At 61.3% G+C, this 57,671-nt stretch carries 40 protein-coding genes and 3 tRNA genes (1 of these 43 running past the window's edge); 26 read left to right on the top strand and 17 right to left on the bottom strand.

The annotated features are described in order from the left end of the window. A protein-coding gene (locus ACP7B9_RS08985; protein ID WP_425862636.1) for an ABC transporter substrate-binding protein crosses the window boundary here: on the top strand, window positions 1-499 show its 3' portion. The gene continues 470 nt to the left of window position 1, outside the view; only the last 499 of its 969 coding nucleotides appear in the window; the start codon falls outside the window, past its left edge; it ends in the stop codon at window positions 497-499. A gap of 79 nt (window positions 500-578) precedes the next feature. Here the strand turns inward: ACP7B9_RS08985 and ACP7B9_RS08980 are convergent, their stop codons facing one another. From ACP7B9_RS08980 to ACP7B9_RS08960, 5 genes are all read right to left on the bottom strand, one after another. Further along, entirely contained in the window at window positions 579-1,316 is a 738-nt protein-coding gene (locus ACP7B9_RS08980) for a hypothetical protein (protein WP_425862634.1), read from the bottom strand. Further along, on the bottom strand, window positions 1,313-1,675 hold the full coding sequence (locus ACP7B9_RS08975) for a PadR family transcriptional regulator (RefSeq protein ID WP_425862632.1): 363 nt from the start codon (window positions 1,673-1,675) through the stop codon (window positions 1,313-1,315). Before ACP7B9_RS08975 ends, ACP7B9_RS08980 begins: the two co-directional genes overlap by 4 nt. A 102-nt stretch (window positions 1,676-1,777) precedes the next feature. Beyond that, the gene (locus ACP7B9_RS08970; protein WP_425862630.1) at window positions 1,778-2,449 is read right to left on the bottom strand and encodes a FadR/GntR family transcriptional regulator; all 672 of its coding nucleotides are present in this window, start codon (window positions 2,447-2,449) and stop codon (window positions 1,778-1,780) included. Between the two features lie 94 nt (window positions 2,450-2,543). Continuing rightward, window positions 2,544-2,631 (bottom strand) — tRNA-Ser (locus tag ACP7B9_RS08965). Window positions 2,632-2,756: 125 nt separating this feature from the next. Then, window positions 2,757-4,889 carry a prolyl oligopeptidase family serine peptidase gene (locus tag ACP7B9_RS08960; protein ID WP_425862628.1) on the bottom strand — a complete coding sequence of 711 codons (2,133 nt, stop codon included), beginning with the start codon at window positions 4,887-4,889 and terminating at the stop codon, window positions 2,757-2,759. Between the two features lie 203 nt (window positions 4,890-5,092). Here ACP7B9_RS08960 and ACP7B9_RS08955 point away from each other — a divergent pair, with 203 nt between their 5' ends. Continuing rightward, the gene (locus ACP7B9_RS08955; protein ID WP_425862627.1) at window positions 5,093-7,054 is read left to right on the top strand and encodes an FAD/NAD(P)-binding protein; all 1,962 of its coding nucleotides are present in this window, start codon (window positions 5,093-5,095) and stop codon (window positions 7,052-7,054) included. Window positions 7,055-7,183: 129 nt separating this feature from the next. On the opposite strand, the gene ACP7B9_RS08950 is transcribed toward ACP7B9_RS08955, so the two are convergent. Continuing rightward, the gene (locus ACP7B9_RS08950; RefSeq protein ID WP_425862626.1) at window positions 7,184-11,734 is read right to left on the bottom strand and encodes an ExeM/NucH family extracellular endonuclease; all 4,551 of its coding nucleotides are present in this window, start codon (window positions 11,732-11,734) and stop codon (window positions 7,184-7,186) included. A gap of 547 nt (window positions 11,735-12,281) precedes the next feature. Here ACP7B9_RS08950 and ACP7B9_RS08945 point away from each other — a divergent pair. Further along, window positions 12,282-12,635: a hypothetical protein gene (locus tag ACP7B9_RS08945; protein WP_425862624.1), complete on the top strand. Its 354-nt coding sequence runs from the start codon at window positions 12,282-12,284 to the stop codon at window positions 12,633-12,635. Here ACP7B9_RS08945 and ACP7B9_RS08940 read toward each other — a convergent pair. Both ACP7B9_RS08940 and ACP7B9_RS08935 read right to left on the bottom strand, forming a co-directional pair. After that, window positions 12,632-12,781 carry a hypothetical protein gene (locus ACP7B9_RS08940; RefSeq protein WP_425862623.1) on the bottom strand — a complete coding sequence of 50 codons (150 nt, stop codon included), beginning with the start codon at window positions 12,779-12,781 and terminating at the stop codon, window positions 12,632-12,634. The two genes, ACP7B9_RS08945 and ACP7B9_RS08940, sit on opposite strands and share 4 nt — an antisense overlap. A gap of 766 nt (window positions 12,782-13,547) precedes the next feature. After that, window positions 13,548-13,635, bottom strand: a tRNA-Ser gene (locus ACP7B9_RS08935). Window positions 13,636-13,731: 96 nt separating this feature from the next. Here ACP7B9_RS08935 and ACP7B9_RS08930 point away from each other — a divergent pair. The 8 genes from ACP7B9_RS08930 to ACP7B9_RS08895 all read left to right on the top strand — a co-directional run bounded on the left by ACP7B9_RS08930 (window position 13,732) and on the right by ACP7B9_RS08895 (window position 22,652). Continuing rightward, window positions 13,732-14,715: an NAD(P)H-quinone oxidoreductase gene (locus tag ACP7B9_RS08930; protein ID WP_425862621.1), complete on the top strand. Its 984-nt coding sequence runs from the start codon at window positions 13,732-13,734 to the stop codon at window positions 14,713-14,715. A 373-nt stretch (window positions 14,716-15,088) separates the two neighbouring features. Next, a complete protein-coding gene (locus tag ACP7B9_RS08925; RefSeq protein ID WP_425862619.1) occupies window positions 15,089-17,356 on the top strand; it encodes a carbon starvation CstA family protein in 2,268 nt (755 codons plus the stop codon). A gap of 2 nt (window positions 17,357-17,358) precedes the next feature. Beyond that, a complete protein-coding gene (locus ACP7B9_RS08920; RefSeq protein WP_425862618.1) occupies window positions 17,359-17,559 on the top strand; it encodes a YbdD/YjiX family protein in 201 nt (66 codons plus the stop codon). A 59-nt stretch (window positions 17,560-17,618) separates the two neighbouring features. Beyond that, the gene (locus tag ACP7B9_RS08915; protein ID WP_425862617.1) at window positions 17,619-18,242 is read left to right on the top strand and encodes a bacterial proteasome activator family protein; all 624 of its coding nucleotides are present in this window, start codon (window positions 17,619-17,621) and stop codon (window positions 18,240-18,242) included. 5 nt (window positions 18,243-18,247) lie between these two features. Then, a complete protein-coding gene (locus ACP7B9_RS08910) occupies window positions 18,248-18,748 on the top strand; it encodes a hypothetical protein (protein ID WP_425862615.1) in 501 nt (166 codons plus the stop codon). Window positions 18,749-18,883: 135 nt separating this feature from the next. Then, window positions 18,884-19,948 (top strand): iron ABC transporter substrate-binding protein, encoded by a 1,065-nt coding sequence (locus tag ACP7B9_RS08905; protein ID WP_425862613.1) that lies wholly within the window; start codon window positions 18,884-18,886, stop codon window positions 19,946-19,948. 5 nt (window positions 19,949-19,953) lie between these two features. Next, window positions 19,954-21,552, top strand: a complete 1,599-nt coding sequence (locus ACP7B9_RS08900; protein ID WP_425862612.1) for an ABC transporter permease — start codon at window positions 19,954-19,956, stop codon at window positions 21,550-21,552. Continuing rightward, the gene (locus ACP7B9_RS08895; RefSeq protein ID WP_425862611.1) at window positions 21,549-22,652 is read left to right on the top strand and encodes an ABC transporter ATP-binding protein; all 1,104 of its coding nucleotides are present in this window, start codon (window positions 21,549-21,551) and stop codon (window positions 22,650-22,652) included. The genes ACP7B9_RS08900 and ACP7B9_RS08895 overlap by 4 nt, the downstream gene beginning before the upstream one ends. 127 nt (window positions 22,653-22,779) lie before the next feature. On the opposite strand, the gene ACP7B9_RS08890 is transcribed toward ACP7B9_RS08895, so the two are convergent. From ACP7B9_RS08890 to tmk, 4 genes are all read right to left on the bottom strand, one after another. Continuing rightward, window positions 22,780-22,855: transfer RNA gene (locus ACP7B9_RS08890), tRNA-Thr, on the bottom strand. A gap of 108 nt (window positions 22,856-22,963) precedes the next feature. Beyond that, on the bottom strand, window positions 22,964-24,505 hold the full coding sequence (locus ACP7B9_RS08885; RefSeq protein ID WP_425862610.1) for an alpha/beta hydrolase: 1,542 nt from the start codon (window positions 24,503-24,505) through the stop codon (window positions 22,964-22,966). Window positions 24,506-24,523: 18 nt separating this feature from the next. Then, complete coding sequence (locus tag ACP7B9_RS08880) at window positions 24,524-25,693, bottom strand: DNA polymerase III subunit delta' (protein ID WP_425862609.1); 1,170 nt, start codon at window positions 25,691-25,693, stop codon at window positions 24,524-24,526. Beyond that, on the bottom strand, window positions 25,690-26,340 hold the full coding sequence (tmk, locus tag ACP7B9_RS08875; RefSeq protein WP_425862608.1) for a dTMP kinase: 651 nt from the start codon (window positions 26,338-26,340) through the stop codon (window positions 25,690-25,692). Before tmk ends, ACP7B9_RS08880 begins: the two co-directional genes overlap by 4 nt. Window positions 26,341-26,486: 146 nt before the next feature. Here tmk and ACP7B9_RS08870 point away from each other — a divergent pair, with 146 nt between their 5' ends. Then, entirely contained in the window at window positions 26,487-27,665 is a 1,179-nt protein-coding gene (locus ACP7B9_RS08870) for a trans-sulfuration enzyme family protein (RefSeq protein WP_425862606.1), read from the top strand. A 72-nt stretch (window positions 27,666-27,737) separates the two neighbouring features. Continuing rightward, window positions 27,738-28,097, top strand: coding sequence for a DUF2516 family protein (locus ACP7B9_RS08865; protein ID WP_425862604.1), 360 nt, complete (start codon window positions 27,738-27,740; stop codon window positions 28,095-28,097). A 55-nt stretch (window positions 28,098-28,152) separates the two neighbouring features. On the opposite strand, the gene ACP7B9_RS08860 is transcribed toward ACP7B9_RS08865, so the two are convergent. Beyond that, window positions 28,153-29,016: a PhzF family phenazine biosynthesis protein gene (locus ACP7B9_RS08860; protein ID WP_425862602.1), complete on the bottom strand. Its 864-nt coding sequence runs from the start codon at window positions 29,014-29,016 to the stop codon at window positions 28,153-28,155. A gap of 36 nt (window positions 29,017-29,052) precedes the next feature. Continuing rightward, a complete protein-coding gene (locus tag ACP7B9_RS08855; protein WP_425862601.1) occupies window positions 29,053-29,937 on the bottom strand; it encodes a class I SAM-dependent methyltransferase in 885 nt (294 codons plus the stop codon). A gap of 216 nt (window positions 29,938-30,153) precedes the next feature. Between ACP7B9_RS08855 and ACP7B9_RS08850 the strand changes: the two genes are divergently transcribed. Next, window positions 30,154-30,900: a phosphoglyceromutase gene (locus ACP7B9_RS08850; RefSeq protein ID WP_425862599.1), complete on the top strand. Its 747-nt coding sequence runs from the start codon at window positions 30,154-30,156 to the stop codon at window positions 30,898-30,900. Between the two features lie 193 nt (window positions 30,901-31,093). Here the strand turns inward: ACP7B9_RS08850 and phoU are convergent, their stop codons facing one another. Next, window positions 31,094-31,756, bottom strand: coding sequence for a phosphate signaling complex protein PhoU (phoU, locus tag ACP7B9_RS08845; protein WP_425862597.1), 663 nt, complete (start codon window positions 31,754-31,756; stop codon window positions 31,094-31,096). A gap of 162 nt (window positions 31,757-31,918) precedes the next feature. Here phoU and ACP7B9_RS08840 point away from each other — a divergent pair, with 162 nt between their 5' ends. The 3 genes from ACP7B9_RS08840 (at window position 31,919) to ACP7B9_RS08830 (ending at window position 38,851) form a co-directional block, all read left to right on the top strand. After that, the gene (locus tag ACP7B9_RS08840; protein WP_425862596.1) at window positions 31,919-33,190 is read left to right on the top strand and encodes a sensor histidine kinase; all 1,272 of its coding nucleotides are present in this window, start codon (window positions 31,919-31,921) and stop codon (window positions 33,188-33,190) included. A 15-nt stretch (window positions 33,191-33,205) separates the two neighbouring features. Continuing rightward, complete coding sequence (locus ACP7B9_RS08835; RefSeq protein WP_425862595.1) at window positions 33,206-33,886, top strand: response regulator; 681 nt, start codon at window positions 33,206-33,208, stop codon at window positions 33,884-33,886. Between the two features lie 156 nt (window positions 33,887-34,042). Continuing rightward, a complete protein-coding gene (locus tag ACP7B9_RS08830; protein ID WP_425862593.1) occupies window positions 34,043-38,851 on the top strand; it encodes a beta-galactosidase in 4,809 nt (1,602 codons plus the stop codon). 173 nt (window positions 38,852-39,024) lie between these two features. Here the strand turns inward: ACP7B9_RS08830 and ACP7B9_RS08825 are convergent, their stop codons facing one another. Beyond that, entirely contained in the window at window positions 39,025-39,603 is a 579-nt protein-coding gene (locus ACP7B9_RS08825) for a hypothetical protein (protein WP_425862592.1), read from the bottom strand. 275 nt (window positions 39,604-39,878) lie between these two features. On the opposite strand from ACP7B9_RS08825, the gene ACP7B9_RS08820 reads away from it, so the two are divergent. From ACP7B9_RS08820 to glgX, 6 genes are all read left to right on the top strand, one after another. Then, on the top strand, window positions 39,879-40,361 hold the full coding sequence (locus ACP7B9_RS08820; RefSeq protein WP_425862591.1) for a CarD family transcriptional regulator: 483 nt from the start codon (window positions 39,879-39,881) through the stop codon (window positions 40,359-40,361). Window positions 40,362-40,474: 113 nt separating this feature from the next. After that, window positions 40,475-41,254, top strand: a complete 780-nt coding sequence (gene ispD / locus ACP7B9_RS08815; protein WP_425862590.1) for a 2-C-methyl-D-erythritol 4-phosphate cytidylyltransferase — start codon at window positions 40,475-40,477, stop codon at window positions 41,252-41,254. A 4-nt stretch (window positions 41,255-41,258) separates the two neighbouring features. Next, window positions 41,259-41,780 (top strand): 2-C-methyl-D-erythritol 2,4-cyclodiphosphate synthase, encoded by a 522-nt coding sequence (gene ispF, locus ACP7B9_RS08810; RefSeq protein ID WP_425862588.1) that lies wholly within the window; start codon window positions 41,259-41,261, stop codon window positions 41,778-41,780. Next, the gene (cysS, locus tag ACP7B9_RS08805; RefSeq protein WP_425862586.1) at window positions 41,777-43,195 is read left to right on the top strand and encodes a cysteine--tRNA ligase; all 1,419 of its coding nucleotides are present in this window, start codon (window positions 41,777-41,779) and stop codon (window positions 43,193-43,195) included. Before ispF ends, cysS begins: the two co-directional genes overlap by 4 nt. 316 nt (window positions 43,196-43,511) lie before the next feature. Next, window positions 43,512-44,510 (top strand): 23S rRNA (guanosine(2251)-2'-O)-methyltransferase RlmB, encoded by a 999-nt coding sequence (gene rlmB, locus ACP7B9_RS08800; protein ID WP_425862585.1) that lies wholly within the window; start codon window positions 43,512-43,514, stop codon window positions 44,508-44,510. Window positions 44,511-44,512: 2 nt separating this feature from the next. Beyond that, the gene (gene glgX / locus ACP7B9_RS08795; RefSeq protein WP_425862584.1) at window positions 44,513-46,744 is read left to right on the top strand and encodes a glycogen debranching protein GlgX; all 2,232 of its coding nucleotides are present in this window, start codon (window positions 44,513-44,515) and stop codon (window positions 46,742-46,744) included. A gap of 92 nt (window positions 46,745-46,836) precedes the next feature. Here glgX and glgP read toward each other — a convergent pair whose 3' ends face one another. After that, complete coding sequence (gene glgP / locus ACP7B9_RS08790; RefSeq protein ID WP_425862582.1) at window positions 46,837-49,461, bottom strand: alpha-glucan family phosphorylase; 2,625 nt, start codon at window positions 49,459-49,461, stop codon at window positions 46,837-46,839. A gap of 311 nt (window positions 49,462-49,772) precedes the next feature. Between glgP and ACP7B9_RS08785 the strand changes: the two genes are divergently transcribed. The 3 genes from ACP7B9_RS08785 to glgB are packed head-to-tail and all read left to right on the top strand — an operon-like array spanning window position 49,773 to window position 57,268. After that, on the top strand, window positions 49,773-51,797 hold the full coding sequence (locus tag ACP7B9_RS08785; RefSeq protein ID WP_425863125.1) for an alpha-1,4-glucan--maltose-1-phosphate maltosyltransferase: 2,025 nt from the start codon (window positions 49,773-49,775) through the stop codon (window positions 51,795-51,797). 3 nt (window positions 51,798-51,800) lie between these two features. Next, entirely contained in the window at window positions 51,801-53,588 is a 1,788-nt protein-coding gene (gene treS, locus ACP7B9_RS08780) for a maltose alpha-D-glucosyltransferase (protein ID WP_425862581.1), read from the top strand. Further along, window positions 53,588-57,268: a 1,4-alpha-glucan branching protein GlgB gene (gene glgB / locus ACP7B9_RS08775; protein WP_425862580.1), complete on the top strand. Its 3,681-nt coding sequence runs from the start codon at window positions 53,588-53,590 to the stop codon at window positions 57,266-57,268. Before treS ends, glgB begins: the two co-directional genes overlap by 1 nt. Window positions 57,269-57,671 lie beyond the last annotated feature (403 nt).

Here is a 57,671-nt window from a genome sequence, read left to right as displayed (position 1 = left end):
CAAGGGTGAGATCGCGATCGTCGGTCACTCGCAGACAGCCACCTCGGGGACCGACCGTCGCGACGGCTTCGTTGACTACCTCAAGGCCAACGCTCCGGACATTAAGATTGTTGACATCCAGTACGCGGACGGCGATCAGGCCAAGTCCACCGACGCCGCCAAGACCATCATGACCGCCTACCCGAACCTGGCTGGCATGTACGGAACCAATGAGGGTGCCGCCATCGGTGTTGTCAACGCAGTCAAGGAAACAGGCAAGACCGGCAAACTGGTCATTGTTGGCTTCGACTCCGGCAAGGCACAGATGGATGCCATCAAGGACGGCCTCATGGCTGGCGCCGTCACCCAGAACCCCGTGGGCATCGGCTACGAGACGGTCAAGGCCGCCGTTGCCGCCATCAAGGGCGAGAAGGTGGAGAAGGTCATCGACACCGGCTTCTACTGGTACGACAAGACCAACATCGCCGATCCCGATATCGCGGCGAACCTCTACGAGTAAAAACCACTAGAACTACCCTGGGGTCTCGACGGGCTCGACCAACGAAATTCTTCGGCGGTCGAGCCAGTCGAGACCTTTGTTACGTACCGGCGTTGATTAGCGCTGTCATGCCCAGAAGGGCTACCGCGATGATCGGAAAGAGCCATTGGGTGAGGAGCTCGAATCGACGTGCCTTGAGTCTGCTGGTCGAGGTGGTGTCCAGCGGGCCGACCACCGGATCAGGCTCCTCGCGCAGGGTGATAATGGTGCCGACTATCGACAGGACAATCAGTAGTACGGCGCTGATAATCAGGATTGGCTGCGGAGAGAGTGCTAGGAAAGCGTTTTCGGCCGTCTTCGGTGTGAGCGCCGCCGAGAAGATCCCGGCTGCTACGCCAACGACCGGAACAGCAATCATCGCCCAGATGTGCCGGAGCAGGTGCGTCACATAAAGCGGTAGCGAAATTACGAGGACGGCCAGAACAGCCACACAAACCAATTGCCAGCCGCCAATGGGCATTTGTTCTCCGCTGAGCCACGGGGTCAGCGTCGCGTTAAGTACGAGGAACGTGAGCAGACTGGTGGTGGTCAATGCGATGGTCCTGCTCATGCCCTTCCGGCCTGACTGGACCGATCCGCCAGCCAGCTCGGCAGCATATTCGCGAGGTGTGCCAAAAGCCTCCTCGGGGGACTGGCCGGAATCGGCCAAGAACTCCTCAACCGTGGCTAGGGCATCCCCGATCGACTTGCCGGAGACGTCGTTCAGTCGTAGTTCCAGGGTCAGTTCGTCCAGCCACTTCCTGTGGGACGCGGTCTTCATCGTTTGCTCCTTGGTCATTGCAAAACTCCTCGATCGGGGGCTGCGGCGAGGAACGCCGTCGTACTTTGAGTGAAGCTGAGCCATTGTTGGCGCTGGTGTTCCAACTCGGTGCGGCCGGTGGCGGTCAGGGAGAAATACTTTCTGCCGGGGCCGCTTTCGCCGGCGCGCCATTCGACCTCGACCCAGCCCGCCGTTTCAAAGCGGGTCAGGAGTGGGTAGAGTGTGCCGCCCTTGAAGGTCCCGAGGCCCGCCTGCTCCAACGCGGTGATGATGGCGTAGCCATAACTGGGGCCGTCTTTAAGGGTTTGGAGTGCGCACAGTCCAAGGGACGCGCGGTTCCAATCCCCGGGCCACGGCTCTTCTAGTGATGAACTCATGACTAGATCGTATGTCTAACTAGTTAGTGTGGCAACCCTATTACGCAGAAAACCCACCTGCCGGGTTCTGGATGGCAGGTGGGTTTCGAGAAGAGGCTGGGTCTATAGCGCTTGGCGGAGCCAATGCTCGACGCCACTGATGTGCACGGTCAAAAGGGCCTTGGCCAGCTCGGCGTCGCCGCGTTCCAGAGCCTCGATGATGGATGCGTGCTCGGAGAGGGTGCGGTCCACCGCCTTTTCCTGGGTGAGGCCGCGCCAAATCCGGGCTCGGACAGTGCTGCTGGAGAGCGCGTCCAAAACACTGGCGAGATAGGAGTTGTCTGCCGCGGACGTGATGAGCTGGTGGAAAATCAGATCGTGCTCAACGAGCTGTTCGACGCTGGTTGAATCGTCGATGTTCTCCATGGTGGCCCGCAGCGCGGCAATCTCTTCGGCGGTGATGCGTCCGGCGGCCATGGCAGCGGCGGCCGGTTCCAAAATTCGGCGAACTTCGAAGATGTCCAAAATGGATTCATCCTGATGAAGGTCCACAATGAACGTCATGGCCTCGGTGAGTAACTTCGGCTCCAGACTTGTCACATAGGTGCCATCGCCCCGGCGAACATCGAGAACCTTGATGATTTCCAGGGCCTTGACGGCTTCGCGCAAGGAGCTGCGGGACAGGCCTAGCTTTTCGCTGAGTTCCTTCTCCGGAGGCAACCGGTCCCCGGCAGAAAGCTCGCCGGAAATGATCATGTCCTTGATTTTCGTGATTGCTTCGTCAGTTACGGCCATGCATCAAGTCTAATGGTCTGATGTTTGAAAGCCCGGAAAGCCACCACACACAAAAATGCACCCCTCGACGAATCGAGGAGTGCATTTTTTTCTGCGGAGACGGGGAGATTTGAACTCCCGGTGGAGTTGTGCCCCACACTTCATTAGCAGTGAAGCCCATTCGGCCGCTCTGGCACGTCTCCAGCACTGGCTAAGGTAGAAGCCCCTAACCAGCATCCCAAACTTTACCCAGTAGATGCCCTACAAAGCAAAACGAGTGCGGGGGTAGGGGCAAAATTACCCCGCGCCGAGACGTTCCCGCATGAATCTAGAGCTGTCCGTTCAGCGCCCGCCACAAGAATTCGTGCGATGCCGTGTGCAGCCGGGCGGCCTGCTCGTTGTTCCCGGCGCCGGAGTGCCCGCCCTCGAGAGCCTCGTGGAACCACACAGGAATTCCCATTGATTCCATGCGTGCCGCCATCTTCCTGGCCTGCACCGGCCCCACCCGGTCATCTGAGGTCGCCGTCCAAATGAACGTCGCCGGATACTCAACACCGGCACGCAGCAGGTGGTAAGGCGAGAACGTCTTGATGAATTCCCATTGTTCAGGCACATCCGGGTCACCATATTCGGCAATCCACGATGCACCGGCGGATAGCTTCGTGTAGCGCCGCATGTCCAGCAGCGGCACCCCGCAGGAGACGGCCCCAAACAAGTCCGGGTAATGCGTGAGCATATTGCCCACCAGCAGCCCGCCGTTACTGCCGCCCGCGCAGCCCAATTTCGACGCCGAGGTCACCTTGCGTGCCGCGAGGTCGCGAGCCACGGCGGCGAAGTCGTCGTACGCACGGTGCCGGTTTTCCCGCAAGGCGGCCGTATGCCACGTCGGGCCGTATTCGCCGCCGCCGCGGATGTTCGCCACGACAAAGACGCCGCCGCGCTCCAACCAGCTGCGTCCCACGGTCCCGCTGTACGCCGGTGTGCGCGACACCTCGAATCCGCCATACCCGCTCAACAAGGTGGGATTCGCGCCGTCGAGCACCAGGTCCTTCGACCCCACCTGGAAGTAGGGTACGCGGGTGCCGTCGGCCGAGGTGGCGAAGTGCTGCTCCACGCTGTAGTTCTCGGCGTTGAAGAACGACGGCGCCTCCCGCACCAGCGCTGCTGCCGCACCCTTCGTGGCGCCTCCTTTGGCGTCGGACCCGGAAAGTGTGCCGCGGTAGACCGTGGAGGGGGTGAGGAATCCTGTGGCCACGAGCCAGTAGTCGTTGCCGGCGTTGGGGTTGTCCGGGTCCACATCCTCGTCGTCAACGGAGTAGGCGTCCACCGAATGCAGCGGCGGGCACGCGTCAAGCTCAGCGGTAGCCCAGCCGGAGGCAGGATCCAACACAAGAATCTTCGAGGAAACATCAGAGAGCAGGTTCAGGAGCAGGAAGTCCTTGGTCCAGCTCCAGGACTGCAGCGACTGCGCCGCCGTGGGCGCGAAGATGGTGCGAAGTTCCCGGCTGCCAGCCATGAACGCGTCAACCTCAATCACCAGCAGGGTGCCAGCCGCATAGACCGTTCCGGCCACGGTCCAGTCGGTGCGCGGGCGCAGCAACAGCCATTCGTGGTGGAGGGAAACGCTCATGTCGTCGGGCACCTCGATGTGCACCCATTCCTCTCCGACGCGCAGGTAGCTGCGGCTGTTGAAGAAGTCCAGAACGTCGTAGGCCACGTCGCGCTCGAACCCGGGCGTGCTGCTGTGCGAGACACCGCCGCTGAGGTGATCCAACGGGACGGAGAAGAGCGGTTCCTTCGCCGCCAGCTGCTCCAGATTTTCGCCCCTCTGGAGGACGCGCGTGGCCGCCGGGTAAGACGATTCCGTCATGGACCCAACGCCAGTGTCGGTGCCAACGTAGAGGGTGTTCACATCCAGCCAGCCCAGCCGCGTTTTGGCCGAGGGCAGCTCAAAACCGCCGTCCACGAAGCTCAAGGTCGAGAGGTCGAACTCGCGGTAGGCCATAGCATCGCCGCCGTCGGGGGAGAGGGCCACCATCACGTGCCGGTACTCCTCCCCGGGGGCTGGGCGCAACAAGGAGGCCCCTGCCCAGAACCAGTCCTCGCCCGTAGATGCGCACAGGGCATCTACGTCCAGCAGGACATCCCACTTCGGGGAAGGGCTGAGGTAGCTGGTCCACGTGGTCCGGCGCCACAGGCCGCGGGGATTCGCCGCATCGCGCCAGAAGTTGTAATACCAGTTGCCCCGCTTGGACACCATGGGAATCCGGTCCGCCGAATCCAGAACCTCCAGAACCGATGCCTCCAAATCCGAGTAGGCGGCGTTCACCAACGCGGCATCCGTCCGGGCATTGCGCTCGCGGACCCACGCCATGGCGTCGTCGCCGTGGATATCCTCGAGCCACAGGAATTCGTCCTCGGGTTGTTCGGCAAGTTTCAAGGGTGCGCCAGCTTCAGTCATAGCCCCATCCTAGGCATGGCAGCGAATCGAGCCCTTTTAAGTTCTGTCCTGCGCGCGGTTCGGTGTGGAGTTGCCGCACAACAGTGTTCTGCGGCAACTTAGTGTCGAACTCAACGTAGAACAGAACATTCCGGCCACGTGCCAACTGGAGCAGGAGCAGGGGCGGCTTTGGCGGGATCGGTTAAGCTCAAGGGGTGGAATCTATGGGTGTGCAGAGCGTTGTCATTGTGGGGGCGGGACCCCGCGGGACTTCCGTCATGGAACGCCTCCTGGCCCAGCACGCGGCCCAGCACGCCCAGCACGCAATAAACTCAGCTGCCGAAACCAAAAAGCTGCACATCCACCTCGTTGACCCGTTTCCGCCGGGGGCCGGGCATGTATGGCGCACGGAGCAGTCGCGCCTGTACCTGATGAACACACAAAGTTTCTTCCCAACCCTGATCCCGGACCAGGGCGTGCAGGCCCCACCGCTGGCCGGCTGCAGCTTCAACGAATGGCGTGCGGCGCAGCAAGGCACGCCCTGGGACAAGCTCAGCGGCGGCGACAAAACCGAACTCGCAGGCCTCGAAGCCACGAATTTCCCCAGCCGGGCCCTGTACGGCCGTTACTTGAGCTGGTGCTTTGAGCAGCTCACCGAAGCCATGCCCGACGGCGTGAGTCTCACCATCCACCCCGCCGAGGCCAAGCGGGTGGCGAGGGACCATGAGAACGGTGGCTTCGCCGTCGTACTTCAGGGCGGCGAGAACCTCCACGCGGATCAGGTGGTGCTGGCATTGGGACACATTGACTCAAAGCTGAGCCCGCCGCAAAAGGAGTTGCGCGACGAGGCCCGGACGCACGGGCTCCACTACTTCCCGCCGGCCGTGCCCAACGACGTGGACTGGGACCTGTTGCCCGCCGGCGAAACCGTGCTGGTGCGCGGCATGGGACTGAACTTTTTTGACGTGCTGGGGCAGCTGACGGAGGGTCGAGGCGGCGTTTTTGAACCCACAGGGCTGCCCGCGGGGGAGTCGCTGCGGTACGTTGCCTCGGGCCGCGAACCGGTGATTGTTGGGGCCTCGCGCCGCGGCACTCCGTACCGGGCCAAGGCCGAGATGGACAGCTATTACCCCAAGGGCGTCACGCTGCGATTCCTTGGCGAGGATGCCGTCGCAGCCATTCGGGCCATGGGTGCCACCGCCGGTTTTGATCACGATATCTGGCCGCTTCTGCACCGCGATACGCTCTGGGCCTACTACACGACGCTCGCCCGGACTCGTCCCGATGCGGTTGCGCCGGAGCTGCTGCCTGAGCTGGATGCCTTGCTCCACGAAGGGCTCGACGGCGGAGACCCTGGGTGGGTGCAGCGGCTCAAGGAGCTCGTGGCCCGCCATGTGCAGGACGGCCACATCCTTGACCTAAAGGGGCTGGCCCGTCCGCTGGCCCGGCATCCTTTGCGCGCGGGCGAGGGGCACCGGTTTGCCTCGTACGCGGACATGGACGCAGCCGTCTTGGAATATTTGGCAGGCGATGCCGCAGCGTCTGCCCGCGGTGAGGACGATCCCGTCAAGATGGCCATTGGTGCTTTGAACGCGGGGCGCGCCATCATTAAGTCACTTGTGTCCGACGGCGGCATCACGCAAGGTTCGTGGCTGGGCGAGCTGCGCGGCTGGTTTGAAAGCTTCGTTGAGGGCTTGGCTAGTGGGCCGCCGGCCGTTCGCATGGAGCAACTGGCTGCGCTGGTGCGTGCCTCGGTGGTGCATTTTGCTGGTCCTGATCCGCTATTCCGGATCCAGTACGGGTTGTTCACAGCTGGCTCGCCATGGGTGGCCGGCACGCCCTGGGAGGCGCGATATTTGGTGGAAGCACTTGCTCCTGCCAACAACATCCTGCGCAGCGACTCGTTGTTGATGCAAAATCTCTTGGTGGATGGCCTGGCACGTCCGCGCCATATGTTGGCGTCCGACGGCGAACCCGTCGTCACCAGCGGACTTGATGTTTCTGCGCCGCCGTACCGAACGCTGGACGGCGTCGGCGAGCCGGTCAAGGGCCTGTATGTTCTGGGGCTGCAGCTCTCTTCGGTGCAGTGGGGTACGGCCATCGCGGCGGAGGCCTCGGCTAAATACCGCAGCGGGTACCGAACGGTTCGCGACGCGGATGCGATCGCGGCCCACATCCTGGGCTAAGTCCCGCTGGTCGAGCCTGTCGAGACCCGTCCGCAACGCACCGCGCCCGCCCCCGGGAGTCGAGCCTGTCCGATTTCGACAGGCTCGATCACCCGGGAACGGGCGCGGTGAGTGTTCAGCTCAGTCCGATCAGAGGCAAACCTTCTTGCCCTTGTTGGGCTTGCACTGCTCATTCGGGTTGGTGATGAGCAACGGCAGCGTCACCGTGGTGCCGCTGGGGGCTGCCTTGACGGTGATGGTGCCGCTGGTGCGGGCATCAGCCGGAAGGGTGAAGGAGACCTTTGCAGATCCATCACTCACGCCTACCGTGTCAACCACGGTGCTCTTACCCTTGCTATCGGTGAATTCCACCGTGACGGCGGTGTTCTTCGGGCTTCCCAAAGACGTCAGATCAAGCTTGTTGAGCTGGAAACTGACGGCGCCCTTGGCGTTTACCGAGGCTGGGTTACCGATGACCTCGACGCCGCGGCGTGCAAAGTCGGGGGCAATGGGTGCCGTGGCGGACTGCTCACCGAGGTACTTGATCCAGGCGTCCCGGTCAATGAGGCCGGAATCCTTCGTGTTGGTGCCCTCGGTGAAGATGCGGAAGTTGTCGCCGCCCGTAGCCAGGAAGCTGAACGTGCCCACGCGGTAGGAACGCTCAAGATCCAGCGGTGCGCCGTTGATGGTGACCGAGGTGATGTGGTCGCCCAACTTGCGAGTGGAATCGTATGTGTAGTCCATGTTGGACGACAGTCCAAGGTTCAGGAACGGACGGCTGGGAATCGTGCCGTCAGCATTGGTCTGCCACTGCTGTTCCAGCATGGTTTTGACCTGCGCTCCGGTCAGGGAGGTGGTCCACAGGTTGTTCACGAACGGCAATACGGCGTTGGCGTTGGCGTAAGTGACCACGCCATCGTCGAAGCCGGTGTTCTTGTAGAGCAGGTCCGCACGGAGGCCGCCGGGATTGACGACGCCGATCTCGGCTCCGCCGGTCTGCTCCGACTTGAGCGCATCCAGGAGCGAATCGCCCACGAGGTTGCCTAAGGTTGATTCACTGGCACGGTCGTCACGGATGTACTTGCCAGTGGCAGGATCAAGAATCTGCGCCGTGGTGATGTCAGCTGCGATCTTGCCGACCGGAACGCTGCCGGCCACCTTGGCATCGGCCAAAGCCTTGTCGGTGATGGTCTTGACGGCGGCCACGCGCGGGAACTCGGCGACCAGCGCGGCGTCGTCGGCCTTGGTGCGTGCAACATTGCCCTGCGTGTAGGAGATAACCGCGTTGGTGTCGGTATCCACAGTCAGCTCGATCTGGCCAATGAACTCGCCGTAGCTTCCGGTCTGGAGCACGGGGCGGGTCTTCAAGGCAGCGTCAGCGGAAACGCCGGGGATGGGTGCATCCCAGGCGTACTGCTTGTGCGTGTGGCCGGTAAAGATGGCGTCGACCGATGCGCTGGTCTTCGTCACGATTTCCGCGAACGTGCCCCCGGCGGCAACTTCCTGCTCCAGTGTTGCCTGCTCGGGCGTTCCCCCGCCGGCACCATCGTGGTATTCGGCCACGATGACATCGGCGAGCTTGCCGTCGGTGATCTCCTTGGCCACGCGGTTGACTGCCTCGACCGGGTCGCCGAAGTCCAGCGTGGAGATGCCCGACGGCGTCACCAGGGTGGGTGTCTCCTGCGTGATGGCACCGATGATGGCGACCTTCACGCCGTCGACCGTGATGATCGTGTACTCATCGAGCACCGGTGTGGTGGTGCCCTTCGCGTACACGTTGGCACCGAGGTAGTCCCAGTTGGCTGCGTCGTTGACACGGCCATCGAGGTCGGCATAGCCCTTGTCGAATTCATGATTTCCGACGGCGGACGCTTGCAGTTCCAGCGCGTTCAAGACATCGATGGTGGGCTTGTCCTCCTGCGAGGCAGAGGCGAACAGGCTGGCACCAATGTTGTCACCGGCGGAGATGAAGGCCGTGTTGGCATCGCCGGCTTCGGCGCGGAGCTGCTCAACCGTGCCGGCAAACTTCACCGTGTTGGCGTCAATGCGACCGTGGAAATCGTTGATGTTCAGGAGATTGATGTCCTTGGTGGCCTCTTCGACGCCCTCAAGGTTCAGGCCAACCACCACGGGATCATGATCCGAGGCGGAAAACGCTGAGTCATCGTAGAAGTTGGTGACGTTGTAGTTGTAGCGGCTGTAGCCCATCGCGATGGACTCGGCCGAGTTAATGTTCCAGATATCCGCGCCGGTGATGATGGCTTCCGCAGCGGGTGAGGCGAGAACGTGGTCGAGTGAGCCAACCATGCCGCCGTAGCTGTAGGAGTGCTTGCCCGTCTTGGGATCCTGGTCGACGTAGCCGGCATTTGTCATGACGTTGATGGGATCTTCAAAGCCGTATGCGTTGAAGTCACCCATGAGGAGGACCTTGTCGGTGCCCTGTGCGGACTGCTGTTCGGCGGAGAACTTCACCAGGGCCTGGGCCTGGGCCGTGCGGGCCAGGTTGGAGTTGCCCTGCCCCTGGTCGGTGTCGTTGCCGATCGCGGAACCCTTCGACTTGAAGTGGTTCACGATCAACAGCACCTTGGCCGAATCCTCGGCGCCAACGAGCTTGAAGGACTGGGCCAGCGGCTGGCGAGCAATTCCGGTGTAGGCGGCGTCGTCGAGGATCACCGATGCGCCGACGGGTTCCGCGGCAGCCTTCTTGAAGATGAAGGCCGTGCGGATGACGTCTTCAATTGCGACGTCGGGACGCTGGTCAGCGGCGGGGGAGCGGACATAGTCCCAGACTCCCGGTGTGGCTACGTTAAGTGCATCAACCAGTGTGGACAAGGCGCTATCGCGGTCCTTGCCAAACTTGGCGGAGTTTTCAACTTCCTCCAGCGAGAGCACATCGGCGCCTGATGCGTTGATGCCGGCAACAATCTTGTCCTGCTGACGCTTGAGGTTCTCCGCGTTGGCAGCACCGCGCTGGTTGCAGCCCGTGCGGACGGCGATCGGGTTACCTTCGCGGTCGTTGTAGAACTGGCAAGAGGCGTTCTTGTCACCGGTTTCGGTGAAGTAGTTCTGCACGTTGAAGGAAGCGACCTTGAGATTGCCACCTACGTCCTTCGGTGCCGCTACGCGGTTGTTCCCGAAAGCGATGGGCTGCACGGCAGCTGCGTTGGCAGGGGTAAGTGCTTCCAAGGGCTGGAACTTGTAGGAGTTATTGCGGTTGTCAAAGATGACAGGCGCCATGAATTCCGAGGTGGAGCCAACGCGCATAGGCGTTTCCTGAGTCAGCCACGGCAGAGGAACAGACCGGCCGGCGGCGTTCAAGAAGTTGGTGCTGGCGCCGTCGTCGAGCTTGATGGCGCGGGCAGCGTTCTCGGCGACCTTGGCCGTGTACTCGGCCGAGCCGTAGGGTGCCACTGCGGTGGGCTGGACCAGAGGAGTGGTGCCCGTGGCCAAACCAATCTCGCCGTAGTTGTTCAGGGAGTAGTTGTCGGTGATGGTGAAATCGCCCTGGGGTGCAACAAGCATGCCCTCAAGGGTTTCGCGCTGCTCCACCGAAGCCGGAACTGTGATGACAGCGGCCTTGACCTCGGTAGTCGGCTCTACGAGCGGCGTCAGGCCGCCCGCGGCAACGTCAATTTCCGTAGTGGTGGCGGTGTCTGAGGCGCCGCCGAATTCCTTGACCAAACCTGTGACCTGGACGTAGTCGCCGATGTGAACGGCGGCAACGGTGGCCGGCGAGTAAACAAAGACGCCGGCTGAGGCCTTGTGTGTTGCAAGGTCAAGATCGCCGCCGGTGCCCGGGGTCTGGATGAAGTAACCGTTGAAGCCACCAGTGGGGTAGGTCGCGGTGACCTTGCCCTTGGTAGTCACGGTGGTCCCAACGAGCGGGCTCTTGACGCCTTCGCCCTGAACTTCAGCAATTGTTTTGGCGCCCGAATCAACAGGCGGCGGAGGCGGTTCGTCGCCTCCGCCGGTACCAACAGGCGAGGGTGCGGCCGTGGTGAAGTCTGCCGCGTTGCTGTCCGTGTCGACAAAGCTCGTGCGGTTCAGCGACGAGGAGGCATTGGCAGCCGAGGACGCAGCAGTTTCAAAGGTGTTGGAGGAGCCGTAGCCGAGGAGGTCAACTACGCCAGCGGTGCCCACCAAGGAGCCGGTGGCAAGATCGGCCGGCAACTTGGCATTCTTGTCGGAGAGGATCAGCGTGCCGGCGCCACCAGCGAAGGAGAAGCCGCTAGCGTCGCCATCGCTGGCCGGCAGCTCACTGCCCACAACGCCATTGGAGTTGCCCTTGATCAGGTAGTAATCATTGGCCTTGATGGTGCCGGAAAGGGCTGCGAATCCGGTGGGAGCCACTTGCCCTGTAGCGGATCGGTACTGCAGCGACCAGCCGGTCAAGCTAATATCGGCGCCCGTGGGGTTGTAGAGCTCCACATACTTGTTCTTGTAGGTGGCGTTCGCGCTGCCGCCGTTGAGGTAGGCCTCGTTAATGATCACATTGGGTGCCGCAAGGGTGCCTGCGGCGGTGACAGCGGCGGGGAGTGATCCGACTGGCGCAAGTTCCGCCGTCGAACCTTGCTCAGCAGGGGCAACAGCAGTTGCCGATTCGTCTGCGGCTATGGCCGGCGAGATCGCCAGCGGTGCCACAACCAAACCAAGGGCCAGTGCGGCCCCTAGCCCAGCCTTGATGAAGGTGTTGCTCGTCATGTCTCCAACTCTCAAAAGTGTGGCGCCCCCAGGCGCCGTGAGTGATGATGATCCGCAGTTTGCAAGGGGAGAAGGACAGATAGTCGCCACCCAACCTGCCCGCAGGAATGAGTTTGATCCAAACACATAGATGTGAATCATTCATGAACGGTTGGCCTCGGTCAATGGAATTCCAAGGGTTTTGGGCAAAATGAGTCAAAAGGTCAGGGGCGGCGGGCAAAAGAAAAAGGAAGCGATCTCGTGATGAGATCGCTTCCTTTTATAAGCGCGGAAGGTGCGAGATTCGAACTCGCGGTACGGGGTTACCGCACACTGGTTTTCAAGTTTTGTTTTCCCCGAAATAACGGGAACCAGCGAGCGCCGTCTAGATGCATCGTCGCAGGTCAGAGCGGGGTTGTCGTGTTATCGAGCACCACCGAAAAACAATAGGTGGCGGGGCCGCTGGTCACAGTTCGGCCACAGGTTCCATTGGTCACCTTCGCCGCTTAGGCTTGTAGTGCGCGTCCATCGGGGATGCGCTTTTCCAATACCTATCGGAGGTAGCTCTATGTTGAGCCGTATTGCTCAAGAACATGCCCGTGAAATCAGCAATCATGATTGGTCGGACGCTCCTTACCGAGCAGACCGTGCCGGCCATGACCGAAGCAGTGATCACACAAGCACGCAACAGTTGACGCAGGCCGAAACGGACACGCTGAAACTCAACGTCATGTGGGTCTCTGCCCAGGTGCTGATGCATGCAGATCCCAACTTCGACATTTCTGAGTTTGCAGTTGCCTGCGGCTTGCCGCGGCGCATCACGCACAACAAGGATGGTCGGGTCAGTGGTGCACTTTTGGCTGGCATTCGTTTCGACGACGGTCAAGTTTCATCACCTGGCAGCTGGGATCGGCTGAGCTAAGGAACAGGATGGCCCCACACCTGAGGTGTGGGGCCATCCTTGTCTGCTGCAAATACCTTCGTTTGCCCGTCGATGGTACTGCAGGCCAGAAGGCGGGAGTCTTTCAGCGCGGCCGGGTAGCCTGTATCGGTGATAAATACCGCCATTGAAGTTCAATTAGTAGGGCAATCGCCCTTGGTCCTCATCTTGCCTGCCGTCGCCATTGTCATATCGTTACTTTCCATAGGTCTAACGCTTGGGTTCAGGTATCAGGATCGGTTCAAACTTGCCGTAAAGACGTCTTGGAGCATGATGACACACGGAGATCTTCGGATTGCCCCAGGCTGGGACAGGATCAACGTCGAAGTAGTCAATCAAAGCCGAACGGCGACGACGCAGGTAACTGGACTTTTAGTCGCCCTACCCAATGGCAGAACGTTTGCCTATATGGAACCGGGGGCCGGTGACTCGTCTCTACCAATCACCCTGGGTCCAGGTGAGAGTGCGATCGTCAGCTATCCCGCGAGTGGCCTAGGCGTCTCATTGTCGGATATGTCCACCAAGGAGCGATTGTGGGTCCGCGGCAAAGCAGTAAGTGGCCACAAGGAAGTCTTCGGAAAGAGGCGGCGTAGCTTGCCGGACGAACTCATAGCGTACGCTGCCGAACATCCCCGCAAGCAAATGCCTGATGGATCATTCCGGCCGGCTAAGTCGTAGATATCACGCCGCCAATTGCGCCTGACCCAAGACAGTGGCCCCGGATCGATTTACTTCTGGTGTGGATGAACAAGCCGCCGATAAGCGCGCTGCAATGATCCCCAGAAACGCCACTGCCAAGACTTCCGGCCACAGTCTGGCCACAAATGACGGCAAACAAGGCCAGTAGCAAAAGGGAAGCGACCCCGGTGACGGGGCCGCTTCCTTTTATAAGCGCGGAAGGTGCGAGATTCGAACTCGCGGTACGGGGTTACCGCACACTGGTTTTCAAGACCAGCTCCATCGGCCGCTCGGACAACCTTCCTTACCCTAGTAGTGTTTCATAGGCAGGGCCGTGCAACCAAAATGAGCACAGGTCCGGCTAGAATTTATGGGTGCAAAACGGGCGATGGAGAAGGTCATGAAGGCGATAGTTACAACGGGCGCAGGTGGGCCGGAGGTGCTGGCACTAGCTGAGGTCACGGCTCCCGTTCCGGGCCCGGGTGAGGTCCTCATTGACGTGATTGCCGCAGGAATCAACCGCGCAGACGTGCAACAGCGCCGCGGTTTTTACCCTCCACCGGCTGGTGCCTCAAATATTTTGGGCCTAGAAGTCTCGGGGCGGATCGCAGCTTTCGGGCCTAACGTGACGCGTCCCTTTAGCCTCGGCGAGAAGGTTGTGGCCTTGCTCACAGGAGGTGGATATGCTGCCCAGGTGGTGGTTCCGGCCGGGCAAGTGCTCGCCCTGCCTGACGGAATTGATGTGATCTCGGCCGCTGCCCTGCCGGAGGTGGCAGCCACCGTGCACTCGAACTTGTTCATGACGGCGCAGCTGCGGGCCGGTGAAACCGTTCTCATTCACGGCGGCGCTGGCGGCGTAGGTGCCATGGCCATTCAGCTCGCCAAGGCTGCCGGTGCCCGCGTCATTGCCACTGCGGGTAGCGACGAGAAGGTTGCCATGCTCACCAGCTACCTCGACGTTGACATGGCCGTCAACTATCGCACCGAGGATTTTGTGGAGCGAGTCAAGGCGTTCACCGAGGGTCATGGTGCCGACGTCATTTTGGATGTTGTGGGCGCCAAATACCTAGCCCGCAATGTTGAGGCGTTGGCCACCTATGGCCGCCTTGTGGTCATTGGCCTTCAGGGAGGTGCGACGGCGGAACTCAACTTGGGAGCCCTCCTCACCAAGCGCGCGGCCATCATCGGCACCACGCTCCGTGCCCGGTCCGTTGAGGAAAAGTCGGCCATCATGGAAGAAGTCCGCGCTCATGTGTGGCCCCTGGTTACCAGCGGCGCCGTCAAGCCCATGGTGGACAAGACGTTCCCGCTGGCGCAGGTCGCGGCCGCGCACGACTACCTCGATTCGGGTTCGCATGTCGGCAAGGTGCTGCTGACGCTCTAGCGCAGGGTGTGGCCGCTGTGCGGGGAGCGCGGGGGCCGTGCACCAAAGGCCATCCGCCCCCAATTCTGTGTGGCAGTTGTTGCTGTAGAAACCCCGATTCTTGGCGTTTCAGCAACAACAACTGCCACACAGATTTTCACTGGTATGAAGCACGACGGCGGGACTCGTCCCCTCCGGCGCAACGGCAGCTCCCGCCGTCGGACGTCGTCCGGCAAAGCCGTCGTCGGGAATCAGACCTTTCGTCGCAAAATCACTACCGCTTGCAGATTTTCGGCCATGATTCATGCCACAGTGTGAATGTGACGTGCAGCCTATGACTAATCTCAGGTGGCCGTAATTGCAGACTTATTGAAGTATTAACGTAGGGGAAAACATGACAGTGCCGTCAAACAGAGTTGGCGATCCAGCCGATGTCTTGATCCAGGACCCGGAGCTGCCGCCCGTGGCCGTGGACCTCGAAGCGGAAGCGGAAACCCAGAAATGGACGCCACTGAAGATTGCCATTTGGGCAGCCATCGCGCTGCTCGGCGGTGTGGCCTGGGTGGTTCTGGCCGTTGTTCGCGGTGAAACCGTCAACGCCATCTGGTTTGTCTTTGCCGCTGTCTGTACCTACCTGATCGCCTACCGCTTCTACTCAAAGGTCATTGAAAAGTTCCTCCTCAAGCCCAACGACAAGCGAGCAACTCCGGCCGAATACAAGGCCGACGGCAAGGACTTTGTCCCCACGGACCGCAACGTCCTCTTTGGGCATCACTTCGCCGCCATTGCCGGCGCCGGCCCGTTGGTCGGGCCCATCCTTGCAGCCCAGATGGGTTACCTGCCCGGCACCATCTGGATCATCCTCGGCGTCGTGCTTGCCGGTGCGGTCCAGGATTACCTGGTTCTGTTCTTCTCCATGCGCCGCGGCGGACGCTCCCTGGGCCAGATGGCACGCGAGGAACTCGGCGTCGTCGGCGGTACTGCCGCGCTGATCGCCACCCTGCTGATCATGATTATCATTGTGGCCATTCTGGCGCTCGTTGTTGTCAACGCCTTGGGCGAATCCCCGTGGGGCGTGTTCTCGGTGTCGATGACCATCCCGATCGCCCTGTTCATGGGTGTTTATCTGCGTTTCCTGCGTCCGGGCAAGGTCATGGAAGTATCCCTGATCGGCGTGGTCCTGCTGCTCGCTGCCATCATTGGCGGCGGCATGGTTGCGGCCACCGAGTGGGGTTCGGACGTATTCCACCTTGACCGCACAACGCTCGCCTGGTGCATCATCGTTTACGGTTTCATCGCCGCGATCCTCCCTGTCTGGCTATTGTTGGCCCCGCGCGATTATCTCTCCACATTCATGAAGATCGGCACCATCGTGATGCTGGCCGGCTCCATCGTGCTGGTCCGCCCCACCATCAACGTCCCCGCGTTCAGCGAATTCGCCGGACGCTCGGACGGGCCCGTATTCTCCGGTGCCTTGTTCCCGTTCCTGTTCGTCACCATCGCCTGCGGTGCGCTTTCCGGCTTCCACGCCCTGATCGCGTCCGGAACCACGCCGAAACTGATCGAAAAGGAACGCCAGGCCCGCTACATCGGCTACGGCGGAATGCTCATGGAGTCCTTCGTGGCGATCATGGCACTCGTCGCCGCACTGTCCATCGACCGCGGCATCTACTTCTCCATGAACGCATCCGGCGCAGCCACGGGCGGCACCATCGAAGGTGCCGCGGCATTCGTGAATTCGCTGGGTCTGACCGGCGTGCACGTTGACCCGGCCACACTTGCCCAAACCGCGTCCGACGTCGGCGAAGAGTCGATCGTCTCGCGCACCGGCGGCGCCCCGACCCTTGCCGTGGGCCTGGCCCACATCATGCAGCAGGTGGCCGGCGGGCAGTCCATGATGAGCTTCTGGTACCACTTCGCCATCATGTTCGAGGCCCTGTTCATCCTCACCGCGGTCGACGCCGGAACCCGCGTTGCGCGGTTCATGTTGCAGGATTCCATCGGCAACTTTGTGCCGAAGTTCAAGGACACCTCCTGGCGCCTGGGCTCGTGGATCACCACGGCCATCATGGTGGCCGGCTGGGGCGCCATCCTCATCATGGGTGTCACGGATCCGCTCGGCGGCATCAACACCTTGTTCCCGCTGTTCGGCATCGCCAACCAGTTACTGGCCGCCATTGCACTGGCCGTTTGCCTGGTCATCGTTTCCAAGAACACCCACGTGAAGTACCTGTGGATGGTTGCGCTGCCGTTGGTGTTCGTCACCGTCGTGACCGTGGTGGCTTCCTTCCAGAAGATCTTCTCCACCGTTCCGGCCGTGGGCTACTGGGCACAGCACAACGCATTCAAGCAGGCGCTGGCGGATGGCAAGACGAGCTTCGGTTCGGCCAAGAATGTCGAGGCCATGGAGGCTGTTGTCCGCAACACCACCGTTCAGGGCACGTTGTCCATCATCTTCGTGGTGCTCTCACTTGTGGTGATTACGACGGCGATCCTGGTCACCGTGCGCTCCATCAAGGCTGGCGGTGGAACCAGCAAGGAGGACCCTGCGGTTGTCTCGCGGATCTTCGCACCGGCTTCCATTGCGCCCAGCGCAGCGGAAAAGGCTCTCATGAAGGAATGGGCCGAATCAGGCAAGCAAGCAGCACGGACCGGGCACTAGCCATGAACGTGTTGCGCCGCGCAGCCAGTGGGGTGGGAGCCGTGGGACGGTACCTCAAAGGAGTCCTGGGGGAGGACTCTTATGAGCGCTACCTCGAACATCACCACGCCACCGGCTGCGCGGTGCAGCCTCTGACTGTCAAGGAGTTTTGGCGGGACAAGATGGACCGCCAGGACGCCAATCCGGAAGGCCGTTGCTGCTAGCGTGCTGTGAAACTTGACAGTGCGGGACGGATCCGGCGGGCTCGTGAGAGACTGGCTTCATGAGTGACGAAGCGAAGAAGCCGGCCGCTGACCAACCGGCCGAAGGGAAAATCGTGGAGAGCTCTGCTGCCACGAAAGATGTTGTGCCCGAGGCTGCGCGGAAGCCGGCCAGCGTGGCAGACATGGTGGACCAGCCCGACAAGGTCATGCGCATTGGAACCATGATCAAGCAGCTGCTTGACGAGGTTAAAAGCGCGCCCTTGGACGACGCCGCCCGGTCCCGCCTCGCGGAGATTCACCAAGCATCCATCAAGGAACTTGAAGACGGTCTTGCGCCTGAATTGGTTGATGAACTTCACCGGCTCAGCCTGCCGTTCACCGAAAAAACGGCACCCTCGGATGCAGAGTTGCGGATTGCCCAGGCACAGCTCGTGGGGTGGCTTGAGGGCTTGTTCCACGGCATTCAAACAGCGTTGGCCGTCCAGGCCATGGCCAACCAGCAAACGGCTGCCCGCCTTGCACACCACCAGCTGCCACCCGGAACAGTGCTCGCTCCCGGAGTTATTGTGGGCGAGAACGGCGAGCCGCAGCGTGCGCCGTCCGGGCAACAGTCTGCAGGGGCACACTCCGGCGATTCCGGGTTTGGACGGCAGGAATCCGCCGACCCCGGGCAGTACCTATGACAGGCATGTTCAAAGGATTTTTCTCAGCTTCCCGCCAAGCCAAACTCGACGACGCCGAACTCGGCAAAGGCGTTTGGCGACGCACCCACGACAGGTTCCAGCGCGGGCTAGACCGTTTCCACCAAATGCTCGAAGGCTTGGAAGAAGCAGTAGCCGCGCCCAACCAGAGTGAGGCGCAAGCGCAGGCCAACTATCAAGCCATGGTGGCCGTGGCGAACGATCTCGCCGAACTGCTCCCCGCCGTGCGAGCCATCGCGAGAGAAGCGCAAATGGCCGGCCCCAGCGACGGCATGGAAATTCCCACCGGCACCGGCGGTTATCTCAACGATGTCCACCGCGAACTTTCCCGGGCAGGCAATGCCCTTGCGGCAACAGCGGAGGCACTCGCCTTGCTGAGGTTGGGCGCGGGGGAGGTGTCCGGCGTCGAGCTTAAGGCAGCAATTGTGCACCAGCAGGTGGACCGGGCGCGGGACTTGCTCAACACAAGGAAATCTACCGACGGGTAGCAGCATTTTCAGGCTAAACCACCACCAATTAAAGTGATCAATATCACAATTGGCACTTTGGCGAGGGTAGCCTGCCCTGTCATGGATTACGATCAATTTGCATTCGCTAATTATTATTGACGCCGAAGGGCTCCCATGAAGACCTGGTTTACCAAGAAGCAGTTCAGCAAGACCGCCGTGGCCGTGTTGGCCGGCGCATCAGTCTTGGCACTTGCCGCGTGCGGTGGCTCCACCACTCCGGCGGAAAGCAGCGGCGCTGCTGGCGGCGCGGGCGACACGATCACCGTTTACAACGCTCAGCACGAATCCCTCACACAGGCGTGGGTGGATGAGTTCACGAAGGAAACCGGAGTCAAGGTCACGCTGCGTCAGGGCAGCGACCTTGAACTGAGCAACCAGATCATCGCAGAAGGCGCCAAGTCGCCGGCCGATGTGTTCCTGACCGAGAACTCCCCGGCCATGACGCAGGTTGAAAACGCCGGCCTCTTCGCCGACACCAGTGCCAAGGTTCAGGAGCAGGTGCCCGCAGAATACCGTCCCTCCACGAACAAGTGGACCGGTATCGCCGCCCGCAGCACCGTCTTCGCCTACGACACCACCAAGCTGAGCGAAGACAAGTTGCCTGCGTCCATCATGGATCTGGCTCTGCCGGAGTGGAAAGATCGCTGGGCCGCATCACCGTCGGGCGCCGATTTCCAGGCCATCGTCTCGGCCATGCTTGAGCTCAAGGGTGAAGACGCCACCGCGTCTTGGTTGAAGTCCATGAAGGAAAACTCCAAGGCCTACAAGGGCAACTCCACGGCCATGAAGGCTGTCAACGCCGGTGAAATCGAAGGCGCTGTCATCTACCACTACTACTGGTTCGGCGATCAGGCCAAGACCGGTGAGAACTCCAAGAACGTAGGCTTGCACTACTTCAAGAACCAGGATCCGGGCGCGTTTGTCTCCGTTTCCGGTGGTGGCGTTTTGGCCTCCAGCACGCACCAGGACAACGCCGCGAAGTTCCTCGAGTTCGTCACGGGCAAGGCCGGCCAGACCGTCCTGCAGACCGGTACCAGCTTCGAGTACCCGGTTGGTTCCGAGGTTGCGGCCAATGACAAGCTGACTCCGCTTGCGGATCTGCAGGCTCCCGCAATCGATGCGGCCAAGCTGAACTCCACCAAGGTCACCGAACTGATGACGGCTGCCGGGCTACTCTAGAGTCAATGACTTCACAGCAAAGTACGACGGCGGCTGGCTCGCCGGGTGCCAAAAACTCGCGTAATACTGTTGGGGGCCGGGGCTCACGCCTCGGCCCTTGGCCTGTCGTCGTACTTTGCGTACTGATCGCCGCGTTCTCCCTAGTACCGCTGGGGTATGTCGTGGCGGCCACCGCCAACACTGGGTGGGACACCATGATTGCTTTGGTGTTCCGTCCGCGTGTTGGCGATTTGCTGCTTAACACTCTGGCGCTGGTGCTCATCACCGTGCCACTGTGTGTGGTGATTGGCGTTGGCGGGGCGTGGCTCGTTGAACGAACCCGCTTGGCCGGACACAAGGTTTGGGCCGTGCTGCTCGCCGCGCCGCTGGCGATCCCGGCGTTTGTGAACAGCTACGCCTGGGTCAGCGCCATTCCATCGTTGGGCGGCATCTTCGGCGGGGTCCTGATCTCCGTGCTTTCCTACTTCCCGCTCGTCTACATTCCCGTGGCTGCCGTGTTGAGCCGCTTGGATCCGGCCCTGGAGCAATCCGCCGCGTCCTTGGGTCTTAGTCCTTGGCGCGTGTTCTTCCGGGTAGTCTTGCCGCAATTGCGCCTGGCTACAGCTGGCGGAGCCCTGTTGGTATCGCTACACCTGCTGGCCGAGTACGGTGCGTTCGCCATGATTGCATTCGACACCTTCACCACCGCGATCTACGACCAGTTCAGGTCAACATTCAATGGGGCCGCGGCCAACATGCTGGCCAGCGTGCTCGTCCTTTTTTGTCTGCTGCTGTTGCTGGCCGAATCAAAGTCGCGAGGCAGCGCCCGCTACGCCCGCATAGGTTCCGGCGTGCAATCCAGCCCGCGCCGACTTTCCTTGGGCTGGTACCAAATTCCCGGGCAACTTTTGCTGATTGCCGTTTCCCTCCTGGCTCTTGGCGTGCCGCTGTGGCATGTAGGCCGGTGGGTCCTCGCCGGTGGTGCTGCCATCTGGGAAGGTCCGGCCCTCATCAACGCCTTGCTGCTGACTCTTGGATACGGCCTGGCCGGAGCCGTGCTGACGACCGTATTGGCCTTCCCCCTGGCGTATCTGGTGATCCGCCATCCTGGACCGTTCAGCAAGCTTCTGGAGGCTGTCAACTACATCTCCAGTTCCATGCCGGGCATTGTGGTGGCGCTGGCCCTCGTGACCATTACCGTTCACAACATTCCGGCCATCTACCAAACCTCAGTGGTGCTGGTTGCTGCCTACGCATTGCTCTTCATGCCGAGGGCTCTTGTGAACCTGCGGGCCGGCCTGGCGCAGGCGCCCGTTCAGTTGGATGAGGCTGCGCAGGCTCTGGGGAAGCCGCCACTGCTGGCCTTCTTCCTGGTCACATTGCGGTTGTCCGCTCCGGCTGCCGCTGGCGGTGCCGCACTCGTGTTCCTTGGCATCGTCAACGAACTGACGGCCACGTTGTTGTTGGCGCCCAACGGCACCCGTACGCTTGCCACCCAGTTTTGGTCCCTTAGCAGCGAAATTGATTACATGGGCGCGGCACCGTATGCCCTGCTGATGATTGTGCTCTCGGCGCCCATGACGTATTTACTCTTTGTGCAATCCAAGAAAGCCGCGGGACAATGACCACCCAGCCCAACAACTCTCACGACCACCTGCAGGTTCGAGACATCCGCAAGAGCTTTGGTGGCACCGAAGTACTCAAAGGCGTGGACCTCGCAGTTGCTGCCGGACGCACCACGGCCATTGTGGGCCCCTCGGGTTCGGGCAAGACCACACTCTTGCGTTTGATCGCTGGCTTCTCGGCTCCCGATTCTGGACGGATTGCCCTGGGTGGCGCCGAGGTTGCCGGCTCAGCCAAGTGGGTTCCGGCGCACAAACGCAGCGTGGGCTACGTTGCTCAGGACGGGGCCTTGTTCCCACACCTGAGCGTTGGTGCCAACATTGCCTTCGGCCTGCCACTGCGCGGCAAGGCAGCAGCGCTGCGGGTGGGGGAGCTGCTCGAGATGGTCTCCATGGACCGCTCCTATGCCAAGCGCCGCCCGCACCAGTTGTCCGGTGGCCAACAACAGCGCGTGGCCCTGGCCCGCGCCCTGGCCCGACAGCCCGAACTAATGCTGCTGGATGAACCCTTTAGCGCCCTCGACGCGGGCCTTCGGGTTGCCACGCGCCGGGCCGTTTCCCAAACACTTGAGCAAGCCGGGGTCACCACTATCTTGGTGACCCACGATCAAGCCGAGGCCTTGAGCTTCGCCGATCAAGTTGCCGTCATGCGTGATGGACAGCTGGCCCAGATCGGCAGCCCGTTCGTTGTTTATACCCGCCCCTCGGACAGGGCCACGGCAGAGTTCCTCGGAGACGCCGTCATTCTGGAAGCGTGGATGGAGGGGTCCCTAGCGCTGTGTTCCCTCGGCGGTATTCCGGTGCGCCGCCCACCTGCACAGGGCAAGGTGCACCTGATGCTGCGCCCCGAACAAATCCGGATCGCCAACGGCGGGCCCATCCGCGGTCGTGTTGTGGACACCGATTACTTTGGACCCGAGACGACCGTGCGGATTCAACTGGAACCCATCCAGAGCGACCCCGAGCATCCTCTCGATCCGCACCAGCCTGTCGGCGGGGAGATCATCAGCATTAGGCACTGGAACGCCATGCTGGCGCGTCCGGGGACCGAGCTGTCCCTGAAAGTTGTGGGCGAAGGCGTCGTTTTCCCCTGGGATAGCTGACGCGCTCACACCCAAAAATGCCATAGCTTGACGTCAAGCTATGGCATTTTTTGGAACGACCACTAGAACTCGCCATGCGCAAAATTGGCCGAGTTAACCAAAAAACCCCGCCGTGGCGGGGTTTTAGTGGAGCCTCCAAACAGAATCGAACTGTTGACCTTTTCATTACGAGTGAAACGCTCTACCAACTGAGCTATGGAGGCCTGTGTTCCGCTACGACCCGAACCGGGTTGATGTGCTGAACACAAGTAACAACTCTAATATGCGCGGGCCGGATGTACAAAATCGGCCGGCCCGCGCCCACGCTTAAATCAGCAGTTGGTCCCGGACGCGGGAACTTTTCCATCAACGAAGTAGTCGTCAACCGTGGACATCAAGCAGTCGTTGGCACGGCCGTAAGCCGTGTGGCCATCGCCCTTCCACGTGACCAGCACGCCAGAATCCAGCTGCTCGGCCAGTGACTGTGCCCAGGAGTAGGGCGTTGCCGGGTCGCCTGTGGTGCCAATGACCAGAATGGGGCCGGCGCCTGCTGCGGCGATCGGGGCAGGATCGCCAGTGGCGGGGTAGGGCCAGTATTTGCAGGTCAATCCCGAGTACGACAACAGATCCCCAAAGGTCGGAGCGGCCTTCTTCAACAGTTCAGCCTGCTCGCGCATGTGTGCGGTGTCCGTGTTCATCGGGTAGTCAAGGCAGTTGATCGCCGTAAAGGCCGCGGACGTATTGGAGTTGTAGACACCACTCGAATCGCGGTCGGCCGAGAAGTCGGCCAGCATGAGCATGCCGGAGGCGTCTCCGGCAAAGGCCTGCGTCAACGCCCCCTTCAGCGGCTCCCACAAATCGGTGGAGTACATACCAAAGGCCAACGCTCCAGTGAACTCGGTGCCCGTCACAAGCCGGCCCTCAGAAGTTTGCTGCGGGAGCGACTTATGGAGGGCAATGAGCTGTTGAATCTGCGACATGGCGTCATCCACAGTTCCGGACACGGGGCAGTCGGTGCCGGCGAGGCAATCGGCGGCCCAGGCGCGCAACGCGTTCTCGAAGCCAACGGCCTGGCCCATGGATACCTCGTCAATGTCCAAGCCGGGATCCATGGCGCCGTCCAGGGAGAACTTCCCCACGCGGTCAGGGAAAAGCCCGGCGTAGGTGGCGCCCAGCTTGGTGCCGTAGGAGAAGCCCATGTAGTTCAGCTGCTTGTCGCCAACGATGGCCCGCAGGATGTCCAAGTCCTTAGCAGAGCTGACGGTGTCGATGTGGGCCAGTTCGGACCCAGAATTTTGCTGGCACAGTTCCGACTGCTTTTTCGTCTCGGCTTCTGCGGCGGCAAACCCTGCATCGGTGGAGAGATCGAAGTTCTGCTGCCGGGCGGCGTCCGTCTGGGCGGCGTCCAAGCACTTTACCCCGGCCGAACGCTGAACCCCTCGCGGATCAAATCCCACCACGTCGTAGGCGCCGCGGAGCTTGTCCGAGAAATAGGAGGTGGCCCCGTCCTTGACCATGTCCACTCCAGAAGCGCCGGGACCGCCCGGGTTGACCAGCATGGCGCCCAACCGATTCCCACTTGCGGGAAGCCGAATCGCGGAGAGCTTGATGGAATCATCGCCAGGCTTGTCATAGTCCAAAGGAACTTTCACCTCGGCACATTGAAAACCGCCGTTGCAGGAGGTCCACGTGACCGGCTGCGTGTAAAAGTCCAGCAGCTCCGCGGGAACGTCGCCAACAATCTCGGCCGACGCTGCCGTCTCCGTGCTCTTCTCCGGAGCCAGCACGGAGCAGGAGCTCAGCAAGAGCGCCCCGATGCTGGCCGCAGCCGCGAGAATCAGGCGGTGGCGCCGTCGAACATTACCAAAAGGCATACGGGAGTCCTTCACGGGTTAGAGCAGGCTGACTGCCATGGCTTCAAGAGCCAGCAGCGGGGCAACATTGGTGGTGGTGAGTCGGCGGCGGGCGGCATTGACGGCGTCCAGGCGCTCAAGGGTGGCTTCGGGGCGGGCTCGGGCGGCAAACTCCACCAGGGCGGTACGCAGCGGTTCGTTGACCAGCTCAACAGATGCACGCTCGACGTCGGAGCCTCCTCGGGCGTCCAGCTGCAGTACCAGCACATCCCGGTAGAAGGACAACAGGTCCGTCAGAGCACGGTCCAGATGGTCCGTCACGGAACGCTTGGCGCGGCGCTTTTGGTCTTCTTCAAGGGCACGGACCTGGCTGCGCAGGGAAGGCGGCAGCGTCCCGGTCTCGGGTGCGCCAAGGTTTCGCAGCAGCGTGGCCTTCTCAACGGCGTCGCGCTCTTCATTGGAGGAGGCAGCCTCGGCCTGGGCCAATTCCAGCAGTGAGGCCGCGGCCATAACGGCGGTGGTGACGTCGCGCAGGTTCAGCGGAAGCCGGACGGTGGCGTCACGGCGTTCCCGCGCTCCTGAATCGGTGGCCAGACGGCGGGCAATGCCGATGTGGCTTTGCGCGGCCCGGGCGGCCGTCAGTGCCAGCTCCGGGTCAATGCCGTCGCGGCGCACCAGAAGGGCCGCAACATCGGCCACGGGAGGCAGTCGCAGCGTCAGGGTGCGGCAGCGCGAACGGATCGTGACTAGGACATCGGCGGGGCTGGGTGCACACAGAATCCAGATGGTGCGTGGTGGCGGCTCTTCGATGGCCTTCAGTAACACGTTGGTGGTGCGCTCGGCCATGCGGTCGGCGTCGCCCACGATCATGACGCGCCAACGGGCCGAGGAGGGGCTGTCGTGCGCCTTGCGCACCAGGGCTCGGGATTCCTCGATGGTGATGGTGGTTTTCTCTGTGGCCACAAACGTCACGTCAGCATTGGTGCCGTTCATGGTGGTGTGGCAGGCCTTGCACACACCGCAGCCACGCGCGGCCAATTCGGGCTGTTCGCACACAAGGGCGGCGGCAAAGGCCAGCGCCGCATTGGAACGCCCTGAACCTGGTGGGCCGGTCAAAAGCCACGCGTGCGTAGGGGCGCCGGACTGCGCGGCCCGGCGCAGCTGCGCCACCACGGATTCCTGTCCCTGAAGATCAACCCAGACGCTCATGCGGTCCCAAGGAGTGCATTGATACGGTCGCGGATGACCTGCGCCAGCTCGCTAACGGCGCCATCGGCGGGGAGTACAAGGTAGCGCTGCGGGTTGGCTTGCGCCAATTCCAGGAACGCCGCACGAATCGTGGCATGGAAGTCATCGGGTTCGGACTCCATCCGGTCCTCGGCAGCATCGCCGGCCGTGCGCCGTTCGCGGCCCTCCGCGGGTGAAACGTCCAGCAAGACGGTGAGGTCCGGCCACAATCCGCTCGTGGCCCAGTCATTGAGCTTCACGATTGCCTCCGTGCCCAGCCCGCGGCCGGCACCCTGGTAGGCAATGGATGAATCCGCGTACCGGTCGCTAATGACAATCTCGCCGCGCGCAACGGCGGGGGCGATGACCTGCGTGGCGTGGGCAGCCCTAGCAGCGGCGAAGATCAGAGCCTCGGTCTTGGCATCAATCTCGCCTTGACCGTGCTCGAGCACCAGCGAGCGCAGCTTTTCGCCTACTGGAGTCCCGCCCGGCTCACGGGTGCGCAGAACTGTTCGTCCGGCGTCGGACATGGCCTGGGTGAGCAAAGCGGCTTGGGTGGATTTTCCCGCACCGTCGCCACCTTCAAAAGCAATAAAGAGGCCCGGCTGTTGGGCAGAAGAAAGAGTCACTCCACCACACTACCGGCCGAAGCTGGATGGATCCTTGGCCGCGCCGGGCCCCGCGGCGGGTTGTCCACAGGGACAGTTATCCACATTATTGAGCGCCAAGGTCATATTGGGCTTGGATGAACCGCAGCCGGTCTACGCTGGACGTTATGACGTACCAGCCTTCCGCGCACCCAGACCAACTCAGCCCCGACACACTGGTGGTAGCCGCAGGGAGGCCGGCGCGCGAGCACGACGCCCCCGTGAACCCGCCGATCGTCTTGTCCTCGACTTATGTTGGCACCGGCACGGTCGTGGATGGAGACAGGGCCTATGGGCGCTACTCCAACCCCACCTGGGATCCGCTGGAAGAGGCGTTGTCCCAGCTGGAAGGCGCAACGCTTCCCGGGTTGATCTTCAGCTCCGGTCTTGCCGCAGTTTCCGCTGCCTTGTCATTGATTCCGGCTGGCGGCATACTCGTGATGCCGATCCACTCGTACCAGGGTGCGCTGGTCATGGCGCAGGAGCTGGAGGCCAAGGGGCTGTTCACGCTGCGAACCGTCGACATCGCCAACAATGACGAGGTCATTGCCGCGCTTACCGGTGCGGGGGAGAAGGCTGCAGACATGCTGTGGCTGGAGAGCCCCACCAACCCCATGCTGGAGGTGGCCGACATCCACGTCCTCTGCCGCTCCGCCCAAGCAGTCGGCGCCGTGGTTGTCACTGACAACACCTTCTCCACGCCGCTAGTGCAAAAACCGCTCGATCTTGGCTCGGACATCGTGCTGCACTCCGTCACCAAGTACCTGTCCGGGCACTCCGACGTCATCATGGGCGCCCTCGTGACCTCCAACCCGGAGCTGCGCAGCGCCCTGCTCCACCACCGCTCCATCCATGGCGCCATCGCCGGACCCTTCGAGGCCTGGCTCGCCCTGCGCGGATTGCGCACCCTTGCTTTGCGGGTTGAGCGCTCGCAGGCCAGTGCCCTGGAACTGGCCACCCGTTTGGACGCGCACGACGGCGTGAGCCGGGTTTTGTTCCCCGGCCTACCTTCGGATCCGGGGCACCTCCGGGCCAAGGCCCAGATGACCGGTTTCGGCTCGATCCTGTGCATCGAAGTTGCTGGCGGTGAGGAAGCGGCGGAGGCCTTGGTTGAGGCGCTGCGCCTGTGGACACCGGCCACCTCACTGGGTGGTGTGGAATCACTGATCGAACGCCGTCGCCGCCATGCGAACGAGCCCGTTTCTGTTCCAGCGAATCTGCTGCGCCTGAGCGTTGGCATCGAAAACGTTGAAGATCTCTGGGTTGATCTGGAGCAGGCACTGGCCAAGGTGACACCAGCCGCGTAGCCACTTGCGGGTGGCTCGTTCCGGGTGAAAGCCGTCACTTCCATCCGCCGCGGTGCCCTGTAAGCTTGTTGTGTGCTCACTTTATTGAACTATGTGGAGTTTTTCGTTCTGGTTGCCCTGGGCCTCGTGGCGTTGGGCATTCAGGTGTGGGCCCTGAGCGATTGCCTGCGCACCTCGGCCAGTGACTTTGAGCGCGTGTACAAGCGGACCAAGACGTTTTGGATGGCACTGACCGGCGGTGCCGTATTCTTTGGCGTCCTGTACATCATTGGGCCACTCATGACCCTGACGGTTCCCTCGATTGGCATGGGCCTGATCTTGAGCCTTGCCGGCGTTACGGCAGCCGGAGTCTATTTGGCCGATGTTCGTCCGGTACTGGTTGAGGTCCGCGGCCGCGGCAAGGGCCAGCAAAACCGCGGCACCTCCTGGTAAGCACGCTCTCGCACAACCAGGCCTAGTTACAACACGTTAGTCACAGCGCAGCTAGTCACAGCACGTGCGTGGCGGTTCCTGTCACCGTGATGCCGCCTTCGGCAGGGATGCTGACATGCAGAATGCAGGACCTTCCCACATGCTGCCCTTGGCGGATGACCAGCGTTGAAGGTGTTTGCACGGCCTTGAGGGTGCGGAGGTAGGCGCCGGTCGAGGCTGCGGCCGAACCCGTCGCCGGATCTTCCCTAATTTCACCCACCGGGAACAAGTTCCTGGCTTCAAGCTCCATGGGCTCGGTGGACGCCACCCAGAGCACGGTGACGGTGCCGGCCCAGCCTTGTTCATCCATCAGGATCCGCAGTCCCGGCGCATCAAAGTCGAAGCCGTCAAAGGCTTCCTTCTCGTGCACAACGATCACCGGATGCGTGTTGCCCGCAAAGGCTAGCTTGGCCGGATAATCCGGGTGTAGCTGGTTGGCGTCGAGCGAAAGCAGGGCCAGTAAACGCTCCAGTACTGGCGGCGAGATCTCGGTGACGGCTGGCTCAACACTCGTGAATGAGGCCGTCATGCCTTGCGCGGATTCGGTGGTTTCCAGAACTATCTCACCGGCGGACGTGAGGAGGGAGAATGCGCCGGGACCATACTTTTCGGCAAGGGCCACTGCCGTTGCCACCGTCGCATGGCCACAAAAGGGGACCTCGGCGCCGGGGGAGAAGTAGCGGATCCGAGCGCCTCGGTTGGCGTCAAGTGCGGTGGTGACAAAGGCGGTTTCGGAGTAGCCCAGTTCCCGAGCCGTTCGAAGCATCTGTTCATCGCTGAGCCCTGCAGCCTCGAGGACCACTCCGGCCATATTGCCGCCGCCGGGGCCATCGGCGAACGCTGCAAGGTGGAGAACCTCGGGAAATGCGGTACCGGTCATGGTCTGCTCCGTTCGTCGCTCAGGAATCGAAAATATCTAGACAGTCTCGCCGATCGGAACGTCTGGATCAACGGCGGTCCAAGCTACGGTCAACTCGCCCAAACGCCAACGGGAGGGTGCGCGCACAACCGGCCATCCGTCGTCGTACATGGCTTTGCACATACGCAGCCAGCGCTGCCGGTTGCCGAAGGGTGCCAGCGTGGCGCCGGCGAGCCAGTGTTTATCCAGGGCTTGTAGGAATCGGTGGATTCGCTCGCCCGGCATGTTGTGGTGGATGAGCGCCTTGGGCAGCCGTTCGGCGACGTCCGAGGGCAGCTCGAAGCCGCCAAAACGCATGGAAAGTGTCAGGGATTGCGGGCCGTCAACGCCGAGGGCAACCCAGGTGGTCCGGCGGCCGATCTCATCGCAGGTGCCGTCAACGAAGATGCCTTGAGGTGTCAGGCGGGAGCACACGGTGGCCCAGATGAGGCGGACATCGGCCTCGTCATACTGGCGCAGAACGTTGAAGGCGCGCACCATGGTGGCGTTGCCGGCAACCGGAATTTCAAAGCCGCCAACCCGGAAGTCAAGGCCCTCGTGTTCCAAGGGTTTAGCGATGCGGACACGCTCGGGTTCAATCTCGATGCCGGTCACATGGGCACTGGGGCAAACGGCGTGGATGCGTGAATAAAGTTCGACGGCGGTGGCCGGGGATCCGCCGTAGCCAAGGTCAACCACCAGCGGGTTTGGCTCCGTGGAGAGTCGCCAGGCCTGTGGGCCAGCCAACCAGCGGTCAACACGCCGTAACCGGTTGGGGTTGGTGGTGCCGCGGGTGACATTGCCAAAGGGTTTGTTGCGTTGGCGTGCCGTCTGTGCGGATCGTGAACCCTGAGTCGAGGGGTCGTTGGAGGCACCCTTGACCCGCTGCGCACGTTGAACCACAGAACAAGTTTAGAGGTGCGCCGCAGGAGACCCTGACCAGGAGCGGCGGCCCCGGACCCTGAAACTATGCGCCAGACCCGCGGTGGGTTTTGCGCATGAGTGTTTATGCGCAGAACTCACGGCGGGTTGAACACATAAGTTCAGGGTCAGGCCCGCAGAAGTCGAAGCGCCGCGTAGCAATTCGGGCCCTCCAGCACTGCCCGGTAGGATGAAAGCATGACTTATACGCTGATTTTGCTACGCCATGGCCACAGTGAGTGGAACGCCAAGAACCTGTTCACCGGATGGGTGGATGTAGACCTGAACGAGCAGGGCCTCGCCGAAGCCGCACGCGGTGGTGAGCTGCTGGTCGAGAACAACATTCTGCCGGACGTGCTGTACACCTCGCGCCTCAAGCGCGCCATCAACACCGCCAACATTGCGTTGGATAAGGCCGATCGTGGCTGGATCGACGTCAAGCGCGACTGGCGCCTGAACGAACGCCACTACGGCGCATTGCAGGGCAAGGACAAGGCACAGACCTTGGCCGAGTTCGGCGAAGAGCAGTTCATGGAATGGCGCCGCAGCTACGACACCCCGCCGCCGGCCCTGGCTGACGACAGCGAATTCTCACAGGCTCACGATCCCCGTTACGCCGACCTGGGCGATGCCCTGCCGCGCACCGAGTGCCTCAAGGACGTTCTCGTCCGCCTGCTGCCCTACTGGGAATCAGACATCAAGGTTGACCTCAAGGCCGGCAAGACCGTTCTGGTCACGGCCCACGGCAACTCGCTGCGCGCCCTCGTCAAGCACCTGGACGGCATCTCAGATGACGCCATTGCATCCCTGAACATCCCCACGGGCATCCCGCTGGTGTACGAACTGGACGAAAACTTCGCCCCCATCACCCCTGGTGGCAAGTACCTGGACCCGGACGCCGCTGCGGCATCCATCCAGGCAGTTGCCAACCAGGGCAAGAAGTAACGCAAGCTTTCCCAAGAACGACGGCGGGTCCCCCTTCATGTGAAGGGGGGACCCGCCGTCGAACTTTAAGCGCGCCCACCTCAGACGCCTAAGTATGGCCCAATGAAAAATGCGCCCGCCTCCCAAAAATGCACCCCGTAGAACGGGCTCATTAGTGGGAGACGGGCGCATTTTTGCAACGCCACCGGGAAAGTTAGCCGGCGAGGAAGTCCTCGGGCTGCCATGCGCCGGTGACAAGGTAGGAAACCTTGCGGGCAACGGAGACGCCGTGGTCGCCGAAGCGCTCGAAGTAGCGGCTGGCCAGGGTGACATCAACGGTGGTGGCCGGGGTTTCCGTCCATTCCGGTGCGGCCATCGTGGTGAAAACGCTCTTGTGGAGCTTGTTGATCTCGATCTTGGCCGCGGAAATGTCGGCCACGAGATCCAAGTCACGGGACTCGAGCAGTTCGGTGACCTTGGTGGCAATGATCATGTCCTGGCGGGCCAACTCGGCGAACGTTTCCTGCAACTGTGCGGGGATGACGGTGTTCGGGAAGCGCAGGCGAGTCAGCTGAGCGATGTGCCGGGCCAAATCGCCCATACGCTCAAGCGAGGCGCTCATGCGCAGTGAGCCCACGATCATGCGCAGATCGCTGGCAACCGGTCCCTGCAACGCCAAAACGTCGATGGCGCGCTCGTCCAAGTCATTCTGGAGGAAGTCGATGCGGGCATCCGCGGCGATAACTTCCTGGGCCGCTTGGAGATCGGCCGCGGCAAAGGCTGTAGAGGCCTTGGTGACGGCTTCTCCAACCAGGACGGAAATCTCGATGAGTCCTTCGCCGATCTGGTGAAGTTCGGCCTGGAAAACTTTACGCACGCGTGTGTCCTTTCATGGGCAGGGCAAAAGGGGCCCTAACTACGTCTCAGCATGACATTGAAAGGTAAACGGTGCAGCACCTAGAGGTGAACGTTAGCTGAACGGGTGCCGCCAAGTGCTTGTTTTGCTCATTTTAGGGCGTATACAGCTTAGGCTGGTTGCGTGGATCCCTTGGTAGTTGGACTGATAGCCGGGCTCATTGGCCTAGCCATGGGCGTATTTGGCATGTTCGCATTCAGCGTCAGTGACCGCTCGCGCCGCCATACCGTGGAGATTACCGAGCCAACATTGCCCGACGGCGCGGCCGAGGTTCTCTCTGTGGTGGGCAAGGCGTACATCGTCATTGACACGGTCGACGGCGTGGTGCGCGCCAGCCCGGGTGCCTACGCTTATGGACTTGTTCGCGGGCACACTGTGGTCCACAGAGAATTGCTTGAATTGGCCCACCGGGTACGCCGGGATGGTGTCATTGAAGAAAAAGACCTGATCCTGCCCCGTGGCGCCTTGCCGGCAGCCGCCAATGCAGCTCATTCGGTGCCGGACGGCAACAATGAGGCACATACGGTCCACGACTCCTCGAGCGCGCAGGGGGGAACCCCGGGGCAGGGAACGCTCGTGGTTCAGGTCCGCGTGGCACCGCTGACGGAGGAGTACATCTTGCTCCTGGCGGACGACCGCACCGAGATCGCCCGCACCGAGGCGGTCCGCAACGACTTTGTGGCAAACGTTTCCCACGAGCTCAAGACGCCCGTCGGCGCCATCTCGCTGCTGGCCGAGGCCCTCGTAGCTGCGCCGGAAGATCAGGCAACTGTTCGGCGCTTCGCAACCCGGATGATGACCGAATCGGCGCGTCTGGCGGCGCTTGTGCAGGACATTATCGAGTTGTCCCGGCTCCAGGGTAAAGATGTTGCTCGCGTTGCCCTGGCGGTGGATATCAACGCCGTGATTGCCGAGGCCGTGGACAGGACACGCTTGCCGGCCCAGAGCAAAAACATCACCTTGGCGGTCGGCGCCGCGCAGCCGGCTCTGGTTTATGGTGACCAGCCGCAGCTGGTGACGGCGCTGCGCAACTTGATCGACAACGCTGTGCGCTACTCACCGGACAACACCCAGGTGGGAATCGGGCTGCAGGTGAGCGACGGCGTCGTCTCCGTCAGTATCTCCGATCAGGGTGATGGCCTCTCGCCGCAGGAGCAGGACCGAATCTTCGAACGCTTCTACCGCGTCGATGCCGCCCGCTCGCGTCACACCGGCGGCACCGGCCTTGGCCTGAGCATCGTCAAGCATATTGTGAGCAACCACGGCGGTGAGGTGACACTGTGGTCGACCCCGAAGCTGGGTTCAACCTTCACCGTCCGGCTTCCCCAACTTTCCACTCCAACGTCCGACGGCGGAAGTCACCACCGCGCCGACCGGCACCTCGGCCTGATCTAAAGGAGCGCACCCAGCGTGAGCAGAATCTTGATTGTCGAAGACGAGGAGTCCATTAGCGACCCCCTGTCATTCCTTCTTGGCAAGGAAGGATACGAGGTGCAGGTCGTGGACAACGGCCTTGACGCACTCGTGGAATTTGAACGCAACGGCGCTGACTTAGTGCTGCTCGACCTGCAGCTGCCGGGCATGAGTGGCACCGAGGTGTGCAAGCACCTACGCCAACGTTCCACGGTCCCCATTATCATGCTGACGGCCAAGGACTCCGAGATCGACAAGGTTGTTGGGCTGGAGCTGGGCGCCGATGACTATGTGACGAAGCCTTATTCCTCCCGTGAGCTGATCGCCCGAATCCGTGCCGTCCTGCGACGCCAGACGGAACCTGAAGAGCTCATGGATTCCACGGTCCATGCTGGCCCGGTCCGCATGGATGTTGAGCGCCACGTGGTCAGCGTTCTTGGTGACACTGTGGCTTTCCCCTTGAAGGAATTTGAGCTCCTTGAGATGCTGCTCCGCAATGCCGGCAAGGTTCTCACCCGCGGCCAGTTGATCGATCGCGTGTGGGGCTCGGACTACGTGGGCGACACCAAAACGCTGGATGTGCACATCAAACGGCTGCGCAGCAAGATCGAGCCTGATCCGGCAGCCCCGAAGTTCCTGGTGACGGTGCGCGGCTTGGGCTACAAGTTCGAGTCCTAAGGATTCCAGCTTTTTGTGCACACTCTTGTCATAAATGCGTCACATGAGTGAAAAAGTTCAATTTTGATTGCCCCTGAGTGATCCGCGTCATACGCTGTGACGGATAACATAGGGGCTGGCCTCGGTGGCAGCATCAAGATTTGAGGTACTTCAAATATGTCTGCACACTCATCGAGGCCACCATCCCAACCCCGGCGCATCAAGGCGACGGCGCTGATGGCCACGGCCGCGCTAGGGCTGATGGCGATCGCCAGCCCAGCGCTGGCCACGGCCGCTCCGGCCGAAACGGCTGAATCGGCGCTTCCGGCGGTAGCGCAGGCGGCCGAGCTCGCGGCGACGGCCGGGAACAAGATCAACTTCCCTGGCAACGATGGCCAGGCCCACCAGGTCACCTATGACCCGAAGTCGTTCATGGTTGATGGTGAGCGGCTCAACGTGTGGTCGGGGGAGTTTCATTACTGGCGCCTCCCTGGTACAGATGACTGGCGAGACATGTTCCAGAAAATGCGCGCGAACGGCTTCAACGCTGTCTCGCTGTATTTCTTCTGGGGCCTGCATTCCACCGAGTCGGGAAAGTTTGATTTCACAGGCATCAAAGACATCGAGCTGCTGCTGACCATGGCCGAGGAGGAGGGCCTGTACGTCATCGCACGGCCCGGGCCGTACATCAATGCCGAAGTCTCCATGGGTGGTCTCCCTGCCTACCTCACCAAGAGCGGGGCCGGTGGACTGCGAAGCACGGATCCGGAGGCTCTCAGCGAGTCGTTGAGCTGGATCAACGCGTTTAATGAAATCGCCGTCAAGCACCAGGTCACCGACGGCGGCGGTTCGATCGTCACCTACCAGGCCGAGAATGAACTGCTCAATGAGAGCGGTGACCGCCCGGCGTTCATGAAGGAACTGGTCACCCAGATTAAGGGTGATGGGATCACCGTTCCGGTGTTCCACAACGATTGGGGCTTCAACGGCGCCTACGTTCCAGGGAGCACCACGGCCGGCGGAAATGTTGGCCTGGACTACTACGCGTTCGACCAGTACCCGCTCGGCTTCACCTGCTCGAACACGCGCGGGCAGATCCAAGACATGGAGACCCGCTTCCGCGCACGCACCGCCACGAGCCCCATGTTCATCGCCGAGGGTCAGGGCGGTGCCTTCACCCCTTGGGGTGCCAGCTTCAACACCGATCGCTGCGCCGAATTTGTTGACCCCGCATTCACCCGCCAATACGGGGTGAACAACCTCAACAACGGCATCAATATGTTCAACTACTACATGGAATACGGCGGCACGAACTGGGGCTGGACCGGATCGCCGTCGTCCGGCTTTACCTCCTACGATTACGGCGCGGCCATCAACGAGGACCGCCAGCTCACGCCCAAGGCGGCAGTGCAGAAGGAGCTCGGCTACTTCCAACGCGACTTCACACCCATCTCTAACATGGTTCCCCAGGACGGTGCTCCGGTGACAGTTGACGGCGGCGTGGGAAATATCAATTCCTACCAACGCATCGCCACAGAAAACCTGACCGCCGATTCGGTGACAGGCAACGGCACCCGTTACCTCGGCTTCCGCCAGGCCGACAGCAACAGCACCGCGGAACTGAAATACACCGTTCCGCTATCGCTTGCGCCGCGTGAAGAAGTCACAGTGGCCAGCTACACGAACGATGACACCGACACCACGGCCATCACATATACCGGGGCGTGGGAACATGCCACGGGCAAAGCCTGGACTGCCAACGATTACAAAGGCACCGAGACGTTCAGCGCAACTACGGGCGATTCCCTGGAATACAAGTTCACGGGTGCCGGCATCAAGGTCATCTCCCCGCAGTCCATCAACCATGGCTACGGCGATGTATTCATTGATGGCGTCAAGGTCGGCCAGACCAACACCTTCCGCGGCCAGAACGCCGCTTACCAGTACGTCTCCTTCCAGAAGGAGGGGCTGGACCCCACTGTTGAGCACACGCTCAAGATTGTGGTGACGGGTCAGAAGGATGCTGGCAGCTCGGGCACCTTCGTGAGCGTTGACGCATTTGACGTCATCGCCGCCCCGACGCAGGCCACCTCCGTGAAGATCGACGACGTCGACCCCAAGATCGCGTTCTCGAAGACCTCCGCCGGCGTTTCGCAGTGGAACCACGAGACGGGTAAGAACTGGACCATCAAGGACTACCTGGGCACGGAAACCTCCAGCAATGTCACCGGCGCGTCCTACGAATACACGTTCAGCGCCGCCGATGTCCGACTGATTTCTCCGCGTTCCACCAATCACGCCAAGGCCGATGTTTTCATTGACGGCGTCAAGGCGGGCGAGACCAACACGTACATCCCCACACTGCCCAGCCAGGCCCAATTTGTGGCCTTCGAAAAGACCGGCCTCGACCCTAACGTCGAGCACGTCATCAAGGTGGTCAATACCGGTGTGAAGGGTGACCCGGCCGCCGTTGGCACTTTTATTGCCATTGACGCGATCGAGACCTCCACACCCTCCACCACCCCCGAGGCTCCGGCCGACGCCATCACCTTCGACCGCGTGCCGCAAAAGGCCGGGACGTTCCTGAACCTGCACGGCCGCGACGCCGCCATGGTGATCGCCGATTACGCCTTCGACGGTCAGAAGCTCATGTACAGCACGTCCGAGCTATTCACGAAGATGCCTGTCACCGGTGGCACCTTGCTGGTGCTCAACGGTGCCAAGAACGACGCCGGAGAAACAGTTCTCCAATACGCCTCGGCTCCCACGGTGACTACTTTGGGCGGCACGCCCGTGGAATCTGTCTGGGATGACGCGAGCAAGACCTTGCGTCTGAACTACGTTCACGGCGCGGGTACCTGGGTCAAAATCACCGGCGGCGGTGCACCGGAGCTGACCATCGTCACCACCGATCGCAGCGCCACGGCGCTGCAGTGGACGGTGGAAGGCGCGGTCACGGGCGGAACCACGAACAAGACCGCCATGGTCACCGGTGTTGATCTCTTGCGCTCGGTGGAGTTCACCGGCGACACCGTCCACCTGGTGGGCGACACGAAGGCTGCTCGCACCATCGGCATCTATGTTCCGGCAGGCATCACCAAGGCCACGTGGAACGGCCAACCGTTGGCTACGACGTCGGGCGCCAATGGCGAGCTGAACGCCAGCCTCGCCGGCCCGGCCCCTGCGGTATTGCCGGCGCTGACGACCTGGAAGGTTTCGGGCGAGAATCCGGAATCCGCCGTTGCCTTCGATGATTCAACGTGGCTCGAGGCCACGGCCACCACGGCGGCGAACACGCGTCAGGGCCCGGGCCCCAACCAGGGCAAGGTCCTGGACACCGCCTACTACGGTTTCTACGAGGGCGACACCTGGTACCGGGCACACTTCACTGCTTCCTCGGCTGCCACCAGCATTCAGCTGCGTGGACAAGGTGGCAGCGGCGCGAACATGCTGGTGTGGGTCAACGGTACTTACGTCGGAGCCACGGCGGCCAACGGCAGCATGCAAACCCTGCAGCTTCCCGCCGGCGTCATCAAAAACGGTGAAGATACGGTGGTTTCAGCTGTCGTCCGTAACCAAGGACAAAACCTTGACTGGTCCGATGACGGACTGTCCCGCCAAAACCGCGGCTTGTTTGATGCGATCCTGCCCAGCAGTGGCACGGTGACCTGGAAGTTGCAGGGTGCCAAGGACAAGGCTGCTCCGGTCGATACCGACCGCACCATGTACAACATCGGCGGCCTCTATGGCGAGCGTGCCGGCTGGTACCTGCCGAGTTACCCCGACGCACAATGGGCGGACAGCACCAGTCTCAAGCCCGCCAAGGCCGGCGTGACCTGGTACCGCAATACCTTTGATTTGGCGGTCCCGGCAGGTACCGACACCGCCTTGGCGTTGCAGATTAACGATGCCAAGTTTGAGAATGGCCGTCAGTCCTACGCCCGAGCCGTTATTTATGTGAACGGCTGGAACACTGGCACCTGGGTCGGCAATGTTGGTCCGCAGAGTCGGTTCACCATTCCCAGCGGCTTCCTGAACAAGTCGGGCGAAAACACGATTGCCATCGCGCTGACAACCGAACGCGACGCCCAGGGCCCGGATTCCATCACCCTGGTGGATCGCGGAACCAGCCTCGGCGGGGTGCCCACCACGCTGAACACGGCGCCGGATTACACCCTTCCCGTTGTTACGGCGGCCGCCGCGAAGTCCACGGTCGACGTCGGAGCGGACGCTGTTGTCAGCGGCACCTCGGCCCTAGCTGCGATTGGCAACGGTGCGTTGACGAAGGCTGTCGTAGATTTCGGCGACGGCACCGCTGCTGTGACCGTTCCTGTTGTTGACGGTAGCTACTCGGCTACGCACAGCTATTCGGCCAAGGGTGCTTTCACCGCCACGGCGGCCATCAAAGATGCGGTGTCCGGGTCGGTCCTTGGCACTAAAACCGTGGCAATCTCGGTCGCCGAGGTAGTAGCTCCGACGGAGAGCGCAACGCAGACACCGACGGCAACGGCTGTACCAACCGCAACCGCAACCGCGTCGGCCAGCGCCACGCCGTCGAACTCGGTGCCCTCGGATGGCGCGGCCGCCGTTACCTTGAGCTCGGGAACTTTGGCTCCGGGCGAGAAGCTCACGATCTCGGGTGTGAACTTCAAGCCGGGAACAGTGGCGGAATTTGTGTTGCATTCCAAGCCCGTGAAGTTGGGAACTGCCACAGTTGCGAATGACGGCACGGTGACCTTGAGCGTGAATCTTCCTGAGGATGTCTTAGCGGGTAAGCACACCATCGTTGTTGACGGCAAGGGGATTAATGGGAAACCGGTCAAGGTCCGTTCGCCGCTGACCATTAGTGCCTCGGGTTCGGTTACGCAGATAGAGCCGGTGCTTGTCACTACGAGCGTCAATGACAAACTGATTGGCCTGGCGTCCGTGCTGATCCTCGTGGCAGGCGTGGTCATCATGAGCCGTCGCCGGGCTAGTGGCCACTAGCGGCAGCAGTCATGAGCACGCGGTGGGCGCGGGAATGATGTCCCCGTGCCCACACGCAGGCTTAGACGTGTAGAAGCGAGTTTACGAAAGCTGTCGTAGACACAAGAAGGTCGTAGGCACAAAAAAGTGGGGCCGGTTGCATTCAATGCAACCGGCCCCACTTTTATGGGGAACTACGGAGCTGTTGTTGCCTCAGCGGTAGGCGACGCCGATGCGTCAGCTGTGGCTGACGCCGTCGGCTCCATGGTGGGTGCCGGAGTCGGAATCAGGTTCTTGTATTCCTTGAGCGTTCCGTCCATGACTGGAACCTGCAACGATGCGGTTTCGGTAGCGCCACCGGAGGTGCGCAGCTCAATGGTCTCGACCATACCCGGAGCGCCAGCAACGGTGCTCAGGATGGCGCTGTCGCTAGCGCTGTTCAGGACCGTTGGCACACCGGGCTTGACGGTGATTTCGGTTTGCGAGCCCTGGGCGCCGCTAATCGTCAGTGTGATGTCGGATTCGGACTGGTTGTAGAACGTTCCAGCCACGCGGCCCGGACCATCAGCAGCTTCGGAAACGATCAGTACGTTCCGCAATTCCAGCTGGCCCAGATCAAGACGGACTCCATCTGATGCGGAGTACACGCGGGTGGTGCTTTGCTCGTTGATGGCACTGCAACCGGTGAATGCCATGGCACCAATGCCGATGGCTGCAATCAGGCTCAAGCGTTGCGCTCGTTTGGTACCGCGGATGCCGGCAGCGATTCTCACGTCAGTAACTCCTCATGGAAAAGACAAAATATCTTTGCCCAGCTTATCCGTAATTGCGGCAAAAGTGCGCTTCGGTACTCTCGCGGCCAACTTTGTTGCTGCGTGGGCCGCCGAGTGAATGCATCTCCACTGGCAATAGTCAAGAGGTCGAAATTCTCCAATTGTTGGAACAATTGCGCGGTTAGCGTAGTTTCCGGGGCCCCTGACCTGCGGAAACTCAAGGGAGTGAAGAGTTAACCGTGGTAAACTAGGACTATTGGAAAGGGAGAATCCACATGCTTTTTGAGGTCGGCGAGACAGTAGTTTACCCACATCATGGTGCGGCAAAGATCGAAGAGATCAAGATGCGTACCGTCCGTGGGGAAGAGAAAATGTATCTCAAGCTCAAGGTTGCCCAGGGGGATCTGACGATCGAAGTTCCCGCTGAGAACGTTGATCTTGTGGGAGTGCGTGATGTCGTAGGCAAGGAAGGCCTGGAGCACGTATTCGATGTTCTTCGCGCAGAGTTTACGGAGGAGCCCGCCAACTGGTCTCGCCGTTACAAGGCAAACTTGGAAAAGCTTGCTTCCGGTGACGTTATCAAGGTTGCAGAGGTTGTTCGCGACCTGTGGCGCCGCGACAACGATCGCGGAGTCTCTGCTGGCGAGAAGCGTCTGCTGGCAAAGGCCCGTCAGATCCTGATTTCGGAGCTGGCCTTGGCTGAGAAGACAGACGAGGACAAAGCGTCCGAGGTTCTTGACGAAGTTCTGGCTTCATAGTTCCATCCTCGAGAGCCCCTGTACCGCAAGGTATGGGGGCTTTTTCGCGCCTGCCAACCATGTCTGCTGCTGCAGATGCTCCGGACCAAGTTAGGCCGACTAAAGTGGATGCCATGACAGAGGTAAAGGACGGCTCGTGCGCCGTCGTGGTGGTTGCAGCAGGGTCCGGGCAGAGACTGGGACATGGCGTACCTAAGGCACGGGTGCCCTTGGGTGGCGACGCCATGCTGGTTCACGCGGTCCGTGGCGTGATCAAGGCCGGGGTGGCCGCACAGATTTGCGTTGCGATTCCGGCCGACGATTCGGAGGTGGCCGCCATCTGCCAGCGAGTGGGTGCCGAGGCTGCCACGGCGGGCATCCTTCTTAGCATTGTTGAAGGTGGCGCGGAGCGGTCAGCTTCTGTGACTGCCGCGCTGGAAGTGATTGCCAGCGGCATCACCACCGTCATGATTCATGACGCAGCCCGGCCGCTCACACCGGCCGGCGTCTTTAACCGCGTGGCCGGAGCCTTGCGCGACGGAGCCAAGGCCGTGATCCCTGCATTGGCCGTCTCCGACACCATCAAGACAGTAGTTCCCGCCAGCCTGCCCGTCACCGGGGCCGGGCTGGAAAAGGTCGTTGACACCCCGCCGCGCAACCAACTCCGTGCCGTGCAAACCCCTCAGGGCTTTGAGCTGGACACGTTGCGCCGGGCCCACGAGTACCTGTTGACGCTGGATGCCGGAGCTGCCTCCCGCATTACCGACGACGCCATGCTCGTGGAGGCTTTGGGCGAGGTGGTCTTTGTGGTGCAAGGGTCAACGCACAGCCTCAAAATCACTACACCCATGGACCTGTTGTTGGCCGAGGCCATGCTCGCAGGACCATTGCGTCCGCGCTGGATTGAAGGATAGCCCCATGAGTTTGCCTCGCACCGGCATCGGCGTGGACATTCATGCATTCGCACCCGAAGGCAGCCCCGCTCCACTATGGTTGGCCGGTCTGCTGTGGGAAGGTGAGCGCGGCCTGAGCGGCCATTCCGACGGCGACGCCGTGGCCCATGCGGCCGCCGACGCGCTGTTCTCTGCCGCCGGTGTGGGCGATCTTGGCACCCACTTTGGCACCGACCGCCCTGAATACCAGGGCGCCACGGGTGTGCGGCTGTTGGCGGAGGCTGCACGTATTGTGCGCGAAGCCGGATTTGAGATCGGCAACATCGCGGTGCAGTTTGTCGGCAATCGGCCCAAGTTCAGCCCGCGGCGCCAGGAAGCCGAGGCTGCCCTGAGTGCGGCAGCCGGAGCGCCGGTTTCTGTCAGCGCAACCACCTCGGACGGGCTGGGTTTCCCCGGCCGCAACGAAGGCATCACGGCGTACGCCACGGCGCTCGTGGTTTATCGCGCACACCAAGAGGTCGCGCAAAGGGATACCCTAGAGCCGTGACCCTGCGATTCCATGATTCTGCCACCGCCGCCGTTCGCGACTTCGTCCCGCTCAAAGAGGGGGAGGTTTCGCTGTACTACTGCGGTGCCACCGTCCAGGGCGAGCCGCACATCGGCCATGTCCGCTCAGCCTTGGCTTTTGACCAGCTAACCCGCTGGCTTCAGAGCAGTGGCTACAACGTCACTGTTGTGCGCAACGTGACGGACATCGACGACAAAATCCTGGTCAAAGCCGCCGAGAATAACGAGCCCTGGTGGGGCCTTGCCTACCGTTTTGAGCAGGCTTTCGCCGACGCCTATGCGGCCCTTGGCATTCAGAAGCCCACCTATGAGCCGCGCGCTACGGGCCACATCCCGGAAATGCATGCGCTCATTGCTGCGCTGATTGAGCGCGGGCACGCATACCCGGCACTGGACGATTCGGGCGACGTCTACTTTGACGTGCGCTCCTGGCCTGCCTACGGCTCCTTGACGAACCAAAATATTGACGACATGCAGGCCGCGCCCGACGCCGATCCCCGGGGCAAGCGCGATCCCCGCGACTTTGCGCTGTGGAAAGGGCACAAGAACGGCGATCCCGAGACTGCCCGTTGGGAATCCCCGTGGGGTGCCGGCCGTCCCGGATGGCACCTCGAGTGCTCCGCCATGGTCACCAAGTACCTCGGCACCGAGTTTGATATTCACGGTGGCGGCCTGGACCTGCGCTTCCCGCACCATGAGAACGAGATGGCTCAGTCGCAGGCTGCCGGTCACGGTTTCGCCAACTTTTGGATGCACAACGGCATGGTCACCTACCAGGGTGAAAAAATGTCCAAGTCCATCGGCAACACCATCAACCCGCGTGAAATGCTGGAGATCGCCCGCCCGTTGGTGGTCCGTTACTACCTGGGACAGGCCCACTACCGCTCCGTTTTGGACTACCGGCCGGGTTCCCTCACGGAAGCTGCGGCCGCCGTCGAGCGCGTTGAAACCTTTGCAAAGGCGTCACTGGGATTGCTCTTTCCGGGTGGCGATTTCGGCTACATCGGTACCCGGCCGGAAGCCTTCCGCGCCGCAATGGACGACGACCTCAATGTTCCCGCGGCCCTAGCCGTGCTTCACGAGACTGTCCGTGCCGGAAACACGGCACTGGCTTCCGGGAACAAGGAAGCAGTGCAGGAAGCGTTCTTCGCAGTGATGGGCATGACCGATGCACTGGGAATCAACCCCTTGGACGCGCAATGGCAGCAGGGGAGCGGTTCAGAAGCCGAGCTGACTGCGCTGGACGTCTTGGTGAAGGCCCAGCTGGAGGCGCGTGCGCAAGCCCGGGCTGAGAAGAACTGGGCCGAATCGGACAGGATCCGCGACACCTTGGCCGCGGCCGGCGTCGAGATTGCCGATTCCGCCACCGGCTCCACCTGGTCCCTAAAGCGCTAACCCCTCAGACCCCGCACCACTTTACGGCGGTTTTTGATGAACGCTGCACCACTAAACGGCCGTTTCCTTGAGACGCTCGCGCACTTACGGGGCGTTTTCCCCAGACGCTCGCGCACTCACCGCCAGCCGAGCGGTGAGAATGCGCACTTTTTCGGCTGTGCACCCCGAAATTTATGTTCAGGCCGTAAGCTAGTAGCTACGGGTCTTTTGTTTCCCGTAATCTTGCGTGCCTAAAAGCGCATGCGACTAGATTTGATTTGACGAACTTCGGGGCCATGGAAACACAGGGCGCCGCACCAATCGTAAGGGTTTCACCATGGCCAATGATTCACACCGCGGGGCAGTACGCAAGCTCAAGAAGGGCCCCAGCGTCGGCACAGGCGGTCATGGCCGGAAGGCTCTTGAAGGCAAGGGCCCTACGCCGAAGGCTGCTGAGCGCACCTACCACAAGGCGTACAAGAACCAGGAGCTGTCAGAGCGTTCGGCTGCCAAGCGCGGCGCCGGCGCCAGCAACTCTCCGCGCCGCAACAGCGGTCCCAAGGGCAAGGCTACCGAGGAGCTCGTGACGGGCCGTAACTCGGTCGTCGAGGCACTGCGCGCGGGCATTCCCGCCAAGGCCCTCTACGTTGCTGTCCGCGTAGACATGGACGAGCGTGTGCGCGAGTCCATCAAGCTGGCTACCGAGCGCGGCATCCCGCTGTTGGAAGCCCACAAGCCTGAGCTGGACCGTCTCACCGAAGACGCCATCCACCAGGGCCTGGTTCTGCAGATTCCTCCGTACGAATACGAGGACGCCGTTGATACGGCCAGCGAGATCATCGCCAAGTGGAAGAAGGGCCATATCGCCAACGCGCCGCTCATCGTGGCACTTGACGGCATCACCGACACCCGCAACCTCGGTGCCATCATCCGTAGCGTTTCCGCCTTCTCCGGCCACGCCGTGATTGTCCCCGAGCGCCGCAGCGCCGGTGTGACGGCCGCTGCCTGGAAGACCAGCGCCGGTGCCGCCGTGCGTGTGCCCGTTGCTAAGGCTCCCAACCTCAACCGTGCCATCGGCGCGTTCCAGAAGATGGGCTTCTTTGTTCTAGGGCTCGACGGCGACGGCGACGTTTCGCTGCCCGACCTCACCCTGGCGCAGGAACCTGTCTGCATCGTGGTTGGCTCCGAAGGCAAGGGCCTGTCCCGTCTGGTGCGCGAAAACTGCGACCAGATCGTCTCGATCCCGATCGACTCAGCCATGGAATCCTTGAACGCGTCCATGGCTGTTGGCATCAGCTTGTACGAGATCTCGAGGCAACGCGCGGTCAAGGCGTAGCCATGCCGGAGACCGTTGTGGAGGCCATCAGTACACTGGGGGCGGCTTTGTCGCGTCACTTTCCCCTCGGGGTAAGTGACATTTCCAAGGAGCAGCGTGGCCTGACGGCCAACGTTGCCGTCTACGCACCTGCCCACCGCAATGTGGTGCTGTGTTTTCAGCCTCCCGGTGACTCTTGGAAGGCAGTGCTGCTGCCTGACAAGACCGACGGCGTCCACCACGCCTTGGTGGAGAACATGCCCGTAGGCAGCCGCTATGGTTTCTACACGGATCTCGAGGCAACCCGCGAAGAGATGCTGCTGATCGATCCCGAAGCGGTGCAACTCCTGCTCGATCCGTACGGACGTTTCATCGACCAGGCCGAGCGCTCCGACGGAACTGACGGGTATTTGTCGGTGCGCATGGATTCTGAGTTCGACTGGGGCACCGTGACCAGGCCGAATACGCCTTGGCGCGAAACCGTGATCTATGAGGCGCACGTCCGTGGGCAGACAATGCTGCACCCGGATATCCCCGAAGACATTCGGGGTACGTACGCCGGCATGGCCCACCCCGTCATGATCAAGCACCTCCAGGAACTTGGCGTGACCGCCGTCGAGCTTTTGCCTGTTCATTTCCACATCGATGAGCCACATCTGCATGGCACCGGGATGACGAACTACTGGGGTTACAACACCCTTGGTTTCTTTGCCCCACATGTGGAGAATGCAAGCGCCGCAGCGCGCGAAGCCGGTCCGGCAGCGGTCCAGGCCGAGCTCAAAGGCATGATCAAGTTGCTGCACATGGCCGGCATCGAAGTCATCTTGGATGTTGTGTACAACCACACGGCCGAGGGCGGTCCGGGCGGTCCGTCGTTGAGCTGGCGCGGCTTGGCCGAGGAGCAGTACTACCGCATGCGGGACGGTCAGTACTACGACACCACCGGCTGTGGCAACACCTTGAACTTCGGCAACGCCCAGGTCATGAAAATGGCCTTGGACTCGCTGCGGTACTGGGTTGAAGAGTTCCACATCGACGGATTCCGTTTTGACCTGGCGGTCTCGCTGGCTCGTAACGGTGTTCACGAATTCGACAGCCAACACCCGTTCCTGCTGGCCGCGGCCGCAGATGGTGTGCTGGCCTCGACGAAACTCATTTCTGAGCCGTGGGACGTCGGCTACGGTGGCTGGCAGACGGGTAATTTCCCCACGGGCTGGGCGGACTGGAATGATTCCTTCCGGGACACCCTGCGTGAGGTTTGGCTGACCGACCGGGCAACCATGCTCGCTGGCTACCACCACAATGGTTTGTCAAAGTTTGGCGACGCCTTGGGCGGATCGGCCCAGCTGTTTGCCGCTTCCGGACGCAGCCGCATGGCCTCGATCAACATGATTACCGCCCACGACGGCTTCACTTTGGCCGATCTCACGGCCTACAACCACAAGCACAACCTGGATAATCAGGAAGAAAACCGCGACGGCACGGGCAACAACCGCAGCTGGAACCACGGTGTTGAGGGCATTACCAACAACGAGAACATCCTGGCCCAGCGCGGGCGAACCAGCCGCAACCTGATGGCCACCATGTTGTTGGCTCTCGGCGTGCCCATGATCACCGCGGGCGACGAGTTGGGTCGCAGCCAAGGCGGAAACAACAACGTCTACTGCCAGGACAATGAGATCGCTTGGGTTGATTGGTCCATGGATGAGGAAGCGAAAACCATGCTGGCTGCCACGCGCCGCCTCGTGAAGATTCGCAAGGACTTCCTGGCCGCCCAGCCCAGCAGTTACCCCACGCGCGGCGGGCATTCGTTCATCCACTGGTTTGGCGCCGATGGCGTCCCCATGTCCCCGGAGGAATGGAAAAACCCGCACGAACGTGTTCTCACCATGCTCATGGGTTCCCCCGATGGCAAGGTTGACGGGCTGGTTGTCTTCAACACCGGCATCACCAACGAAGACGTGGTTCTGCCCGCTAACCCGCGCTTTATTGCCGGTGCCACAGAGCCGGAACCGGAATCGGAGCCAGTAACGGAGCCGGCGTCAGAGCCGGATCCTGACGCGGCCGCAGAGGTGGCACTGCCGGAGCTCAGGCCGTACATGTTGCGGATGACCACGGCGGAGCCAACCCTTGCGGACGACGGCGAGCCTTCCTTCCGCTTGCCGCGTTCCATTCCGCTGGTCAAGCCGGGCGAGACCGTCCGGGTGGACGCAAACACGGTTCAGATCTACCGCAACGACCTCACCGCTAGCTAACCCTGCCGCCGGTGACACCGGTGGTCGAGCCTGACACCGCTGGTCGAGCCTGTCGAGACCGATCTCGACAGGCTCGACCAACGGCGCCCGGATCAAGCGGTGGTGATCAGGCCCAGCTCTGCCGGATTGGCCAGCGCTGTATGCCGGGGAAGCACCTGGACGCCATAGCCAAAGTTCCCTGACCGGTCAATCACCAATTCGGCGGAGAACTGGTAGCGGCCAGGTCCATTGTCGGTGGCAGGGGTGACTTCGTCGAGGGATAGGCTGCGGGTGTCGCTGAGCTCATCGGTGTCGCCGGCCGTTCCGTAGACAACGCTGACCTGCACATCGCTGGGATCCAAGCTGCCAAGATCCATGTGGGCACGGACTTGCAGCGTTTCGCCAATTTGGGGCTCGTCCGCCAGTCCCTGTGATTCCACGTGCTCAATCGCGACCTCGTGCCAAGCGGGCCTGACGCGGTCAATCCAGGCAGCCAATGTCCGTGTTGCCGCGTAGTCGTCGGCGCGTGCGAGGCGCCCCGCAACGGCAGCAGGCTGGTACAAACGCTGCACGTACTCGGCCACCATGCGGTCAGCGGATACCTGCGGGCCTAGGTGCGCCAGCGTGTGCTTGATCATGGATATCCAGTGCGATGGAAGTCCGCCGTCGTGCGGTTGGGAAGGACCGGCAGCTCCGGCACCGGCGGCCACAACTTCGCCGTAGAACCGCGGTGCAACCTGCGATTCGAGCAGCTCGTACAGCGCCGCGGACTCAATGTCGTCGCGTTCCTCGTCTGTCGTCCCGGAATTGGCCGTGGGGATCGCCCAGCCGTTTTCGCCGTCGTACATTTCATCCCACCAGCCGTCCATGACGGAGAGGTTCAGAGAACCGTTGATGGCGGCCTTCATGCCCGAGGTGCCACAGGCTTCCAAGGGTCGGAGCGGGTTGTTGAGCCAAACGTCGCAGCCCGGGAAGAGCGTTCGGGCCATGGCGATGTCGTAGTTGGGCAGGAAAACGATCCGGTGGCGCACCTCTGGATCGTCGGTGAACTGCACCAGGTCCTGGATCATCTTCTTGCCGGCGTCGTCGGCGGGGTGCGACTTTCCGGCGATGATGATCTGGATCGGGTGCTCTGGGTGCAGGAGCAGGGCCTTGAGGCGGGCCGGATCACGCAGCATCAGGGTCAGGCGTTTGTAGGTGGGGACGCGGCGGGCAAAGCCGATCGTCAGCACGTCCGGGTCCAGGGCGGAATCCGTCCAGGCAAGCTGGGCGTCGGCGGCGCCGCGCTTCTTCCACGAGGAACGCAGGCGGCTGCGCGCGTCCTCGACCAACGCCGCACGCAAGCGGCGGCGCAGTGCCCAGACGTCTTCATCGCTCACGTCGTACACCTTGGACCAGTCGGGCCCGTCCAGGACCTCGGCACCAAAACGTTCGCGTGCCAGAGCCGCCAGTTCCGGGTCTACCCAGGTGGGCACGTGGACGCCGTTGGTCACCGAGGTGATCGGCACATCCTGCTGGTCGAAGCCTGGCCACAGACCCGAGAACATACCGCGGGACACGACGCCGTGGAGCTTGGCGACGCCGTTGGCACGCTGGGCAAGGCGCAGCCCCATGACGGCCATGTTGAACACCTCGGAATCGCCGCCGTCGTAATTTTCCGCACCCAGACCAAGGATCTCGGCGACCGGGACCCCCGGTGCCAGCTGACCGGCAAAGAAGTGCTCGATCATGTTTCGCGGGAATCTGTCGATGCCGGCCGGAACCGGCGTGTGGGTGGTGAAAACTGTTGACGCCCGGCCCGCAGCCAGCGCCTCACTCCACGAAAGCGGGTGGTCCGTCACGGCAGGATCCATCAGCTCGCGGATGCGTTCGATCCCCAAGAATCCGGCATGGCCCTCGTTCGTGTGGAACACCTCCGGTGCGGGGGTTCCTGTCAGGCGGGCGTGGACACGAAGCGCCTTGACCCCGCCCATGCCCAGCAACAATTCCTGGGACAGCCGGTGATCGCCACCGCCGCCGTACAGCCGGTCCGTGACCCCACGGGCAGCGTCGTCGTTCTCTGCAACGTTTGAATCCAGCAGCAACAAGGGCACCCGGCCAACATCGGCTCGCCAAATATTTGCGCGTAGCAACCTGTCGCCGGGCAGCGGCAGCTGGATTTGAATCGGTGTGCCATCCGCCTCACGCAACAGGGTCAGTGGCAGCGCATCGGGGTCAAGCAGCGGGTAGCTTTCCTGCTGCCATGCGTCCTTCGAGAGCGATTGCTTGAAATAACCTGCCTGATAGAGAAGTCCGACGCCGATGAGCGGCACCCCGAGATCGGATGCGGATTTGAGGTGGTCGCCAGCCAGAATGCCCAGACCACCGGAATACTGGGGGAGCACCTCGGTAATGCCAAATTCGGGGGAGAAGTAGGCGATCGCTTTCGGTGCTTCTGCGCCGAGTCCCTGGTACCAGCGCGGTTCGTTGAGGTATTCGTGCAGGCTTTCTTCGGCAGCGGCCACGCGGGCGACAACATCGGGATCGGTTGCCAGTTCCTGGAGTTGTTCACGGGACATGGATGCGAGCATGGCCAAGGGGTCGCGACGGGAATTTTCCCAGAGCTCGGGATTTAGCGATTCAAACAGCGTACGAGTGGGCAAGTGCCAGGACCACCGGAGGTTGGTGGCTAGCCTTGTCAGTGCGGAAATCTGGGCCGGGACGACGGTGCGGACTGTAAATCTGCGAATTGCCTTCATGCCGGTCACCATAGCCCAAGTTCTCGGCACGATTACAGCACTTGTGGAAAATTGGTCATTCATTACGCGGACTGCATGTTCAGAGGTGAATTTTGTCCGCGTGTGACGCTCCAACTCGCCGATATGGCGGGAGACCTTAGCAATCCGGGCGGGGAGTCGCTAACGTCGTCTTTGTGAGTACTTTTAAGCCTTCGCGCAACGTGCCAGTCGCAGCAACCACCCAGGGCTCAGTCGTGTCTGTTTCCGGCAAGGGAAGCCCCGCGTCCGCGGCCGCTGATGCCGGCGCGGCAGCTGCCGCAGGGGCTGCGCCATTGGACCCGCAACAGGGTCTGCGATTTGGACGAATTCCCGTCACGAACGTCCAGCCGGTTTTGGAAGATGGCAGGTTCCCGGCCAAGGGTGTTCGCGGTGCCGATGTGCGGGTGAGCGCCGTGGTTTTCCGTGAAGGACACGACGTTTTGGGTGCCACGGCCATCCTTTTTGCGCCGGATCAGAGCGAGGCGCAGCGCACAAGGCTCAAGCCGGGAGCCAAGGGCACCGATTCATGGGAGGGCGTGCTGACCCCGTCCTCCGAGGGTAACTGGACGTTCGCCGTGGAAGGGTGGAGCGACCTCTACGCAACGTGGGCACATAACGCGCAGGTAAAAATCAACGCCGATGTTGATGTTGACGTCATGTTGGCCGAAGGTGCCCTGCTCTTGGGCAACGCGGCCAAATCTGCCAAGGAAACTGCGCCCGATGCTGCCAAGGTGTTCAAACTTGCGGCGAGCACGCTTGCGGATTGGTCCCTCAACACCAATGACCGCCTGGCCGCCGGAACTGGCCGGGAGGTCCGCGCCGCCGTCGAACTTTTCCCGCTGCGGGATCAGGTGACGCGCAGCAGGTCATTCCCCCTGTTGGTTGAGCGTGACGCGGCCGGACGCGGCGCTTGGTACGAGTTCTTCCCGCGTTCGGAAGGCGCGCACCGCCACCCCGAAACAGGTGAGTGGACCAGCGGCAATTTCCGCACCGCCGTGAACCGCCTTCAGGCCGTCGCGGACATGGGCTTTGACGTGTTGTACCTGCCGCCCATCCACCCCATCGGCACCATCAACCGTAAGGGTCCCAACAATTCGCTGACCACGGGCCCGGGCGATCCAGGGTCGCCGTGGGCCATTGGCTCGGCTGCTGGCGGGCACGATTCGATTCATCCCGAGCTGGGATCCTTCGCCGATTTTGACGCATTTGTGGCTGCCGCGAATGAGCTGAACCTTGAAATTGCCCTGGATCTGGCCTTGCAATGCGCCCCTGACCACCCCTGGGCTGAAGCACACCCCGAATGGTTCACCACCAGGGTGGACGGCACCATCGCGTATGCGGAGAACCCACCGAAAAAATACCAGGACATTTATCCGCTGAACTTTGATAACGATCCCGCGGGATTGTCAGCCGAGATTCTGCGGATCGTACGTCTGTGGATTGACCACGGAGTGCGGATTTTCCGTGTCGACAACCCCCACACCAAGCCTGTCTGGTTCTGGGAATGGCTCATCGGAACCATCAACGCCGAGCGCCCAGATATTGTATTTTTGGCCGAGGCGTTTACCCGTCCTGCCATGATGGCGGCGCTGGGACGGGCCGGTTTCCAGCAGTCGTACAGCTACTTTACGTGGCGCAACACGAAGGCAGAGCTGGAGGAATACCTGGTCCATGTGAGCCGGGAATCGGCCGGCTATTTCCGCCCCAATTTCTTTGTCAACACCCCTGACATCCTGACCGAGTACCTGCAATATGGCGGGCCCGCGGCGTTCAAGATCCGCGCCATTCTTGCCGCCATGGGCAGTCCGCTCTGGGGCATGTACGCCGGCTACGAGCTCTACGAACACGTGGCGCGGCCCGGGTCCGAAGAGAACATTGACAACGAAAAGTATGAATTCAAGGACCGTGATTTTGCCGCCGCGGAAGCTCATGGAAAATCCCTGGCACCGTTCGTGACGTTGTTGAACAAGATCCGGCGTGAGCACCCGGCGCTGCTTGACCTGCAAAACCTGAGCCTGCATGAAAGCTCCGATGACGCCACACTGGTGTTCAGCAAGCACAAATACATCGCGGCCACAGCGGAGACCCCGGCTCGCAAGGACACCATCATTGTGGTGATCAACGTTGACCCGCACAGCATGCGTCAAGGGGAAGTGACCCTTGATCTTGATGCGCTGGCACTTGACGGGCTTTCCTCTGACGGTACGTTCATCGTTGACGAACTTGTCACCGGGGCTACGTGGAACTGGGGAAAGAAGAACTACTTCCGTCTGGATGCGCACATGGAACCGGCCCACATCTTGCACATCAGGCGATAGGCGATGGCCTATCCCAATGCCAATAGTGCGCCGCAGTTCAATCTGAATGCGCCCGGGCTGGCCCATGACAGGCACTGGTACCGGAAGGCTGTTTTCTATGAGGTTTTGGTCCAGAGCTTTGCCGACGCAAACGGTGATGGCTCGGGTGACTTTTCGGGTCTGATCTCCCGTCTGGATTACCTCCAGTGGCTGGGGATTGACTGCCTGTGGCTGCCGCCGTTCTTTGATTCGCCGTTGCTGGATGGCGGCTATGACGTGCGTGATTTCAAGGCCGTCATGGAAACCTACGGCACTATTTCAGATTTCAAGTCGCTCGTGACGCAGGCCCACGAACGAGGTATGCGGATCATCATCGATCTGCCCATGAACCACACCTCCGATCAGCATCAGTGGTTCAAATCCTCACGGGAGGAGCCGGATGGGCCGTTCGGTGATTTCTACATGTGGAGTGACACTACCGAACTGTATGAGGACGCCCGGGTCATCTTCGTCGACACCGAGGATTCCAACTGGTCCTTTGACCCCATCCGGCGCCAGTTCTTCTGGCACCGCTTCTTCAGCCATCAGCCGGACCTGAACTTTGAGAATCCCGCCGTCCGTGACGCCATCTTTGAGGTGGTGCGGTTTTGGCTGGAACAGGGCATCGACGGTTTCCGTGCCGACGCCATCCCTTACCTTTATGCCGAGGACGGCACCAATTGTGAGAATCTCCCGGCCACGCATCGCTTCCTACAGGACCTGCGTGCCATGGTCGACGCCGAATTCCCCGGGCGGATCATCATCGCCGAGGCCAACCAGATGCCGCACGAGGTAGTGGACTACTTCGGTACGCCAGAAAACCCCGAATGCCACATGGCGTTCCATTTCCCCATCATGCCCCGTCTCTACTACGCACTGCGGGATCAAAAGGCCGCGCCCATTATCGAGACCATGGCCAATACGCCGGAGATTCCGCAGGGCGCCCAATGGGGAACGTTTCTGCGAAACCATGATGAGCTGACCCTGGAGATGGTTACGCCCAATGAGCGCGAGGCCATGCTCGGGTGGTATGCCCCCGATTCCCGCATGCGCGCCAATATTGGTATCCGACGCCGGCTGGCACCTTTGCTGGATAACTCCCGAGCGGAAATGGAGCTCATCAACGCACTGCTGCTCGCTCTACCGGGTAGCCCTTTCCTGTATTACGGGGACGAGATTGGCATGGGCGACAATATCTGGCTGGAGGATCGTGATGCCTCCCGCACCCCCATGCAATGGAATCCTGACCGCAATGCGGGCTTCTCCCACGTGGATCCCGGCAAGCTCTTTCTCCCCGTAGTGCAATCGCTGGTGTATCACTACAACCATGTGAACGTTGAGGCACAGACGGCTCACACCAGTTCCCTGCTGCACTGGAACAAGCAGATTCTGCGTATTCGCAAGGCTCATCCTGCCTTTGGATTGGGTCGGTACGAGAACGTACCCACGTCCAATGAATCGGTGCTGTCCTTCTTACGGATCCTGCCCGCGGGTAACCAGGAAGGTGAGGAGCCCGAATCCATTCTTTGTGTGTTCAACCTTTCCCAGCACCCGGCCGCCGCGGTACTTGAATTGCCGGCTCTTGCCGGCCGCGGACTGCGCGATATCTTTGGCGGGGACATCTTCCCCGGCATCGACGGCGATGGCCACCTCACTTTGACCCTGGGATCATACGATTTCTTCTGGCTGCGAGTTCGTTCACAGTCATCCAACGTCCTCTCCACGCAGACGCAAGCGCTGCCGGTGATTGACGGATCGGTCCGCGGACTCTAATGGCCCTAACTCTTCTGGATCTGCTCGCCGATTGGCTTCCCCACCAGCGCTGGTACCCCCGCAAAGGCAGCGCCGGTCAGGGTGCCCAGCTGACCATCGCCGAACGGTTTGAGTTGCCTTCCCCCGACCCTGACGTAACACTGCTTGTGCTACTTGTTACCGTGGATCTCCCGGGAGCTCGCGGCAGTACGTCAATGCACGACGCCGGACAGACCCTCACGCTGCAGCTGCCCCTGAGCTTTCACAGAAATGGCGCGGCTGTGTTAAACGGCGCTGTTTCGCCGACTTCCGCTGCCACCGTTGCGATGCGAGGCGGCGTCCTTGGTGCCATAGCAACACGAGACGGATGGCCCGGTGGGCGCGTACACGATGGATTGGCCGATCCCGTCTTCCTGCGGGCTTGGCTTTCCGCGGTGGCGGGGGTCCCCGGATACGGTTCCTTCGGTAGTGGCGGGAGTGTTGAAGTTTGGCGGAGTTCGGGTCTCGGCGGTCCGGCGAGTTCGGCCTTGTCAGACATTCGCGCGCTGGACGGGGAGCAGTCAAATACCTCGGTCATTTTCCGGCAGGATGGCCGCTCGTTGATTGCCAAGTTCTTCCGGGTCCTCCACGATGGAGTGCATCCAGAGGTTGAAATCGGGCGTGCGTTGGCCTCGGTGTCCGGGAAGGTCAATGTCTCAAATGTTCCAGCGGTCCAGGCTGTGGTGCAGTATGAGGGTTCGGGCACCATTCTCTGTGTGGTTCACGATTTCATCGAGGGAGCGCAGGATGGGTGGGCGCTTGCCCTTAAGGCCGCCGGTTCCGAGGTGGATTTCACCGCCAATGCTCATTCGATTGGTGTGGCCCTAGCCCGAGTCCACGCTGGCTTGCGGGTGGGTATGGGTTCGCATCGGGCGGAGGAATCCGAAGCTGAGACATTCGTTGAAGCCATTGCCGCTCGGCTGGAGTGGGCATGGGAAATCGCGCGCCCCGTCGTCGGGCCCTATGACACAAGGTTCCGTGATGTTTTGGCACGATTGCGCCAAATCGATTCGATCCCGCAAGTCCAGCGTATCCACGGTGATCTACACCTGGGGCAGCTTGTGCGCCGTGAATCGGCGGGGTCGCCGGAGTGGTTCTTTCTGGACTTTGAGGGCGAACCGCTGCGGCCCCTGAATGAGCGATCGCGGCCCGATGTTGCGATCCGAGACTTGGCTGGAATGCTGCGGTCCTTTGACTACGCAGGCGCCCAGGCCGCCGGCACGGGAGCCGTGACACGAAATCAGGGCGCCGAATGGGCCAGGAAATGCGCCGACGCCTTAATTAGCGGCTATGAAAGCGGCTCCGGCGAGACGATTGCACGTAATAGTCCGCTTTTCGTGGCATTGTGGCTGGATAAGGCGCTCTATGAGGTTGTTTATGAATTGCAAAACCGACCCACGTGGACGTGGGTGCCGGTAAATGCTGTGCGGGATTTGTTTGAATCAATGGAAAGTGGTGTGGACATGGGACTAAATAAAATGGCCCCTCTGGCAGTCAATGCGGGTGTGTTGGCACGGATTTCCGAGGGCACGTATTACGCCCCGCACTCCGTGCTCGGGGCGCATCTGGACAGTGACGGTTATGTGACGGTGCGTGCGCTGCGGCATTTGGCCGAGGCGGTGCAGCTGGTCACTGGAAACGGCGTCACCCCCATGACGCACGAACATGGTGGCATTTGGGTCGCTGTAGTGCCCGCCCAAGAGCCCGGACATGTTCCGGATTACCGGCTAGATGTCACGTATGCAGACGGCGTCCACCGCACCGATGATCCCTATAGGTATATGCCGACGGTCGGTGAATTGGATATGCATCTAATTGCCGAGGGCCGGCATGAAACGTTGTGGACCGTCTTGGGCGCCCACGTACAGCACTATCACTCTGAGCTCGGAGAAGTTTCTGGCGTCAGCTTCTCCGTGTGGGTGCCCGCAGTTCAGGCAGTTCGGGTCATTGGCGAGTTCAACGGCTGGGATGGCCGTTCGAACGCCATGCGCAGTCTTGGCAATAGCGGCCTTTGGGAGTTGTTCATCCCGGATGTCGCAGCGGGGGACCGCTATAAATTTGAGGTTCTCACCGAAAGCGGTGCCTGGCTGCAGAAGGCCGATCCCATGGCCTACGGCACGGAGGTGCCGCCGTTGACGGCCTCGCGTGTGGTCGAGTCCAGCTATTCATTCCAAGACGGCGACTGGATGAAGAAGCGCGCAGCGAGCGATCCTCACAACTCGCCCATGAGCACTTATGAAGTGCATCTGGGCTCGTGGCGTCCCGGATTGAGTTACACGGAGCTCGCCAAGGAACTTGTTGACTATGTTCAGGACTTGGGATTTACCCACGTGGAACTCATGCCGGTCTCGGAGCACCCCTTTGGTGGCTCGTGGGGCTATCAAGTCACCTCGTATTACGCACCGACGTCCCGTTTTGGCCACCCGGATCAGTTCCGCTTCCTCGTTGATTCCCTGCACCAAGCTGGGATTGGCGTCATCATGGACTGGGTGCCGGCTCACTTCCCCAAGGACGAATGGGCACTGGCCAACTTCAATGGCGGGGCGCAATATGAGCACGCGAATCCCCAGCTGGGTGAGCACCCCGATTGGGGAACCCTGATCTTTGACTTTGGTCGCAATGAAGTGAGGAACTTCTTGGTGGCCAACGCTCTCTACTGGTTCGAGGAATTCCACATTGACGGGCTACGGGTTGATGCCGTCGCGTCCATGTTGTACCTGGACTACTCGCGGGACGATGGAGCGTGGAGCCCCAACCGATTTGGTGGTCGGGAGAACCTAGAAGCGATCAGCTTCCTGCAGGAGATGAATGCAACGGCATACCGGCGCAATCCCGGCATCGTCACCATCGCCGAAGAATCCACGGCCTTCCCCGGCGTGACTGCGCCAACCAGTGAAGGCGGACTGGGGTTCGGCATCAAATGGAACATGGGCTGGATGCATGACTCGCTGACGTACATGTCGGAAGACCCCGTTAATAGGGGATGGCACCACAACCAGATCACGTTCTCGCTCGTCTATGCCTTTACGGAAAACTTCCTCTTGCCCATTAGCCATGACGAAGTGGTTCATGGGAAGGGTTCCTTGCTGCGCAAAATGCCAGGGGACAGATGGCAGCAGCTGGCCAACCTGAGGGCCTACCTTGCCTTCCAATGGGCTCATCCGGGCAAGCAGCTAATTTTCATGGGAACCGAGTTCGGTCAAGAATCCGAATGGAGTGAAGAGCACGGCCTCGACTGGTGGCTGGCAGAGAACCCCTCCCACCGAGCGATCCAGACTCTGGTGAAGGATTTGAACCACAACTATTCCGCCATTCCCGCTCTCTACGAACAAGACAATGTTCCGGACGGCTTCACGTGGCTCAATGGCGGGGATACCGAGAACAACGTAGTGTCCTTCGTTCGCTGGGACAAGGCGGGCAAACCCTTGGTGTGCATCATCAACTTTGCCGGCATGGCGTACGAGGGTTACCGGGTCGGCTTGCCGGCAGCAGGACAGTGGGAAGAGGTACTTAATACTGACTTGGCCGTGTATGGCGGTTCCGATGTCAGAAACGCCGGGATCTTGCAGGCGGAAGAGCTTGCCTGGGACGGACAAGCATCGTCGCTTAAGTTGCGAGTCCCGCCGCTGGGCGCGCTCTATCTGGCACCCGCTGACTCGTAGCAAGATCTCGCACTTCTAGCACCTGCTTGCCGTTAGGTTTCAAGGCAAGCAGGTGCTATTGTTAGTACTCCGCTGAACGAACGGTTCGGATCTGGACAAGACCAAAACAATGGCCTAGAAAATGGGCTTTCTGTTTTGTGTTCAAATGAAAATTTGAATTTAGTCGAAATCATTGATTTGACTTATTGGAATTCAGTCGGGTAAGATTATAAAGTTGCCCCGGCACTGATCGTCAAGGATTCACCTGTTGTTTACGGGTTGTTTTTGGTGTGTGGCTGGGAGCGGTTGTTGTTTGAGAACTCAATAGTGTGCCAAGTTTTATTGATACCAATTTATTTATATTGAATTGGTTATTTGGTTTTGTTGTTGCCGCCCCTGTGGTGATGGCAGGACCGTTTAGCTG

The sequence above is a fragment of the Arthrobacter sp. TWP1-1 genome (genome assembly GCF_049897845.1).
Classification (GTDB): Bacteria; Actinomycetota; Actinomycetes; order Actinomycetales; family Micrococcaceae; genus Specibacter.
The sequence above is the reverse complement of the archived record's forward strand: the minus strand, read 5'-3'. Positions and strand labels throughout refer to the sequence as shown.

What these genes read in the sequence shown, in the direction of transcription:
- ACP7B9_RS08980 (WP_425862634.1), bottom strand. Translation starts at nt 1,316, where the DNA reads ATGACCAAGGAGCAAACGATGAAGACCGCGTCCCACAGGAAGTGGCTG.
- ACP7B9_RS08975 (WP_425862632.1), bottom strand. Translation starts at nt 1,675, where the DNA reads ATGAGTTCATCACTAGAAGAGCCGTGGCCCGGGGATTGGAACCGCGCG.
- ACP7B9_RS08970 (WP_425862630.1), bottom strand. Translation starts at nt 2,449, where the DNA reads ATGGCCGTAACTGACGAAGCAATCACGAAAATCAAGGACATGATCATT.
- ACP7B9_RS08960 (WP_425862628.1), bottom strand. Translation starts at nt 4,889, where the DNA reads ATGACTGAAGCTGGCGCACCCTTGAAACTTGCCGAACAACCCGAGGAC.
- ACP7B9_RS08955 (WP_425862627.1), top strand. Translation starts at nt 5,093, where the DNA reads ATGGGTGTGCAGAGCGTTGTCATTGTGGGGGCGGGACCCCGCGGGACT.
- ACP7B9_RS08950 (WP_425862626.1), bottom strand. Translation starts at nt 11,734, where the DNA reads ATGACGAGCAACACCTTCATCAAGGCTGGGCTAGGGGCCGCACTGGCC.
- ACP7B9_RS08945 (WP_425862624.1), top strand. Translation starts at nt 12,282, where the DNA reads ATGTTGAGCCGTATTGCTCAAGAACATGCCCGTGAAATCAGCAATCAT.
- ACP7B9_RS08940 (WP_425862623.1), bottom strand. Translation starts at nt 12,781, where the DNA reads ATGGCGGTATTTATCACCGATACAGGCTACCCGGCCGCGCTGAAAGAC.
- ACP7B9_RS08930 (WP_425862621.1), top strand. Translation starts at nt 13,732, where the DNA reads ATGAAGGCGATAGTTACAACGGGCGCAGGTGGGCCGGAGGTGCTGGCA.
- ACP7B9_RS08925 (WP_425862619.1), top strand. Translation starts at nt 15,089, where the DNA reads ATGACAGTGCCGTCAAACAGAGTTGGCGATCCAGCCGATGTCTTGATC.
- ACP7B9_RS08920 (WP_425862618.1), top strand. Translation starts at nt 17,359, where the DNA reads ATGAACGTGTTGCGCCGCGCAGCCAGTGGGGTGGGAGCCGTGGGACGG.
- ACP7B9_RS08915 (WP_425862617.1), top strand. Translation starts at nt 17,619, where the DNA reads ATGAGTGACGAAGCGAAGAAGCCGGCCGCTGACCAACCGGCCGAAGGG.
- ACP7B9_RS08910 (WP_425862615.1), top strand. Translation starts at nt 18,248, where the DNA reads ATGTTCAAAGGATTTTTCTCAGCTTCCCGCCAAGCCAAACTCGACGAC.
- ACP7B9_RS08905 (WP_425862613.1), top strand. Translation starts at nt 18,884, where the DNA reads ATGAAGACCTGGTTTACCAAGAAGCAGTTCAGCAAGACCGCCGTGGCC.
- ACP7B9_RS08900 (WP_425862612.1), top strand. Translation starts at nt 19,954, where the DNA reads ATGACTTCACAGCAAAGTACGACGGCGGCTGGCTCGCCGGGTGCCAAA.
- ACP7B9_RS08895 (WP_425862611.1), top strand. Translation starts at nt 21,549, where the DNA reads ATGACCACCCAGCCCAACAACTCTCACGACCACCTGCAGGTTCGAGAC.
- ACP7B9_RS08885 (WP_425862610.1), bottom strand. Translation starts at nt 24,505, where the DNA reads ATGCCTTTTGGTAATGTTCGACGGCGCCACCGCCTGATTCTCGCGGCT.
- ACP7B9_RS08880 (WP_425862609.1), bottom strand. Translation starts at nt 25,693, where the DNA reads ATGAGCGTCTGGGTTGATCTTCAGGGACAGGAATCCGTGGTGGCGCAG.
- ACP7B9_RS08870 (WP_425862606.1), top strand. Translation starts at nt 26,487, where the DNA reads ATGACGTACCAGCCTTCCGCGCACCCAGACCAACTCAGCCCCGACACA.
- ACP7B9_RS08860 (WP_425862602.1), bottom strand. Translation starts at nt 29,016, where the DNA reads ATGACCGGTACCGCATTTCCCGAGGTTCTCCACCTTGCAGCGTTCGCC.
- ACP7B9_RS08850 (WP_425862599.1), top strand. Translation starts at nt 30,154, where the DNA reads ATGACTTATACGCTGATTTTGCTACGCCATGGCCACAGTGAGTGGAAC.
- ACP7B9_RS08830 (WP_425862593.1), top strand. Translation starts at nt 34,043, where the DNA reads ATGTCTGCACACTCATCGAGGCCACCATCCCAACCCCGGCGCATCAAG.
- ACP7B9_RS08820 (WP_425862591.1), top strand. Translation starts at nt 39,879, where the DNA reads ATGCTTTTTGAGGTCGGCGAGACAGTAGTTTACCCACATCATGGTGCG.
- ispD (WP_425862590.1), top strand. Translation starts at nt 40,475, where the DNA reads ATGACAGAGGTAAAGGACGGCTCGTGCGCCGTCGTGGTGGTTGCAGCA.
- ispF (WP_425862588.1), top strand. Translation starts at nt 41,259, where the DNA reads ATGAGTTTGCCTCGCACCGGCATCGGCGTGGACATTCATGCATTCGCA.
- rlmB (WP_425862585.1), top strand. Translation starts at nt 43,512, where the DNA reads ATGGCCAATGATTCACACCGCGGGGCAGTACGCAAGCTCAAGAAGGGC.
- glgX (WP_425862584.1), top strand. Translation starts at nt 44,513, where the DNA reads ATGCCGGAGACCGTTGTGGAGGCCATCAGTACACTGGGGGCGGCTTTG.
- glgP (WP_425862582.1), bottom strand. Translation starts at nt 49,461, where the DNA reads ATGAAGGCAATTCGCAGATTTACAGTCCGCACCGTCGTCCCGGCCCAG.
- treS (WP_425862581.1), top strand. Translation starts at nt 51,801, where the DNA reads ATGGCCTATCCCAATGCCAATAGTGCGCCGCAGTTCAATCTGAATGCG.
- glgB (WP_425862580.1), top strand. Translation starts at nt 53,588, where the DNA reads ATGGCCCTAACTCTTCTGGATCTGCTCGCCGATTGGCTTCCCCACCAG.